Source organism: Embleya sp. NPDC050493, assembly GCF_044458105.1.
Taxonomy (GTDB): domain Bacteria; phylum Actinomycetota; class Actinomycetes; order Streptomycetales; family Streptomycetaceae; genus Embleya.
Genome location: NZ_JBITHP010000019.1, coordinates 1 through 57,671, shown reverse-complemented (window position 1 = coordinate 57,671; position 57,671 = coordinate 1). Strand labels below are relative to the sequence as shown.

General features: G+C 71.3%; 48 protein-coding genes and 1 tRNA gene (1 of these 49 running past the window's edge). 27 read left to right on the top strand and 22 right to left on the bottom strand.

The features are described from left to right. On the top strand, positions 1–180 hold the 3' end of the coding sequence (locus ACIBM5_RS30510; protein ID WP_396009766.1) for an LLM class flavin-dependent oxidoreductase. The gene continues 795 nt to the left of window position 1, outside the view; only the last 180 of its 975 coding nucleotides appear in the window; its start codon lies beyond the left edge, outside the window; its stop codon occupies positions 178–180. 394 nt (positions 181–574) lie between these two features. Here the strand turns inward: ACIBM5_RS30510 and ACIBM5_RS30505 are convergent. Both ACIBM5_RS30505 and ACIBM5_RS30500 read right to left on the bottom strand, forming a co-directional pair. Further along, positions 575–667: transfer RNA gene (locus ACIBM5_RS30505), tRNA-OTHER, on the bottom strand. A gap of 103 nt (positions 668–770) precedes the next feature. Continuing rightward, a complete protein-coding gene (locus ACIBM5_RS30500; RefSeq protein WP_396009764.1) occupies positions 771–1,541 on the bottom strand; it encodes a BTAD domain-containing putative transcriptional regulator in 771 nt (256 codons plus the stop codon). A gap of 692 nt (positions 1,542–2,233) precedes the next feature. On the opposite strand from ACIBM5_RS30500, the gene ACIBM5_RS30495 reads away from it, so the two are divergent. Then, positions 2,234–3,187: a diacylglycerol/lipid kinase family protein gene (locus ACIBM5_RS30495; RefSeq protein ID WP_396009763.1), complete on the top strand. Its 954-nt coding sequence runs from the start codon at positions 2,234–2,236 to the stop codon at positions 3,185–3,187. Then, a complete protein-coding gene (locus ACIBM5_RS30490) occupies positions 3,184–4,704 on the top strand; it encodes an MmgE/PrpD family protein (protein ID WP_396009762.1) in 1,521 nt (506 codons plus the stop codon). The genes ACIBM5_RS30495 and ACIBM5_RS30490 overlap by 4 nt, the downstream gene beginning before the upstream one ends. Here the strand turns inward: ACIBM5_RS30490 and ACIBM5_RS30485 are convergent. After that, positions 4,678–4,878, bottom strand: coding sequence for a hypothetical protein (locus ACIBM5_RS30485; protein ID WP_396009760.1), 201 nt, complete (start codon positions 4,876–4,878; stop codon positions 4,678–4,680). The two genes, ACIBM5_RS30490 and ACIBM5_RS30485, sit on opposite strands and share 27 nt — an antisense overlap. A 54-nt stretch (positions 4,879–4,932) precedes the next feature. After that, positions 4,933–5,958, bottom strand: a complete 1,026-nt coding sequence (locus tag ACIBM5_RS30480; RefSeq protein WP_396009759.1) for a phosphatidylglycerol lysyltransferase domain-containing protein — start codon at positions 5,956–5,958, stop codon at positions 4,933–4,935. Between the two features lie 233 nt (positions 5,959–6,191). On the opposite strand from ACIBM5_RS30480, the gene ACIBM5_RS30475 reads away from it, so the two are divergent. Genes ACIBM5_RS30475 through ACIBM5_RS30450 form a run of 6 tightly spaced genes read left to right on the top strand, consistent with a single transcriptional unit; the run spans position 6,192 to position 12,749 of the window. After that, on the top strand, positions 6,192–7,328 hold the full coding sequence (locus ACIBM5_RS30475; protein ID WP_396009758.1) for an acyl-CoA dehydrogenase family protein: 1,137 nt from the start codon (positions 6,192–6,194) through the stop codon (positions 7,326–7,328). A 29-nt stretch (positions 7,329–7,357) separates the two neighbouring features. Beyond that, positions 7,358–7,882, top strand: a complete 525-nt coding sequence (locus ACIBM5_RS30470; RefSeq protein WP_396009757.1) for a hypothetical protein — start codon at positions 7,358–7,360, stop codon at positions 7,880–7,882. Next, positions 7,879–8,484 (top strand): flavin reductase family protein, encoded by a 606-nt coding sequence (locus ACIBM5_RS30465; RefSeq protein ID WP_396009756.1) that lies wholly within the window; start codon positions 7,879–7,881, stop codon positions 8,482–8,484. Before ACIBM5_RS30470 ends, ACIBM5_RS30465 begins: the two co-directional genes overlap by 4 nt. 29 nt (positions 8,485–8,513) lie before the next feature. Then, a complete protein-coding gene (locus ACIBM5_RS30460) occupies positions 8,514–9,491 on the top strand; it encodes a VlmB-like protein (RefSeq protein WP_396009755.1) in 978 nt (325 codons plus the stop codon). 1 nt (position 9,492) lies between these two features. Beyond that, positions 9,493–11,013, top strand: a complete 1,521-nt coding sequence (locus ACIBM5_RS30455; RefSeq protein WP_396009754.1) for an APC family permease — start codon at positions 9,493–9,495, stop codon at positions 11,011–11,013. 50 nt (positions 11,014–11,063) lie between these two features. Further along, complete coding sequence (locus ACIBM5_RS30450) at positions 11,064–12,749, top strand: pyridoxal-dependent decarboxylase (protein ID WP_396009753.1); 1,686 nt, start codon at positions 11,064–11,066, stop codon at positions 12,747–12,749. Between the two features lie 198 nt (positions 12,750–12,947). Here the strand turns inward: ACIBM5_RS30450 and ACIBM5_RS30445 are convergent, their stop codons facing one another. The 3 genes from ACIBM5_RS30445 to ACIBM5_RS30435 form a co-directional block, all read right to left on the bottom strand. Then, a complete protein-coding gene (locus ACIBM5_RS30445) occupies positions 12,948–13,169 on the bottom strand; it encodes a YbdD/YjiX family protein (protein WP_396009752.1) in 222 nt (73 codons plus the stop codon). Beyond that, the gene (locus ACIBM5_RS30440; RefSeq protein WP_396009751.1) at positions 13,166–15,337 is read right to left on the bottom strand and encodes a carbon starvation CstA family protein; all 2,172 of its coding nucleotides are present in this window, start codon (positions 15,335–15,337) and stop codon (positions 13,166–13,168) included. Before ACIBM5_RS30440 ends, ACIBM5_RS30445 begins: the two co-directional genes overlap by 4 nt. 136 nt (positions 15,338–15,473) lie before the next feature. Further along, positions 15,474–15,719 carry a DUF3311 domain-containing protein gene (locus tag ACIBM5_RS30435; RefSeq protein ID WP_396009750.1) on the bottom strand — a complete coding sequence of 82 codons (246 nt, stop codon included), beginning with the start codon at positions 15,717–15,719 and terminating at the stop codon, positions 15,474–15,476. Positions 15,720–15,961: 242 nt separating this feature from the next. On the opposite strand from ACIBM5_RS30435, the gene ACIBM5_RS30430 reads away from it, so the two are divergent. From ACIBM5_RS30430 to ACIBM5_RS30405, 6 genes are all read left to right on the top strand, one after another. Beyond that, complete coding sequence (locus tag ACIBM5_RS30430; protein WP_396009749.1) at positions 15,962–17,524, top strand: sodium:solute symporter; 1,563 nt, start codon at positions 15,962–15,964, stop codon at positions 17,522–17,524. After that, positions 17,521–18,189 carry an RNA polymerase sigma factor gene (locus ACIBM5_RS30425; protein ID WP_396009748.1) on the top strand — a complete coding sequence of 223 codons (669 nt, stop codon included), beginning with the start codon at positions 17,521–17,523 and terminating at the stop codon, positions 18,187–18,189. The genes ACIBM5_RS30430 and ACIBM5_RS30425 overlap by 4 nt, the downstream gene beginning before the upstream one ends. Then, on the top strand, positions 18,186–18,461 hold the full coding sequence (locus tag ACIBM5_RS30420) for a hypothetical protein (RefSeq protein ID WP_396009747.1): 276 nt from the start codon (positions 18,186–18,188) through the stop codon (positions 18,459–18,461). Before ACIBM5_RS30425 ends, ACIBM5_RS30420 begins: the two co-directional genes overlap by 4 nt. A gap of 312 nt (positions 18,462–18,773) precedes the next feature. Further along, positions 18,774–20,420 carry a discoidin domain-containing protein gene (locus ACIBM5_RS30415; protein ID WP_396009746.1) on the top strand — a complete coding sequence of 549 codons (1,647 nt, stop codon included), beginning with the start codon at positions 18,774–18,776 and terminating at the stop codon, positions 20,418–20,420. A gap of 208 nt (positions 20,421–20,628) precedes the next feature. Next, positions 20,629–21,921, top strand: coding sequence for an MFS transporter (locus tag ACIBM5_RS30410; protein ID WP_396009745.1), 1,293 nt, complete (start codon positions 20,629–20,631; stop codon positions 21,919–21,921). Continuing rightward, positions 21,918–22,886, top strand: coding sequence for a hypothetical protein (locus ACIBM5_RS30405; RefSeq protein WP_396009744.1), 969 nt, complete (start codon positions 21,918–21,920; stop codon positions 22,884–22,886). The genes ACIBM5_RS30410 and ACIBM5_RS30405 overlap by 4 nt, the downstream gene beginning before the upstream one ends. Positions 22,887–23,022: 136 nt before the next feature. Here ACIBM5_RS30405 and ACIBM5_RS30400 read toward each other — a convergent pair whose 3' ends face one another. Next, positions 23,023–23,895, bottom strand: coding sequence for an ArsR/SmtB family transcription factor (locus ACIBM5_RS30400; RefSeq protein ID WP_396009895.1), 873 nt, complete (start codon positions 23,893–23,895; stop codon positions 23,023–23,025). A gap of 280 nt (positions 23,896–24,175) precedes the next feature. Here ACIBM5_RS30400 and ACIBM5_RS30395 point away from each other — a divergent pair, with 280 nt between their 5' ends. After that, positions 24,176–25,444 (top strand): alpha/beta hydrolase, encoded by a 1,269-nt coding sequence (locus ACIBM5_RS30395; RefSeq protein WP_396009743.1) that lies wholly within the window; start codon positions 24,176–24,178, stop codon positions 25,442–25,444. 70 nt (positions 25,445–25,514) lie between these two features. Here ACIBM5_RS30395 and glpK read toward each other — a convergent pair whose 3' ends face one another. Then, positions 25,515–27,041: a glycerol kinase GlpK gene (gene glpK, locus ACIBM5_RS30390; protein ID WP_391588304.1), complete on the bottom strand. Its 1,527-nt coding sequence runs from the start codon at positions 27,039–27,041 to the stop codon at positions 25,515–25,517. A 56-nt stretch (positions 27,042–27,097) separates the two neighbouring features. Next, complete coding sequence (locus ACIBM5_RS30385; RefSeq protein ID WP_396009741.1) at positions 27,098–27,808, bottom strand: MIP/aquaporin family protein; 711 nt, start codon at positions 27,806–27,808, stop codon at positions 27,098–27,100. A 448-nt stretch (positions 27,809–28,256) separates the two neighbouring features. Between ACIBM5_RS30385 and ACIBM5_RS30380 the strand changes: the two genes are divergently transcribed. The 6 genes from ACIBM5_RS30380 (at position 28,257) to ACIBM5_RS30355 (ending at position 35,652) form a co-directional block, all read left to right on the top strand. Beyond that, entirely contained in the window at positions 28,257–29,024 is a 768-nt protein-coding gene (locus tag ACIBM5_RS30380) for an IclR family transcriptional regulator (RefSeq protein ID WP_391588302.1), read from the top strand. 216 nt (positions 29,025–29,240) lie between these two features. Then, positions 29,241–30,815: an FAD-dependent oxidoreductase gene (locus tag ACIBM5_RS30375; protein ID WP_396009740.1), complete on the top strand. Its 1,575-nt coding sequence runs from the start codon at positions 29,241–29,243 to the stop codon at positions 30,813–30,815. A gap of 226 nt (positions 30,816–31,041) precedes the next feature. Beyond that, positions 31,042–32,925, top strand: coding sequence for a sigma-70 family RNA polymerase sigma factor (locus ACIBM5_RS30370; RefSeq protein ID WP_396009738.1), 1,884 nt, complete (start codon positions 31,042–31,044; stop codon positions 32,923–32,925). A gap of 242 nt (positions 32,926–33,167) precedes the next feature. Continuing rightward, positions 33,168–33,923 (top strand): CAP domain-containing protein, encoded by a 756-nt coding sequence (locus ACIBM5_RS30365; protein ID WP_396009737.1) that lies wholly within the window; start codon positions 33,168–33,170, stop codon positions 33,921–33,923. Between the two features lie 283 nt (positions 33,924–34,206). Next, positions 34,207–34,395, top strand: coding sequence for a DUF1059 domain-containing protein (locus tag ACIBM5_RS30360; RefSeq protein ID WP_391588298.1), 189 nt, complete (start codon positions 34,207–34,209; stop codon positions 34,393–34,395). Between the two features lie 210 nt (positions 34,396–34,605). After that, on the top strand, positions 34,606–35,652 hold the full coding sequence (locus ACIBM5_RS30355; RefSeq protein ID WP_396009736.1) for a PHP domain-containing protein: 1,047 nt from the start codon (positions 34,606–34,608) through the stop codon (positions 35,650–35,652). Between the two features lie 3 nt (positions 35,653–35,655). Here ACIBM5_RS30355 and ACIBM5_RS30350 read toward each other — a convergent pair whose 3' ends face one another. Together ACIBM5_RS30350 and ligD are read right to left on the bottom strand one after the other, a co-directional pair. Next, positions 35,656–36,258, bottom strand: a complete 603-nt coding sequence (locus tag ACIBM5_RS30350) for a DoxX family protein (protein ID WP_396009735.1) — start codon at positions 36,256–36,258, stop codon at positions 35,656–35,658. An 89-nt stretch (positions 36,259–36,347) separates the two neighbouring features. After that, positions 36,348–37,355, bottom strand: a complete 1,008-nt coding sequence (gene ligD, locus ACIBM5_RS30345) for a non-homologous end-joining DNA ligase (protein WP_396009733.1) — start codon at positions 37,353–37,355, stop codon at positions 36,348–36,350. 100 nt (positions 37,356–37,455) lie between these two features. Here ligD and ACIBM5_RS30340 point away from each other — a divergent pair, with 100 nt between their 5' ends. Continuing rightward, on the top strand, positions 37,456–38,520 hold the full coding sequence (locus ACIBM5_RS30340) for an ATP-dependent DNA ligase (RefSeq protein WP_396009732.1): 1,065 nt from the start codon (positions 37,456–37,458) through the stop codon (positions 38,518–38,520). Positions 38,521–38,573: 53 nt separating this feature from the next. Here ACIBM5_RS30340 and ACIBM5_RS30335 read toward each other — a convergent pair whose 3' ends face one another. The 9 genes from ACIBM5_RS30335 to ACIBM5_RS30295 form a co-directional block, all read right to left on the bottom strand. Then, a complete protein-coding gene (locus tag ACIBM5_RS30335; protein WP_396009731.1) occupies positions 38,574–40,199 on the bottom strand; it encodes an amylo-alpha-1,6-glucosidase in 1,626 nt (541 codons plus the stop codon). Between the two features lies 1 nt (position 40,200). After that, the gene (locus ACIBM5_RS30330; RefSeq protein ID WP_396009730.1) at positions 40,201–41,040 is read right to left on the bottom strand and encodes a carbohydrate ABC transporter permease; all 840 of its coding nucleotides are present in this window, start codon (positions 41,038–41,040) and stop codon (positions 40,201–40,203) included. A 15-nt stretch (positions 41,041–41,055) separates the two neighbouring features. After that, on the bottom strand, positions 41,056–42,015 hold the full coding sequence (locus ACIBM5_RS30325; protein WP_391588291.1) for a carbohydrate ABC transporter permease: 960 nt from the start codon (positions 42,013–42,015) through the stop codon (positions 41,056–41,058). A gap of 12 nt (positions 42,016–42,027) precedes the next feature. Beyond that, positions 42,028–43,317 carry an ABC transporter substrate-binding protein gene (locus tag ACIBM5_RS30320; RefSeq protein ID WP_396009729.1) on the bottom strand — a complete coding sequence of 430 codons (1,290 nt, stop codon included), beginning with the start codon at positions 43,315–43,317 and terminating at the stop codon, positions 42,028–42,030. A gap of 96 nt (positions 43,318–43,413) precedes the next feature. Beyond that, the gene (locus ACIBM5_RS30315) at positions 43,414–44,181 is read right to left on the bottom strand and encodes an SDR family NAD(P)-dependent oxidoreductase (protein WP_391588289.1); all 768 of its coding nucleotides are present in this window, start codon (positions 44,179–44,181) and stop codon (positions 43,414–43,416) included. Beyond that, positions 44,178–45,284, bottom strand: coding sequence for an ATP-NAD kinase family protein (locus tag ACIBM5_RS30310; protein WP_396009728.1), 1,107 nt, complete (start codon positions 45,282–45,284; stop codon positions 44,178–44,180). The genes ACIBM5_RS30315 and ACIBM5_RS30310 overlap by 4 nt, the downstream gene beginning before the upstream one ends. Then, positions 45,281–46,837 carry an aminomethyl-transferring glycine dehydrogenase subunit GcvPB gene (gene gcvPB / locus ACIBM5_RS30305; RefSeq protein WP_396009727.1) on the bottom strand — a complete coding sequence of 519 codons (1,557 nt, stop codon included), beginning with the start codon at positions 46,835–46,837 and terminating at the stop codon, positions 45,281–45,283. The genes ACIBM5_RS30310 and gcvPB overlap by 4 nt, the downstream gene beginning before the upstream one ends. After that, positions 46,837–48,171 carry an aminomethyl-transferring glycine dehydrogenase subunit GcvPA gene (gene gcvPA / locus ACIBM5_RS30300; protein WP_396009726.1) on the bottom strand — a complete coding sequence of 445 codons (1,335 nt, stop codon included), beginning with the start codon at positions 48,169–48,171 and terminating at the stop codon, positions 46,837–46,839. Before gcvPA ends, gcvPB begins: the two co-directional genes overlap by 1 nt. Then, the gene (locus ACIBM5_RS30295) at positions 48,168–50,156 is read right to left on the bottom strand and encodes a beta-galactosidase (protein WP_396009725.1); all 1,989 of its coding nucleotides are present in this window, start codon (positions 50,154–50,156) and stop codon (positions 48,168–48,170) included. The genes gcvPA and ACIBM5_RS30295 overlap by 4 nt, the downstream gene beginning before the upstream one ends. 106 nt (positions 50,157–50,262) lie before the next feature. Between ACIBM5_RS30295 and ACIBM5_RS30290 the strand changes: the two genes are divergently transcribed. Continuing rightward, positions 50,263–50,919, top strand: a complete 657-nt coding sequence (locus tag ACIBM5_RS30290) for a GntR family transcriptional regulator (RefSeq protein ID WP_396009724.1) — start codon at positions 50,263–50,265, stop codon at positions 50,917–50,919. A gap of 344 nt (positions 50,920–51,263) precedes the next feature. Here ACIBM5_RS30290 and ACIBM5_RS30285 read toward each other — a convergent pair whose 3' ends face one another. After that, positions 51,264–52,592, bottom strand: a complete 1,329-nt coding sequence (locus ACIBM5_RS30285) for an acyltransferase domain-containing protein (RefSeq protein ID WP_396009723.1) — start codon at positions 52,590–52,592, stop codon at positions 51,264–51,266. A 329-nt stretch (positions 52,593–52,921) separates the two neighbouring features. Between ACIBM5_RS30285 and ACIBM5_RS30280 the strand changes: the two genes are divergently transcribed. The 3 genes from ACIBM5_RS30280 to ACIBM5_RS30270 form a co-directional block, all read left to right on the top strand. After that, positions 52,922–54,142, top strand: coding sequence for an acyltransferase family protein (locus ACIBM5_RS30280; protein WP_396009721.1), 1,221 nt, complete (start codon positions 52,922–52,924; stop codon positions 54,140–54,142). A 348-nt stretch (positions 54,143–54,490) separates the two neighbouring features. Beyond that, a complete protein-coding gene (locus ACIBM5_RS30275) occupies positions 54,491–55,882 on the top strand; it encodes a PucR family transcriptional regulator (protein WP_396009720.1) in 1,392 nt (463 codons plus the stop codon). Positions 55,883–55,893: 11 nt separating this feature from the next. Continuing rightward, positions 55,894–57,671, top strand: a 1,778-nt coding sequence (locus tag ACIBM5_RS30270) for a type I polyketide synthase (protein WP_396009894.1), incomplete at its 3' end; no start/stop codon positions are given.

Genomic DNA, 57,671 nt, shown 5'->3' with positions numbered 1-57,671 from the left:
CTGGCCGAGATGGCGCGGATCCAGGCCTACGGCTGGGGTTCGGCGGCCAAGTGTGCGGACTGGCTCTCCGGCTACGTCCGGGCCGGGGCCCGGCACATCGTCATCCGGGTCGGTTCGCTGGAGCCCGCCGGACAGCTCGAGGAGATCGCCGAGCGGGTGTTGCCGGCGATTCACCGGTGACCCTGCCGGTGGCGTTTCCCGTCGCCCGTGGTCGGCCCGTCGCATGCGTGCGCGGGTCGGGCACGGGCGATCGGCGTCGACCCACCCGAACGGTTGGCGGCGCGGATGCGCACAGACCCGGCCGAAGGGGATCGGCCGAAAGCAGACCGGTCGGAGGTGATCCGGCCGAGGGCGGACCGGGGGGCGACGATGGCCCGGTCGAAAGCGGACCGGCCGACAACGCACCGGCCGGAATCCGCGGAGCGCGGGCGGGTCGCGCGCCGGCCTCGTCGGTCCGCGGTGCCTCGTGGGGTGCCTGCGTCGCCGGCCCGTGCCGACCGCGACGGGTCTCCGGCTCCGGGCCCCGCATCGGCGGTGACGCCGGCGGCGGGCCTTCGGCCCGGTTCTGCGTGTGCGGAGAGGGCAGGATTCGAACCTGCGTGGACTCCGTGGAATCCGACCTCGGCAATGCCTTCGGTCCCCGATCAGCCGCTCCGGGCACCTCTCCCGATCCCGACCCGAGTCCCGGGGACTCGGTGCCGTTCACGTGTTCCACTGTGCCGGCCCCCGCTGACCGGGCACTGACATCGCGATGACGTCCGCGCCCGTCCTCAGGTGGACCGCACGTGCAGCGAGGGGTCCTGTTCCAACACGGCCCGTTCGTAGTCCCGCATGATGGGCGACGGCGACAGCCCCAGTTCCTCGGACAGTTGGATGTGCAACCCTCGGTAGACGTCGAGCGCGTCGGTCTGTCGGCCGCAGCGGTACAGCGCGACCATCAGCTGCTGGCGGAAGCGCTCGTTGTAGGGGTGCTCGACCAGGAGGGTCTGCAGCTCCGGGATGATCCGCCGGTGCTCGAAGTTCTCCAGCTCACAGTCGAAGAGGAACTCGAGCAACGCGAGCCTGGTCTCCTCGTAGCGCGCGGCCGCGGCCTGACACGCCTGACCCACGTGCGAGCCGCCGTAGACCGGTCCCCGCCAAATCTTGAGGACACCGCGTATTTCCCGGGCCGCCACGCCGCGCGGGAGATTGCCGAATTTGATCCGCTCGTATTCCTGGATGAAGACCGCCACATCGAGCGTCGCGCCGTCCAGAATGAGGCGATATCCCGCGTGCTCGGTGAGTAACCTGGTTTTCTCGGGATCGTCCTCGAGCGCCGCGAGCTTGCGGCGAAGTCGACTGACGTGTGCCTGGATGGCGTTCTCGACCACAACCGGAGGGCTACTCCCCCACATTTCGTCGATCAGGCCGCCTCTCGATACCGGACTCCCTTCGGCTATCAGCAGCGCGGCCAAGAGGGTTCGTTGGAGCGTCCCCGACAATCGCAATTCCCCCTTTTCCGATCTTGCCCCGATGGCTCCCAGCAGCTGGAAGGTAAGCATCACGCCTCCTGCGCATCCACACCCTGAATCGTACGAACCGGGCAATCAACCGCCGGGAAGGCGAAAGCGCGCCGCCGAAAGCGGCGCACGCCATTCCCCTCCGGCCACCCGGCCCGGCGGAGCACACGGCAACCCGGTCGTACAACAGCGAGTCCCCCGTACCCCCGGGCCGACGGCGCGACTGTGTTCCCCACGCCCGCACCGCGGCCGAGCCCGAGCCGACCAAACGTCAAAAAGACGTCGACATCGGGCATTTCGCAATCATGCGACAAATTTTAAACGCCAGAAAATCGATCTTCATCCCCCGCGCCGAGATCTCATACCCCCGATGGTCAAAGACGCAGCACCGGTCATCGGTTGGCCCAAACATATCAGCTCGTCTTTTTGATCACCCCCGATCCATGACCGATCGGCAGTCATCGGCAGAATCGTTGCACATTACCCTGCCATACCTACAAGAGTATTTACGAATCATTTGCCGGAAGTCGGACGCACCGACTTTTCCGATCTTGGCACCGGAATGCCGCGGATCAAGAAGCGTCGCGCCCGACCGCGGTCAGAACCGTGTCAGAGCGAGATCAGACCCATCGCGCAGTGTGTATTCCGACAGGCCGGTGAAGGCGTCGAGGGATCATCTCCAGGCCCCGCATCCGGAAATGGTTAACGGCGAGACAACGGGCGGTGGACCGGCCTTGGACGAGTTCGGGACTCACGGAAATCGCTTTCCCAACATCGTAATCATTTTCAACCCGCGGGCCGGCTCCACGACCGCCGAGTATCTCTCGGCGGTCACCGACATCCTTCGGGAGCACTCGGACGACGTGCGGGTCGCGCCCACCGAACACCCCGGACACGCCACGGCGTTGGCGGCCGAGCTGGCGGCCGGGGCCGAGCGCGCCGACCTGGTGGTGTCCATCGGCGGCGACGGGACGCTGCGCGACGTGGTGGCCGGCCTGGTCGGGGGCGGGACCGCCGCACCGCCCCCATTGGCCGTCCTGCCCGGCGGCACCGCGAATTCCAACTACCGCTCGTTGTGGGACGACGTCCCGTGGTGGCAGTCGTTGCACGCCGTACTCGCCGGCGAGGCCGAGCACCGTCGCCTGGACCTGGCCCGGCTCGCGGAACCCGATCGGCTGGTCGTACTGGGCCTGAGCACGGGCCTGTTCGCCGACGCGACCGCCCGGGCCAGGTCCTCGCCCATCGCCGGGCGCCCGCGCTACCAACAGGCCATCGCCGAGTCGTTGCGCACCTATCGGCCCTATCCCGGCCGGGTGCTCGTGGACGGGACGGTGGTCCAGTCGGGCCGCACGATCCTGGCCAATGTCGGCGGCGGACGGCACCGGGCCGGCGTGCTGAACGTACTCCCCCGGTCGATCCGCGACGACGGACTGTTGGACGTGTGCGTGTTGGACCCCGACACCCCCGCCGAGACGGCACTGGAACTGATGCGCACCGGCGGCCATCTCGACTCGGCGGGCTCGACCTATGCCCGCGGCCGATCGGTCACCCTGGAGCGACTGGACGGCCTGCCGCTGCATTTCGAACACGACGGCGAGGTGGTGCCCACCGAGCGCGGCAGCATCACCGTCGACGTGCTGCCCCGCGCGCTGCACGTGCTCGCCTCGCCGAAGCGGACCGGCGGATGAGCGGCCGGCGGGTCGAGGCGGCCGCCCCCGAAGCGCCGACCGAGGGCGACGGCGGGCCGCTGGAGCGATTGGCCCACTGGGCCGCCGGGTTGGAACTGTCCGACGTCCCACAGCGCGTGATCGACCTCGCCGCCACCCACGTGCTCTCCCAACTCGCGGCGATCCGAACCGGGTTGCAGCAGCCGGACGGCCACCGCCTGGTCCGCGCGCTGGGCGCCCCGTTCCAGGCCGACACCGCGCAGTCCGCGCGCGTCCTGGGCGGGGTCGGTGCATGGCTCAATCTCGACGACACCGCCTACGCCGGCCACCTGGGCCCCTCGACGGTGGGCGTCCCGCTCGCCTACGCACACGCTCTCGGGCTCTCCGGCGCCGAGTTGCTGCGCGCGGTGATCCTGGCCGACGAATGCGCCGCGCGGATCACCTCGGCGGCCACCCTGGGCCCCTTCCGCGGCCAGACCGCGCTGCACACCCACGTCGTCGGCGCGGTCGCCGGCCGACTCGCGTGCGAACGGGCCCCGGCCGGACGCTGGCTCGACGCCCTCGCACTGGCCCTGAGCGCGCCGCCGTGGACCCTGCTGCGCGGCTTCATCGCCGGCGACGCCCGACTGCTGCACGTCCCGGTCGCCGTCCGGATGGGCCTGGACGCCTGCGACGCCGCGGCCGGCGGCCTGCACGGCGCAGCCGACATCGTCGAGCATCCCGACGGCTTCCTCGCCCGGTTCGCCACCGTGCCGCTGCCGGATGCCCCGAGCCTGGGATTGGGTCGGCGCTGGCACACGGAGACGCTCTCGTTCAAGCTGCACCCCGGCGGTCCCGGCATCGACGCGGCCGTCGACTGCGCCGTCGACCTGCACACCGACCTGGGCACGTGGGCGGTGGAGGACGTGCGCGAGGTGATCGTGGAGTGCTCCGTCTACACGCTCTTCGCCGCCCGCAAGGCCCGGCCCTATCTCGACGGGCCGCGCACCCCGATCGGTGCGCTGGTGCTCGATACCCCCTACCCGGTGGCCACCGCGCTGTTGACCGGGCAACTGGTCATCGAGGACTTCGCCGCGCCCCGGGTCGACGCACCCGAGCGCTGGCGACTGGCGGCCAAGGTGCGACTCGTGCACGACCCCGAGATGACCCGCGAACTCCTGGCCGGCGACGCGCCGTTCGGGGAGGCGCTGCGGCAGGCGGGCGCTGCGGGGCGGGCCTGGCTCGCGGAGTTCGGCGGCGCGGAGTTGCTCGATCTGGCTCCCGCATCGCGCGCACCGGCCCGGGACTTCACCGCGGCCGAGAAGCCGACGCCGGCCCGGGTGCGGGTCGAACTGCGCGACGGCCGGGTGCTGATCCGCGAGTACCGCATTCCCCGGGGTGGCCTCGGCCCGGAACTGCGTTCCCGGCACCGGGAGTTGATCGCCGCCAAGTTCCATGCCGCGGGCGGGCCGGCCGCGGTGACCCGGCAGTGGCCCGGGCTGGCGCGGACCGACCCGACCCGGCTGCGCGCGCTACTGGAACGGGCCGTCGGCCGGTGAGCCTGCCGCGTCCGGCGCGAGCAGTACGTCCAGCGCGTGCAGCGCGCCGTCCGCGCGGCCGGCCGCCTCGGCGTCGTCCGGGTCCGCGCACAACGCGAGGAAGCCCTCGGTCAGTTGTGCCTGCATTGCCTCGATCGAATTCTTCTCGACATCCGTGTGCGTACTCGCGCTCATCGACATCCGCATCTCCCGTCGGTCCGGATCACCATTGCTTCGTTCGCTTGCTCGTCACATCGCATTCGCGGCCCGCCAGATGTTGACGAACCCCTCCGCGCTCGCCCCGTCCGGAAATCCCGCGTACTCCGTGGTGACCAGGGTCGGATTCCACTTGTCCTTGTAGGCCAACTGGGACGAGGCCGGGTAGACGACCTGATTCTCCCAGAGGTAATGCATCAGCCACTTGAAGCCCGGGCTGTGGCCGGGCACCTCGCGCTCTTCCTCCAGCGTGGTGAACGGCGTGAAGCCGAAATGCAACCAGGGCACCCCCTCGGCGCGGAAGGTATCGATCGCCGCCTTGTTGCAGGCCTCCATGACACCGGCCGGGCTTTCCGGCAGACGTCGACTCAGGTCGTGCATCCATCCCTCGTACGTGCCGTACACGGGTGAATAGGAGACGTATCCGATGGCCTCACCGTCGATGTGCCCGAGGAACAACCGGCGCAGCCGTTGCATGTCGCCGCCCGTCTGGCCGACCAGGTATTCCAGCGGACGGGCGCCCTCGCCCTTGAGCGGGAGCCAGCGCCGGTCGATCTCGGCGACGCCCTCCTTCCACTGCTCGTAGTCGGCCTCCACCACGGTCAGGCCGCTGCGCAGGGCCCGCGAGATCTTGTTGCGCAGCTGCATGTACCGGGTCCCGGCGACGGTGAAGCCGCCCAGGTCGACGGCGTAGGACGCGCCGACCTGGTTCACCGTGTAGCCGTGCCGGGCGTGGATGCGGGCGTCGTGCAGCTGGAGCTGGATGATCGCCTGGCGCCGACCCCGGGCCGCGGCGTACTCGGTGAAGGCCCGCATGAGGTCCACGTACGACTCGTCCGGCGCGAAGGGTCCGCCGAACTGGACCAGGTATTTTCCCGCGCTGCGGTAGACGATGATCCCCGGGCGGCCCGGCAGCGTGAAATACGAATTTCCCCTGTTGACCGCGAGGAAGGAACTCGGGTTTTCCGCGCGCGTGTATTTCCGAATCGCCTCCAGCGCGTATTCCGCCGAGGCGTGTGCCGCCTCCGTCACTGTTCCCTGTGTCATTCCCTGTGTCATGGGGTCTCCCTGCCCGTGGCGTCACGATCCATCGCTCATGATGATGCGGAGCATCGCCGCACGCAATGCCGGAGCGAGTTTGTCGGCCGGCCGTCAGTCCGGCGTCATCGCCGTGTCAGAACACCGCCTTCGGTGCCGGATATCGCGTCATCAGAATGATGTCAGGAGGCAGTCAGAGTGTCGTGTGACGGTGGGCCCACGGCATTCCCTTCAAATACCGGAGGCGACCCCGGATGCTTTCTCTCGACATCGCCCGCGACACCTGCGAACGTCATCATCCCGGCCTGCTGAAGGCACTGGACGCGCTGCCGATGCCCGAGCGCGAGGCGCGCGACAGTCCCGTGGTGGACATCTTCAAGGAGCACGGCGGCGCGGCTCTGCTCGTGCCCCGGGCCTACGGCGGCGTCGGCGCGGACGCCTTGGACGCCGTCCGGGTCACCCGGGCGCTGGGCGCGTACTCGCCCTCGCTGGCGGCCGGCGCCACCATGCACAACTTCACCGTGGCGATGTTGTTCGCCCTCGCGGATCGAGTGGTGCCGCCGACGCCGGAGCAGAAGCGATTGTTGGCCCGGATCGCACCCGAGGGCATGCTGTTGGCCTCGGGCTGGGCCGAGGGGCGCACCCAGCAGGACATCCTCAGTCCGTCGGTGACCGCCGAGGCGGTCGCGGACGGGTTCGTCGTCAACGGCGCGAAGAAGCCGTGCAGCCTCTCCCGCTCGATGGACCTGCTCACGGCCAGCGTCACGGTGCCCGACGCGGACGGCCGGACCTCGCTCGCGGTGCTGCTGATCCCGGCGGACTCCGCCGGGATCTCGGTGCACCCGTTCTGGGACAGCCCGGTGTTGGCCGCGGCACAGAGCGACGAGGTGCGACTGCACGACGTGCACGTGCCCGAGCACCTGGTGATCCGGGGTACGGCGGACGATCCCGGCCGGCTGGACGACCTCCAGGAGGCCACCTTCGTCTGGTTCGAGCTGTTGATCACCTCCGCCTACGTGGGCGCGGCGTCGGCGCTGACCGAGTCGGTGATGCAGCGCGAGCGCGGCACGGTCACCGACCGGGCGGCGCTGGGCATCCAACTGGAGGCGGCCGTCGGCCTGACCGAGGGCACCGCCCGGGCGCTGCGCGACGGCGTCACCGGCGAGGAATCCGTCGCCGCGGCGCTGACCGCCCGGTTCGCCATCCAGAAGTCGCTGGCCGCGGTGTCCGAGCAGGCGGTGGAGCTCCTCGGCGGCATCGCCTTCATCAAGTCGCCGGAGATCGCCTACCTGTCCTCGGCCCTGCACCCCTTGGCCTTCCACCCGCCCGGCCGGACCTCGTCCTCGCCGCACCTCGTCGAGTACTTCAACGGCGGACCGCTGCGGATCTGAGCCCGGCACCCTCGACCAGTGGAGTTCAGATGGATCAGGTCAACGTGTTCGAGTCCCCCACCACCTTCCGCCTCCACCGCGGTGAATACCTGGTCGGGCTGGGCGTCTCGCTGGCGCTGTTCATCGCGCACAGCGGCGACGTGCGCTGGCTGCCGGCCGTCCTGCTGTTCGTCTACATCGACCTCGTCGGTTACATCCCGGGGGCGATCGCCTTCCGGCGCAGCTCCACCGGGCGCATCCCCAAGGGCTACTACATCGCCTACAACACCATGCACAGCCTGATCACCCAGGCGGCGGTGATCGGCGTGTGGATCTGGGTGAGCGGCGCGGAGTGGGCGCTGTTGGCCGTCCCCATCCACCTGTTCGCCGATCGAGGCGTGTTCGGCAACTTCCTCAAGCCGTTCGCGTTGCCGTTCGAGCCGGTCCCGGACGAGGACTTCGCCCGGCTGTCGCGGCGGTTGTTCGGCAAGGGCCGCGCGGGCGGCGAGCCGGGAGCGGCGTCGGCGCCGGCATCGACCCCGGCGGCGGCCTCCGTCGCCCGGCCGAGCCGATGAGCGCGGGGTCGGCCGGCCCGGAGCCGACGGTCGGCATCGCCGATCGGCCCCGGCCCGGCGGCGATCGGGCGCGCGAGTTGCGCGAGATGTCGCGGCTGCTGCCCACCGGCGTGGCGGTGTTGACCTCGGCGTACCGGGAGTCGGCGCACGGCGCCACGGTCTCCACCACCACGGTGCTCTCCCAGCAGCCGCTGCGGCTCGGGGTGTGCCTGCGCGGCGGCTCGCCGATGACCGAACTGATCCGGCGCAGCGGCCGGTTCTTCGTCAACGTGCTCTCCTCGCGCCAGGCCCTGCTCGCCGACTGGTTCGCCAATCCGCGCCGGCCGGCCGGGCTCGCCCAGTTCGACCTGGTCCGGTCCGAGCTCGATCCGGGCACCGACATCCCGCTGTTGGTGGACGCGTTGGCGTGGTTCGACTGCCGGTTGAGCAATCACATGCCGCTCGGCGGGGGCGAGGACCTGCTGGTGGCGGAGATCGTGTACGCCCGCGCCGGGTCGGGTCGGCCGCTGATCGGCTTCGCCGGCCGGCTGCACGACGTCGAGTTCCACGGGGTGCGCCGCCGGCAGGGCTGGCGCGCCGACACCACGACCACCCTCGACTGAGCCACCCTCACGAACCGGGAGTTCCCGTCATGGCAACGTCCATACCGCCCGAGACCGATTGGGATACCGCGCCGGGTCTGCTCGACGGCGCGATGAACCTGGAATTGACCGCCGAGCAGTGCGGCCTGGCCTATTGGCTGCGCGGGGTCGCCCAGGGCACGTTGCGCGACCGGGTGCGGACCGGGCACACCGCGGCCGAGCCCACGCCGGAACACATGTGCGTGGACGGCCCGTTGCGCGATGCGCAACTGTTGGAGCTGGGTTGCCGCTCGGTTGCCGAGGAGCAGGGCACCCGGGCGCTGGCGCACTATGTGGCCGGCGCGCCCGGAGTCGCCGAACTGGACTTCTTCGCGACCCAGTTGATCGACGAGGCCCGGCACTCGATGGTTTTTCGCGGGCACCTGGTGGAGATGGGTGTGCCCGCCGCCGACCTGCACGCGACGATCGACGAGTTGACCACCGACTACCGGCACGACGTGCTGGACCCGATCCTCGACTTCGCGGTGCGCACGGTGCGCGACGAGGGCGACTTCATCGGCGGCGTCGCGGTGTTCACCATCGTCATCGAGGGTGTGTTGGCGCCGGCGGCCGAGTTGAGCGAACGCAAGTGGTGTGTGCTCGACCCGGCCGCCGCGGCGATCGCCCGAGGGGCGGCGATCGACGAGATCCGCCATCTGACGGTGGGCAGTTCCATCGTGCGCGAGCACCTGCTGCGTCATCCCGAGTCGCACGATCGGCTGTTGCACGTGATCCGGCGCGGCCGGTCGTTGTGGGACACCATTCCGGACCGGAAATACATCATGGTCCGCGAGCACCTGTTCCAGGAGGGCCTGCGGCAACACGCCGATCTGGTGGGCGACTACCAGGTGTGGCCGGGGACTCGGCTGGTGGACACCGACGCCGAGGAGCGTTACGCGAGGGCCGAGCGCTGGACGGACGAGATGGCCGCGATCCGCCTGGCGTACATGGGCCTGCCGGAAGCCGTCGAGATCCTGCGGCTGACCTGAGATGACCGGTTCCGCACCCGACGCGCCGGGCCGCGACTTCCGGCGCACGCTGACCACGCCGAAGATCGTGTTCATCATCATCGCGGCCGCCGCCCCGCTGGCCGCGATGGTGTTCACCGTCCCGCTGTCCTTCGCCATCGGCACCGGTCCCGGGGTCCCGGCCATGTTCGTCTTCGCCGGTGTGACCCTGCTGTGCTTTTCCGTGGGCTATGCCGCGATCGCTCGGCGGATCAGCAACATGGGCGGTTTCTACGCGCATATCGCGCACGGCCTCGGCCGTCCGATCGCGGCCGGCGCCGGATTGTTGGCGGTGCTGGCGTACAACGCGGCCACCGTCGGGGTCCTGGGCGCCTTCGCCTACTTCACCCAGGACGTGGCCGCCGGTCACGGGCTGAATCTGCCGTGGGAGGTCTGGGCGTTCGTCGGGCTGCTCGTGGTGGGCGCGCTGGGCTACCGCGAGGCGGAGTTCAGCGCGCGATTGTTGTCCGCGTGCATGATCTGTGAGATCGCCATGTTGTTCGCGCTGGACATCGCCATCCTGAGCCGGCACGGCACGGCCTCGCTGCCGCTCACCTCCTTCGCCCCGGATCATGTGGTCGCCCCGGGGCTGGGCGTGTCGGTGATGTTCGGATTCGCGTCGTTCCTCGGCTTCGAGTCGGCGGCCCTGTACGCCGAGGAGGCCCAGGCGCCGCGGCGCAGCGTGCCGCGGGCCACCGTGATCGCCGTGGTGGTGGTCGCCTCCTTCTACGCGCTCACCAGTTGGGTCGCGGTCGGCGCGGTGGGCCCGGGCCGCGTCCGCACCGAGGCCGAACAGCACTTGGGCGACCTGTTCTTCCGGCTCGGCGACAGCTATCTCGGGCACCCGGCCACCGTCACCATGCAGGTGTTGTTGTGCACGAGCCTGTTCGCCGCGTGGTTGGCGCTGCACAACGCCGCCAACCGGTACATGTACGCGCTGAGCCGGGACGGGCTGTTGCCGGCCCGGTTGTGCGCGGCGAACGGGCGGCACGGGTCGGTGCATCGGGCGAGCCTGGTGCAGAGCGGCTTCAGCGCGGTGGTGGTGGTCGCGTTCGCCGCCGCCGGCCTGGACCCGTACGTGAACATGTCGACCGCCATGCTGGGGTTGGGCACGCTCGGCATCATCCTGCTCCAGGCGCTGGCGTCGGTGGCCGTGGTGGGCTACTTCCGGCGCCGCCGCGAGGGTCGGTGGCAGACCGTGGTCGCGCCCGTGCTGGGGGCCGTGGGGTTGACCGCCGCGGCCGTGCTCGTGGTGTCCAACTTCGACGTGCTGACCGGGACCACGAATCCGGTGGTCACCGCGCTGCCCTGGTTGTTGCCCGCGGTCACCGCGGCCGGCATCGGGTTCGCGTACCGGTTGCGCGTGGCCCGACCGGAACGGTACGCGCGTCTGGGCGGCATGCCCGAGCCGGCCGGACCGGCCCTCGATCCGACCACGGCGGCACCGGCACCGGATGCGCGCCCGACGGATGCCGCCGGCAGCCTCGCCCCGACGGCGCAGTGACCGGGTCGGCGCACCGCACACCGTGTAGCGAAGCGAAAGGACCGGCCCTGATGGCTCACGACGACGACGCCCCCTCGGACATCCCGTTCGGGCCCGAGGACGCCCCGTGGCAGAAGACCTTCAGCGACCTGCGGCTCGTCGGCGGCCCCCGGTACGGCACTCCCCCGTCCGCCGACCCCCGGGACGCCTACATCGGCGTTCCGGAAGTGCCCTACGCCAAGGTGCAGTTGCCGCCGGGAGGGCTGGACCCCGGACAGTACGCCGAGGCCGAGGCGCTGTTCCGCAGCCACATCGACACCCAGACCCGGAACTTCGCGGGCTACCAGGTCACCAGCGACCTGGACTACCGGTCGCGTCTCGCCCACTACCTGGACCGACATCTCAACAACGTCGGCGACCCGTTCCAGTCGAGTTCGTACACGCTCAACTCCAAGGTGCTGGAGCGGGCGGTGTTGGACTACTTCGCATCGTTGTGGCACGCCAAGTGGCCGCACGACGAGCGCGATCCGCAGTCGTATTGGGGCTATCTGCTCACCATGGGCTCCAGCGAGGGCAACCTCTACGGTCTGTGGAACGCGCGCGACTACCTGTCCGGCAGGCTGCTGCGCGGGCACGACCGCGGCGCGGGCGCGATCACCGGCGAACAGGCTCCGCGCGGCGAGGGGCAGAGTCCCAACGCCTTCCATCCGATCGCGTTCTTCTCCGAGGACACCCACTATTCGCTGACCAAGGCCGTGCGGGCGCTGGCCATCGACACCTTCCACGCGGTCGGCAGCACCCGTTACCCGAACGAGAATCCGCTTCGGCCCGGGGCGCCCTGGCCGACCGAGGTGCCCTCCACCGCGGACGGCGCGATCGACATCGACCGACTGGCCGTCCTGGTGCGCTTCTTCGCCTCCCGCGGGTATCCGATCCTGGTCAGCCTGAACTACGGCTCCACGTTCAAGGGCGCCTACGACGACGTCGCTGCGGTGGCCCGCACGGTGCGCGGGATCTGCACCGAGTACGGGCTGCACCGGCGGCGGATCCGCCGGGCCGCGACCGACGACTTCGACGAACGCTCGGGGTACTGGCTGCACATCGACGGTGCGCTGGGGGCCGGGTACGCGCCGTTCCTGGAGATGGCCCGGAACGTGGGCATGGTCGACCAGGCGCCGCCGATGTTCGACTTCCGGATCGCCGACGTGCACTCGCTGACGATGAGCGGGCACAAGTGGTTCGGTACACCGTGGGCCTGCGGGGTGTTCATGAGCCGCACCGGCCTGCAGATGACCCCGCCCAAGTCCTCCGAGTACATCGGCGCCGCCGACACCACGTTCGCGGGCTCGCGCAACGGCTTCTCCGCGCTGCTGATGTGGGACCACCTGGCCCGGCACTCCTACGACGACCAGGTCCGGCTGGCGGCCGGCTGCGATCGACTGGCCGGGTACGTGCACGAGCGGCTGCTCGACCTCCAGCACCGGCTCGGCCGGGACCTGTGGGTGGCCCGCAGCCCGCAGGCGTTGACCGTGCGTTTTCGGCAACCGCGCGCGGAGATCGTCCACCGCTACTCGCTCGCCGCCGAAACCGTTCCGGTGGACGGCGTGCCGCGCACGTACGTGCACCTGTATGTGATGCGGCACCTGAGCAGGGCACGGGTGGACGAGTTGATCGCCGACCTGCACCGCCCGGGCGCGTTCCCCCCGGAGCCGTCGGCCGACCCGCCGTGCCGGCCGCGCCGTCGGGTCGTCACGTGAGGCGGTTCCCGACGTCGGTGCTCGGCCGTCCGGCGATGGCGAGGGCGATGCATGCCGGACGCACGTGGAACGGAACGTAGGGCGGCGTCGAGGATCCTTCGACGCCGCCCGACGTTCCCGCCTTCCGGGATCCGGGATCCGGGACGCCGACAACGGGTCGGCGCATGTCGGTCGCCGGATCCCGGTTCGGGTCCGGGGTCAGCAGCAGCGGGTCTGCGGGTGCTCCTCGCGCCGCCTGGTCCGCCATGCCTCGTAGGCCCGGCGGGTGGGGACCGGCCGGTCCGGATGCTCGCGCAGGTGTCGCAGGCAGTGCCGGTCGTAGTCGGCCGCACCGGAGATCTCCCGCAAGTACCACCGGATCCACCGGACCAGCCGGATCGGCGCGATCCGACCGGCGGCGCTCGGGGCCGGCCCGGTCACGACCGATCCGCCCGGTCGCCGGAGCCGCCGCCCGTCCGGGCGAGTTCCTTCTCCGGCGGTGCGCCCACCGGTTCGAGCACCAGCGTCGATGCGACGTAGGGCGTCTCGGTGGTGGGCACGGACCCGCCGGCGCGGACCGCACGTACGCACACGATCGCCGCGTTGCCCATCACCAGCGCGATCAGCACCAGGAACAGGGCGATCAGGACGCCGTCCACGGTGGAGTTCAGCACCACGGTGTGCATGTCGTCCATGTTCTTCGCCGGGCCCAGTACCTTGCCCGCGTCGATCGCGTCGGCGTAGCGGTCGCGTTGGGCGAAGAAGCCGACCCGGGGGTCGTCGGAGAAGATCTTCTGCCATCCGGCGGAGTAGGTCACCGCCACGTCCCAGGCCAGCGGGACACCGGTGACCCAGGCCCAGCGCAGTTTGCCGGACTTGATCAGCACGGTGGTGGCCACGGTGAGCGCGACCGCGGCAAGCAGCTGGTTGGCGATGCCGAACAGCGGGAAGAGCTGGTTGATCCCGCCCAGCGGGTCGGTGGCCCCGGCGTAGAGGAAGTAGCCCCAGAGGCCGACCACCGCGGCGCTGGTGAACCAGATGCCGGGCTTCCAGTTGGTCCGGCCGATCGGCTTCCACACGTTGCCGAGCATGTCCTGGAGCATGAAGCGGCCCACCCGGGTTCCCGCGTCCACGGTGGTCAGGATGAACAGTGCCTCGAACATGATCGCGAAGTGGTACCAGAACGCCTTCATCCCGGAACCGCCGAACACGTCGGCGAAGATCTCCGACATGCCCACGGCCAGCGTGGGCGCCCCGCCGGAGCGGGCGATCAGGGTCTTCTCCTCGACGGCCGAGGCCGCCGCGCGCAGGTCCTCGGGGGTGATCGTGAAGCCGAGGCCGGCCACCGCGTGCGAGGCGCTCTCCGCGGTGGCGCCGAGCACTCCGGCCGGGGCGTTCATCGCGTAGTACAGACCGGGGTCGATCACGCACGCCGCGATCAGCGCCATGATCGCCACGAACGACTCCATCAGCATGGCGCCGTAGCCGATCATCCGGACCTGCGACTCCTTCTGGATCAGCTTCGGCGTGGTGCCGGAGGAGACCAGGGCATGGAAGCCGGACAGCGCACCGCACGCGATGGTGATGAACAGGAACGGGAACATCGACCCGGCGAACACCGGCCCGGAGCCGGAGTCCGCGAAGGAACTGATCGCATCGGTCTTCAGGTTCGGCGCGGCCACCAGCACGCCGACGGCGAGCAGCACGATGGTGCCGACCTTCATGAAGGTGGACAGGTAGTCGCGCGGGGCCAGCAGCAGCCACACCGGCAGCACCGACGCGACGAAGCCGTACCCGACCAGACAGAACACCAGGGTGGTCGGACTCCAGGTGAACGCGTCGCCCAGCGCGGTGTCCTCGATCTGCCCGCCGCCGACGATCGCGGCCAGGAGCAGCGCCACCCCGATCACGCTGGTCTCCACCACCCGACCGGGTCGCAGGAAGCGCAGGTAGACCCCCATGAACAGGGCGATCGGGATGGTCAGCGCGACCGAGAAGGTCCCCCACGGCGAGTTCGCCAGCGCGTTGACCACGACCAGGGCGAGCACCGCGAGCAGGATGATCATGATCACGAACACCGCGATCAGCGCCGCGACGCCGCCGACCCGGCCGATCTCCTCGCGGGCCATCTGGCCCAGGCTCTTGCCGTCCCGGCGCATGGACAGGAAGAGGATCACCATGTCCTGCACGGCCCCGGCGAAGATCACCCCCACCACGATCCAGATGGTGCCCGGCAGATAACCCATCTGCGCGGCCAACACCGGGCCCACCAGCGGCCCGGCGCCGGCGATCGCGGCGAAGTGGTGGCCGAACAGCACCCGGCGGTCGGTCGGTTGGAAGTCGACGCCGTCGTCGAGCCGCTCGGCCGGGGTGGCCCGGGTGTCGTCCGGTTCCAACACTCGTCGGGTGATGAAGCGGGAGTAGAAGCGGTAGGCGATCGCGTAGGAGGCGACCGCCGCGAAGATCAGCCAGACGGCCGAGATCTCCTCGCCTCGGGCCAGGGCGACCACGCCCCAGCCGGCCGCGCCGATCAGCGCGACGACGGTCCAGATCAGGATCGTTCTCGGGTGGTACGAACGCGGGCTGCGGGTGTCGGTCGTGGTGGGCACGCGTACTCCTCATCGGGCAGGGGACGAAAGAGCGACGGACGAGAGCTGCCGGATCGGCCGGGGGCGACGGCCGAGCCGGATCGGTCGGTCGGCCGAGTCGGGCCGGGGGCGACGTCGGGCCGGGGGACGGCGTGGGTCAGGGATGTCGCCGGTCGGGCCGGCGCAGCAGCAGGTGGGCGATGAACATGGCGGCGGCGCATCCCGGCACCCACGCGAGCTGGTACCAGTAGAAGAACGGGATGCCGGCCAACTCCGGCCCTCGGCGCGCGTACGCGGGCACCCACAACAGCGCCGCGACGGGTGCGGCGAGGCAGCCGCCGGCCGCGATCCGGCGTGCCGCACGGGCCCGTGCGGCGGTGGACGGGACACGGTCCCCGGTCATCGCGCCTCCTGCGGTTCGGTGGTCCGGGCCGCCGGTTCGCCGGCCCTGTGGAAGAGTTGCGCGGGCTCGCGTTTTGGTTGACAGCCGACGACAGCCGATGTCCCGCGGATGTCCGCGAGGTGCCCGACCGGTGTCGCGGACGTTTTCGGCCACGCCGGCACGCCGGACACGGCCGATAAAGTCGGGACGCTCGCGGCAACCGTGCCCCGGGCGCGCTCGCACGCCGATCCGGACGGTGACGGATGACCCACGGGGCCATGACCGCGGCCTTCCTGATCGTCGTCGGCGGCGCCTCGCTACTGGCCGTGACCGCGCCGCGGCTGCACCGTAGTCACGACCTGCCGTCCCTGGAGAACTGGGCGCTGGCCGATCGCGGCCTGGGCGCGGTCTGGACCTGGTTCCTGCTCGGCGGCACGATCTTCACCGCGTACACCTTCACCGCGGTGCCCGGCCAGGTGTACGGCCGAGGCGCGTCGGCGTTCTTCGCCCTGCCGTACACGGTGATCGTCTGCCCGATGGCCTTCGTCCTGCTGCCCCGGTTGTGGACGGTGGCCCGCCGGCACGGCTACCTGACCGTCGGGGACTTCGTCCGGGGCCGCTACGGTTCGCCGGCACTGGCCCTGGTGGTCGCGCTGACCGGGATCCTGGCCACGATGCCCTACCTGGCCCTTCAGGTGCTCGGCATCCGTGCCGTGCTCGCCGCCGCCGGGCTGCATCCGCGCGGCGCGGCCGGGGACGTGGGCATGGTCGCGCTGTTCGCCGGGCCGGCGATCGCCACGTATCGGCACGGGGTGCGGGCGCCGACGGTGATCTCGGCGCTGAAGGGGGTGGCCATCTTCGGCTCCGCCGCGGTGGCGGTCGTGTTCGTGCTGCGCCGCTTCGGCGGGCCGGGTCCGGTGTTCGAGGCCGCGGATCACCGGCTCGCCGGGCGCGGGCCGGTCGACGCGTCACTGGTGCTCGGCCCGCACCAGCAGGCGGGCTTCGCCACCCTGGCGCTCGGCTCGGCGCTGGCGCTGTTGATGTACCCGCACGTGCTGACCGCCGGGTTCGCCGCCGCCGACCCCGACACGCTGCGCCGGGTGTCGATCGCGCTGCCCGCGTGGACCTCGGTGCTGGCGATGTTCGGCGTGCTGGGCATCGCGGCGCTGGCGGTGGACGTCGACGCGCCGTCGGGCACCGCCGAGGCGGCCGTACCGCTGCTGGTCGACCGGCTGCTGCCGGCCTTCCCGGCCGGTCTGGTGTTCGGCGCGATCATCGTCGGCGCGCTGGTGCCGGCGGCGGTGATGTCGATCGCCGCCGCGACCTCGTTCGTGCGCAACGTCTATGTCGAGTACTTCCACCCGACGGCCACGCCGAAGCGGCAGATGCGGGTCGCCCAGCTGGTGTCGCTGATCGCGAAGGTGGGTGCGGTGGCGTTCGTCTTCGGACTGCGCGATCAGGCCGCGATCAACCTGCAACTGCTGGGCGGAGTGTGGATCCTGCAGATCTTCCCGGCCGTGGTGATCGGGCTGTTCACCCGACGTCTGCACCATCGGGCGCTGCTGGCGGGCTGGGCGGTGGGCATGCTGGCCGGTACGGTCGCGGTCGTGCGGGAGGGCTTCGTCTCGCTGGTCCGGGTCGAACTGGGAGGTCACGGCGTGCAGATGTACGCGGGGCTCGCCGCGCTGCTGCTCAACCTGGCGGTCACCCTGGCCCTGACCGGGGTGTTCGACCGGGTCGGCGCGGCACGCGGTACGGACACCACGGCCCTGCCGTCCCGGCTGACCGGCCGGGGCATCGCGGGGAAGGAGGCGAACGGCTCGTGAAACGCCTGCGCCGCGATGCCGATGCGCCGCCGGCGCCGCGCACCGTGCCCACCTCGGAGCAGGCCGCCCCGGGCAGGGCTCGGGTTCCCGGCACGGCGCACGTCCCGGGCCCGGCTCGGGTCTCGGGCCCGGTGCCCGTCCCGCCGTCGGCGCCGCAGCTCGCGACGAGCGCGGCCGACTCCGACCGCGAGGTGCAGGTCGCGCGCCTGTTCGACCTGCACTATCCCTCGATGCTCCGGCTCGCCACCCTGCTCGGCGCCGACGATCCAGAGAACATCGTGGCCGAGGCCTACTACGAGATCTACCGCAAATTCCGCAAACTGCGCACACCCGAAGCCGCAGCGGCCTACCTGCGCTCGGTGGTGTGCAATCTGGTCCGGATGCGAATACGCCACCTCCAGGTCGCCCGCCGACACGTCGAGGAACCCGTGGACACGGTGGCCTCGGCCGAGACCTCGGCACTGTTGCGCGACGACCAGCAGGCGCTGATCCGTGCGCTGCGCGAGTTGCCGGCGCGCCAGCGCGAGGCACTCGTGCTGCGCCACTGGCTGGGGCTGAAGGAGAAGGAGATCGCGTCGACCATGGGCATCTCGGTCGGCTCCGTCAAGACGCACACCGCGCGTGGGCTCGCCACTCTCACGCACGCGATGGAGGTACGGCGATGAACAACCCTCCCGACACCGAGGCGAGCACCCCTCCCGGCACCGAGGAACAACTGCGCGAGGCACTGGAGATCCTGGCCGCCGACATCCACCCGGCCCCCGACGCGTACCGCACCGCGCACGGCGACTGGCAGCGCCGTGAACGCCGCCGCCGGCTGATCCTGGCCGGCCTGATCGTGCTGGTCTTCACCCTGGCCACGGTGATCGGCGTCCTGGTCCTCAATCACGCGCCCGCCGAGCCGGGCCCGACCTTCGAGCACCCGCCCGCCCCGTGATGTCCGCCGCGTGCCGCCCACCGGTGACGCCCACTGCGTGACGTCCTCCTCGTGACGTCCGCGCGGCGCGGGCCGGGACGGCCCGCCACCGGGGCGCGACGCCCCGAAGTCTTGTTAGTAAAGTTTCCTAACAAGTCTTGACGGCGCGCTCGGCACCTTGGGATCGTCAGGGCCAACAACCGGACCGGAGGCTCCTGTTGGAGCACCGCGGGCCACCCGACCGCGGTGGTGCCACGTCACGCAACGGCACTTTCCGGCCCATTCGAGCGCACCATCCTGCCCGGCTCAGGCACGACGATCGGCTCCTCAACGTTGGAGGACGACGTGCACCTGTCCCTGCCCCCGCGCCCGACCCGCCGAAGTCCCTCGTTTCGCAGTGCTCGGCGCGCCGTGTCCCGACTGCCCAAATTTCCCGCCGTCATCGCGGTGATCGCCATGCTGGCGACCGTGCTGACCTTCGGCCAGACCGCCTCCGCCGCGGAGGTGCTGCTCTCCCGCGGCAAACCCGCCACCGCCTCGTCCAGCGAGGACTCCACGCTCGGCCCGGCCAAGGCCGTGGACGGCAAGTCCACCACCCGGTGGGCGAGTACGGAGGGTGCCGGCGCCCAATGGCTGAGCGTCGACCTCGGCTCCGACGTCTCCATCTCCCGGGTCAAGCTGACCTGGGAGGCCGCCTACGCCAAGGCCTACCGGATCGAGGTCTCGCCCGACGGCGCGTCCTGGACCAAGGTCTACAACACGTCGGCCGGTGACGGCGGCACCGACGACGTCGGCGCACTGTCCACCCACGGCCGCCACGTACGCGTGTACGCGACCACCCGCGGCACCGAATACGGTTACTCCCTCTGGGAGTTCGAGGTATTCGGCGCAGGCGGCCCGGACACCACCGCACCCACCACGCCGACCGCGTTGCGGGTGACCGGCACCACGCCCACCGGCGTCTCGCTGGGCTGGACCGCCTCCACCGACAACGTCGGGGTGACCGGCTACGACGTGCTGCGCGACGGCGTCCCGGTCGGCACCAGTGCGGGCACCTCCTACACCGACACCGGCCTGACCACCGGAGTCGGCTACACCTACACCGTCCGGGCCCGCGACGCGGCGGGCAACCTGTCCGCGCCCAGCGCGGCGGTGGTCGGCACCCCGCAGGCCGGCGGCTCCTCGTTCACCGTCGTCGCCGCGGGCGACATCTCCGACCCGGGTTGCACGTCGAGCCAGGAGTGCGGGGCCGAGCAGACCGCACGGCGGGTCGAGGCGATCAACCCGGACGAGGTGATCACGCTCGGGGACAACCAGTACGACACCGGCAGCCTCTCCGACTACCGCAAGTACTACGACACCACGTGGGGCCGGTTCAAGGCCAAGACCCGTCCCGCGCCCGGCAATCACGAGGCCGACGACAACCCTTCCGAGGCCGGGTACAAGGCGTACTTCGGTGACCGGGCCACCCCGAACGGGACCACCTGGTACAGCTGGGACCGCGGCGGCTGGCACTTCATCGCGCTCGACACCGAGCAGTCGATGTCGACGAACTCGGCGCAGATCCAGTGGCTCAAGGCGGACCTGGCGAAGAACTCGCAGGGCTGCGTGGCCGCCTACTGGCACCGGCCCCTCTACAGCTCGGGGCCGCAGGCCGACAAGGTCAGTCAGACCGCGTGGCAGGTGCTCTACGACGCGCACACCGATCTGATCCTCAACGGGCACGACCACCTCTACGAGCGCTACGCGCCGCAGAATCCCAAGGCCAAGGCGGACCCCGCCGGCATCCGCGAGTTGCTCGTGGGCACCGGTGGTGCGGACCCGTACGACTTCGAGAGTCCGCAACCCAACAGCGAGAAGCGGGTGACCGGTTCGCCGGCCGTGCTCAAGCTGACCCTCTCCGCCGACAGCTACTCCGGACAGCTCGTGCGCTACGACGGCAAGCAGCTCGACTCCTTCGGGCCGGTCGGCTGCCACTGAGTCCACCGAACGTGCGGGCCGGCCGGCGACCACTTCCCCGGCCGGCCCGTACCCGACCCGAACCACCGTGCTCCATAAGGCTGTTGACCCCAGCCTCGGACCCCGTCCCGCTCCTTGGCCCGCCCCCGGCCGACCGTTCCGACCGACCCGTACCGCTCCGACCCGACCCGAGTCCACCGTCCCCGGACGGATCGAGGGAGGACCGCCCGTGTACATCGCCGCCACCCGGCGCGCGGATCAGGCCGGCGGGATCACCGCGGCCAAGGCACCGCGCAGATTCGCGCGCAACGTCCCGGCCAACGTGCTCGCGCTCGGCGCCGTCAGCCTGGTCACCGACATCTCCTCGGAGATGGTCACCGCAGTGCTGCCCACCTACTTCGTGCTCACCCTGGGACTGAGCCCGTTGCAATACGGGCTCCTGGACGGAACCTACTTCGGCGTCACCGCATTCGTCCGCCTGCTCGGCGGCCAGGTGGCCGACCGCACCCGCCGGCGCAAGCTGGTGGCGGGCACCGGATACGGGCTGTCCGCCGTGTGCAAACTCGGCCTCCCGCTGGCCGGTTCGTCGGTCACCGGGCTGGGCCTGGTGCTGGCGGCGGACCGCACCGGCAAGGGGCTGCGCACCGCGCCGCGCGACGCGCTGATCACGCTCAGCACCCCGCCGCCCGACCTGGGTCGGGCCTTCGGCGTGCACCGCGCGATGGACACGGTCGGCGCGTTCCTCGGACCGCTCGCCGCGTTCGCCGTGTTGTGGGCCACCCACGACGCGTACGACGCCGTGTTCGTGGTGAGCTTCTGCGTGGCCCTGTTCGCGGTGCTGCTGATGGCGCTGTACGTACGCGATCACCACGAACCGCCCGTTCCGCGGCGCGAGTCGTCGCTGCGGGCCGCGTTCGCGCTGCTGCGCTTGCGCCCGTTCCGGCGCACCTGTCTGGCCGCGACGCTGCTCGGATTGCTCACCGTCGGCGACACGTTCGTGTACCTGGTGCTGCAACACGGATTCGACATCCCGCTGCGCTACTTCCCGCTGCTGCCGCTGGGTACCGCCGGCGCGTATCTGCTGCTCGCGGTGCCGCTCGGTCGACTCGCCGATCGGGTCGGCCGGTTCCGGGTCTTCCTCGGCGGCCACCTCGCGTTGCTCGCGGCCTACGCGGTCGCCGCCGCACCCGACGGCGGCGGGGCTCCGGGCACGCTGTTGTTGTGGACCGTGCTGCTGAGCGTGCTCGTCCTCCAGGGCCTGTTCTACGCCGCCACGGACGGCGTGCTGATGGCCGCCGCCGGGCCGCTGCTGCCGGTGCACCTGCGCACCAGCGGTCTGGCCCTGCTCCAGACCGGTCAGGCCGGCGCCCGGCTGTTCTCCTCGGTGCTCTTCGGCGCGGCCTGGACGTTGTGGGGTTCGGGCCCCGCACTGCTCGTCATGGGCGCCGGCCTGGTCGGCGCACTCGTCGTGGCCCGGCGGTTGCTGCCGTCGCGGACCGCACTGCCGGAGGTGACCGGATGAAGCGCGCCCTCGGCCTGCTGCTCGGCCTGCTGGTGCTGGTCGGGGTGGCGGTCGGCTACTCGACCTTCGCGGCCGATCGCGAGGACGACTCCGCGGTCGAGCGTCGACCGCTGGACCTGGCCGCCGGCGGCCAGTTGGTGTTCGTCGACACCGCCCGCAAGGGCGGTCACCGCACCGTGGCCGCGACCGCGATCGACCCGGCCGGCAACACCGGCCCGGCCCGCACCGACAGCGGACTGCGCTGCGAGCGCTTCGCCGTCGGTGCGGCCACCGGCGTCTGCCTCCAGACCCGCGGCGGCCCGCTGCCCGGCACCGACGCGCTGATCGTGGACCCGTCGATGAACGTCCGGCGCCGGATCGAACTCGCGGGCACCCCGAGCCGGGCCCGGGTCTCGGCGAGCGGACGGATGGTGTCCTGGACCGTCTTCGTCACCGGCGAGTCCTACAACAAGACCGGATTCTCCACCTGGACCGGCATCCTGGACACCCGCACCGACTACACGCTGATCAACATCGAGGCCATCCCGTTGACCATCGACGGCAAGCGCTACCGATCCGCCGACGTCAACTACTGGGGCGTCACGTTCGCCGCCGACGACAACCGCTTCTACGCCACCGTGTCCACCAAGGGGCGCACCTACCTGGTCGAGGGCGACTACGCGAACTGGGAGGCGCACACGGTGCGGGAGAATCTGGAATGCCCCTCGTTGTCCCCGGACGGCACCCGGATCGCGTTCAAGAAGCGCTCCGGCCCCACCACATGGCGACTGCACGTGCTGGACCTGGCCACGATGCGCGAGACCCCGCTGGCCGAGCGGGAGAGCATCGACGACCAGGCGGCCTGGCTGGACGACCACACCGTGATGTACGGCCGGGGCCGCGACGTCTACGCCACGCCCGCCGACGGATCGGGCACGCCCCGCCTGCTCGCGGCCAAGGCGGCCTCGCCGACGGTGCTGCGCTGACCGTCCCTTCCCACACCGCGCGTCGCGTGCCGGGTCGCCGCGGTCGGGCGGCATCGGACCACCGGCGAGGTCACCCGCGCCGAACCGCGTCCACTCCTTCGGCCACAACCGGAAGCCGGCGGCCGCGGTGGCGCCGTCAGCCGGTGTGCCGCCCGACCAACAGGGCGCCCAGGGCGGTGCGTTCGTGCCGGACCGAGCGGCCGGTGCGGGTGGTCGTGATCAGTCCCGCGGCACGCAGCGCGGCGGTGTGCGCGGAGACCGTCGCGTTGCTGACCCGGAGCCGGCGGGCGAGGTCGCCGGTGGTGTGCCCGGCGGCGAGCAGATGCAGGAGGTCGAGTCGGGTCCGGCCGATCACCGCGGCCAGTGCGTCCTCGGTGCCGCCGGGCCCGGCGAGTGCGAGCGGCAGGCCCGGGCCCGCCGGGTAGGTGACGGCCACGGGCCGCTCGGGCAGGTTCGACACCAGCGGGTGCGCACTCCAGTGGAACGTGGGCAGGAGCAGCAGTCCGCGCCCGTGCAGCGCGATGTCCTCGTCGACCGCACCGGCGAACTCCCAGACGTCGTCGTGCAGTCGGCTGCCCGGAACGAGCTCGGCGAGGGTCGCGCCGAGCCCGTGTTCGGCCATGGTCAGCGCGTGTCGGGTGAATTCCGCGTGATGCAGGTCCTGGACCAGGGACCACACCGGGGCCAGGACCGCCTCGAAGGCCGCGTGCTGGGCTCGGCGGACGACCCGCCAGGCGTCCGCGTCACCGCGGTGCAGGTCGCGGATCCAGCGCGGCGCGGGCATGGGATGCCCGGCGTACACCCTTTCGAGCTCGGTCCGCACCGTCTCCGGGTGGGTGGCCCGGACCGTGTCCAGGCCGCCGGTCAGCGAATCGTCGAAGACGTCGATGAACATGGGCGGGCGCCCGCCGGGGACGAGATCCCGGAGCGGTTCGACGGCCGCCGGCAGGGTCCGGAGCAGCGCCTGCCGCCAACGACCGTGCAGCAGCGCGTCGTCCGGGTGGACCATCCGTGTCAACGCGGCGTTGAGTTCCTGGAGCGGGGCCGGTCGGGGGGCGAACCGGATCCGGGCGAAGTCGGCGGCGGTGAAGTGAATCCGGATCGCTACTCTCCCTGCCGGCCCGGCGCCATCCTTTCGGCCCGAGCCTCAACCTTCGCGTGTCGTCCACGCCGGATGCCAGCCTTCGGGACATGCCCCCGGCATTCATCCAGGAGGCATCGAACGCCGCAAGGGCGTGGGTCACAGCGATCCCGTGGCCGATTCGCCCACCACGACACGAGGAGTATCCATGGTTCGCGACGAAGCCGACCGGCCCGCCGGGATCGACCGACGACGGGTCATCGCCTCGGCCGTGCCCGCCGCCGCACTGGTCCTCGCGGGCGGCGTCGCCCGCGCCCGACCCGCGTCCGCCCGACCCGCCGCTTCCCGGCCGGCGACCGGCGTCGTGCTGCGGCTCCCACCGCCGACCGGCCCGTATGCCATCGGGACCGGCACGTTGTACCTGGTCGACCGCTCCCGACCGGACCCGTGGGAGCCGATCCCGGTGCGGGAGGTGATGGTCACGGTGTTCTACCCGGCCCGCACCGTGCGCGGCTGCCCGGTCGCACCGCAACTGAGTGCCGAAGCCGGGCAGGCGTTCGGGTCGGCCGCGCGGCCGACCCACGCGCAGTTGCCCGCGGCTGGGGTGGACTGGGCGGCCACGAGCACCCACGCGTACACGAACGCGCCCGCGCGGACCGAGCGCCGCCCGGTGCTGCTGTACAGTCCCGGCGGCGCCGACCCGCGCGGCATGGGCACCGGCGTCGCCGAGGAATTGGCGAGTCGGGGCTACGTGGTGGTGTGCATCGACCACCCGGGCGACGGCGCCGTGGTCGAATTCCCGGTGGACATGGCGGGTCGCGAGGGCCGGGTCCGCTGGACCGTCCTCCGCTTCGACCCACGCACCGACCCCGGGCTGTTTCGCACCATGATCGACACTCGGATCGCGGACACCCGGTTCGTGCTCGATCGACTGACGGTCCTGGCTCGCGGCGAAAACCCGGATCCGACCGGCGCCCCGCTGCCCGACGGCCTGCACCGGGCGCTGGATCTGGGCCGGGTGGGCGTCTACGGTCACTCGGCGGGTGGCACGACCGCGGCCGAGACGATGTACGAGGATCGCCGGATTGCCGCCGCGATCAACCTGGAGGGCTACCTGGACCACCCGTCGCCCGCGCCCGGCCGAGACGGCGAGTTGTACCCGATCGCCCGCGACGGCACCGATCGGCCGCTGCTCCTGCTGGACACCGACGGCTTCCCCGACCGGCGCAGCCTGGAGCGCTCGTGGTCCGCGCTGCTCGCGCATTCCCGCCGGCACGTCCCGCGGCACCGGATCGAGTCCGCCGCGCACCACGTGTTCACCGACCATGCCGTCTTCGCGCCCCGGCTCCAGGCCGCCGGCCTGATGTCCGCCGCCGACCGGATCTCCCTGATCGGCGCGATCGACCCGGCCGTGTCGGTGCCCACGGTGCGCCGATACGTCCAAGGGTTCTTCGCCCGGCACCTGCCCACACGCTGAACGGCCCGGCCGGCGGATGGGCGCCGAGGAAGCCCTCGGCGCCCACCCGCGACGCGGCCCGTGGCGGGGGTCAGGCGGGCTCGGGGGCCGGGTCGCCCTCCTCGACCCAGTCCATCGTGCGCGCCACCGCCTTGCGCCAGTTGCGGTAGCCCAGGTCGCGGGTGGCGTCGTCCATCCGCGCGGTCCATTCGGCGGCGCGGTGCCAGTTCGCCCGCAGCGAGTCCAGGTCGGGCCAGTAGCCGACCGCGAGCCCGGCCGCGTACGCCGCGCCCAGCGCGGTGGTCTCGGCCACGAACGGGCGGGCCACCGGGGCGTCCAGCACGTCGGCGATGGTCTGCATGAGCAGGTTGTTGGCGGTCATCCCGCCGTCCACCTTGAGCGTGGCGAGCTTGACCCCGGAGTCGCGCTCCATCGCGTCCACCACCTCGCGGGTCTGCCACGCGGTGGCCTCCAGGACGGCCCGCGCGATGTGCCCCTTGTTCACGTACGCGGTCAGACCCGCGATCACGCCGCGCGCGTCCGAACGCCAGTAGGGCGCGAACAGTCCGGAGAAGGCCGGGACGAAGTACGCGCCGCCGTTGTCCTCGACGGTCAGCGCGAGCGTCTCGATCTCGGCCGCGGTGGAGATCAGTCCCATCTGGTCGCGCATCCACTGCACCAGCGACCCGGTCACCGCGATCGAGCCTTCCAGCGCGTAGACCGGCGCCTCCTTGCCGAGCCGGTAGCCGACCGTGCTGAGCAGGCCGTGATGCGACTGCACGATCCGCGATCCGGTGTTGATCAGCAGGAAGCTGCCGGTGCCGTAGGTGCTCTTGGCCTCGCCCTCCTCGAAGCACGTCTGCCCGAACAGCGCGGCCTGCTGGTCGCCCAGCGCGGAGGCGACCGGGACGCCCTCCAGGATGCCGCGGGCGGTGCCGTACACCTCGGAGGAGGAGCGGATCTCGGCCAGCACCGAACGCGGCACGTCCATCGCGCGCAGGATCCGGTCGTCCCAGTCCAGCGTCTCCAGGTTCATCAACATCGTGCGCGAGGCGTTGGTGACGTCGGTGACGTGCACCCCGCCGTCCGGGCCGCCGGTGAGGTTCCACACCACCCACGACTCCATCGTGCCGAACAGGATGTCGCCCCGATCGGCCCGCTCGCGCAGTCCCTCGACGTTGTCGAGCAGCCAGCGGATCTTGGGACCGGCGAAGTAGCTGGCGAGCGGCAGGCCGGTCTCCACCCGGAAGCGGTCCTGGCCGACGTTGCCGCCCAGTTCCCGGCACAGCGCGTCGGTGCGGGTGTCCTGCCACACGATCGCGTTGTGCACCGGCACCCCGGTGTGGCGGTCCCACAACACGGTGGTCTCGCGCTGGTTGGTGATGCCCAGCGCACGGATCTGCTCGCGCCGGATGCCCGCCTGGGCGAGCGCGCCGGCGACCACGGCCTGCACCACGCTCCAGATCTCGGCGGCGTCGTGCTCGACCCACCCCGGGCGCGGGAAGATCTGCCGGTGCTCGCGCTGGTCGACGGCGACGATGCGCCCGTCCGCGCCGAAGATGATGCATCGGCTGGACGTGGTGCCCTGGTCGATCGCGGCGATGTAGGTGTCGGACATGGCTCCTCTTCCGAAGGATCCGAGGGAAAGGTCGGGGTCGGTACGGACGTGCGGGCTCAGAACGCGAGCCGGTACAGGCCGCCGGCCGCCAGCCCGCCGACGGTGGGACCGACCACGGGGACCCACGCGTAGGCCCAGTCCGAGCCGCCCTTCTCGGGGATGGGCAGCAGCGAGTGTGCCAGGCGCGGGCCGAGGTCGCGGACCGGGTTGATGGCGTAGCCGGTCGGACCGCCCAGGGACAGGCCGATGCCCACCACCAGGAGTGCGGTCATCAGGATGCCGGTGCCGGAGAGGGCGAGCCCGTCGGTCAGGCCCTGGGTCAGGATCACGATGACCAGCACGATGGTGGCGATCGTCTCGGTGATCAGGTTCTGCACCGGGTTGCGGATCTCCGGCGAGGTGGCGAACACGCCGAGCACGGGTTCGCCGTGCTCCTTGAACTGACCCAGGTAGGTGGCCCAGGCCAGCACGGCGCCGATCACCGCACCGGTGAACTGCCCGGCGAGGTACACCGGCACCTTGTCCCATTCTCCCGTCTTGACGGCTATGCCGAACGTGACGGCGGGATTGAGGTGTGCGCCGGACAACGACACGCTCGCGTACGCCCCGGCCAGGACCGCGAAGCCCCAGCCGAAGGCGATCGCCAACCAGCCCGCGTTCTGCGCCTTGGACCGGTTCAGGGTGACCGCCGCGCACACGCCGACGCCCAGGAGCAGCAGGATGGCCGTACCCAGGGTCTCGCCGATGAAGATCTTGTCGCTCGTCACAACAACACGGCCCCTTCTTGACTGCACGGGTGGGACGGCGCCGGGAGGCGGCGCCGGACGGGCGTACGGCGCGCCGAATCGACGCGCCGTACGGGGTTGCGGGAATCCGCACCACATCAGGGCGGTGCCGAGAGGACGACCGCTGCGGTGCCGTGAAGTGCGCACACCGGGCGAATCCCGATCGCACGCGGATCGGAATCGTTGGGCGTGGTCCGTTCGATCCGGCAGATGACTCCGACTGGCATTCGACATTGACGACCGCTGTCCGGCAGTGTTCTCTGCGGGTTGCGCCGCCGTCAAGAGTCCGTGAACATCTCGTTCCCGACCCCGCCCGCGAGCGCCGGGCCCGGCGGGCGGGCCGTGGACCCGACCGGCATGCGTGCGACCGCTGTTCTACATTGCCAACCCGATCTTCATTGCCAACCTGATCTTCGATGGAGGAGTTGGTATGCCCGGTCCCATCCAGTCGCTCGAACGTGCAGCGGCGATCCTGCGGCTGCTCGCCGGCGGCGAACGGCGCTTCGGTCTGAGCGAGGTGGCCACCACCCTGGGCCTGGCGAAGGGCACCGCGCACGGCATCCTGCGCACGCTCCACCAGGAGGGGTTCGTCGAACAGGACGCCAAGAGCGGCAAGTACCAGCTCGGCGCCGAACTGCTCCGACTGAGCAGCTCCTACCTCGACGTGCACGAGTTGCGCGCCCGGGCCCTGGTCTGGGCGGACGACCTGGCCCGCGCGAGCGGCGAGAGCGTGCGCATCGGGGTGCTGCACAAGGGCGGCGTGCTGGTCATCCACCACGTCTTCCGCCCGGACGACAGCCGTCAGGTGCTGGAGATCGGCGCGATGTTGCCGCTGCACTCCACCGCGTGGGGCAAGGTATTGCTCGCGGTGGACCCGGCCGCGCGGGCCGAGTTGAACGAGAGCGCCCCGGTCGCCTTCACCACCCGCACGCTGATCGATCCGGCCGCGATCGACGCGGAGAGCGTCACCGTGCGCGAGCGCGGCTGGGCCTGCGACATCGAGGAGTCGGTGCCGGGTCTGGCGGGCATCGCCGCGCCGATCCGGGACCGGCGCGGCACGCCGCTGGGCGCGGTGGGCATCAGCGGCGCGGTCGAGCGGATCGTCGCCGACGACGCGCCGCGACCCACGCTCGTGGCCTCGGTCCGCGACGCGGCGCGCGCCATCTCGCGCGACCTGGGGGCGACTTTTCCGTACTGACGCCCCGGGGCCGGACGCCCGCCCCCGGGCCGCGGCGCGGGGTGCGGACCGGTCCGCGGCTCGCCCGGGGCGGCCGCTTCGGACCGGCGGCACTTGACCATTGCCCGACCGGCAATGAAAACTGTCGTTCGTCGTTCGACAATGCCGACCACGTAGATTCGGACCGGGACCCTGTCCCACCGCTTCGCAGCCGGCCCAGTGGAAAGAAGACGCGTGATGAGCACCGCCACGGATCCGACCGTTCCCGCTCGTGCCCACAGCCGTGCCGAACTCTCGCGCGGCACCCACGACCTGCTCGTCATCGGTGGCGGCATCCTCGGCACGGCGGTGGCCTGGACCGCGGCCCAGACCGGGCTGCGGGTGGCCATGGTCGACGCCGGCGACTTCGCCGGCGCCACCTCGTCCGCGTCCTCCAAGCTCGTGCACGGCGGCCTGCGCTACCTCCAGACCGGCAACCTCAAGCTGGTCGCGGAGAACCACCGCGAACGCCGCACGCTGGCCCGCGACGTGGCCCCGCACCTGGTGCGGCCGCTGTCCTTCCTGGTCCCGGTCTACAAGGACGGCCCGCACGGCTCGGCCAAGCTCGGCGCCGGCGTGTTCCTGTACTCGGCCCTGTCCGCCTTCGGCGACGGCCTGGGCAAGGTGATCGGTCCGGACAACGCGCTCGAACTCGTCCCGGCCCTGCGCAAGGAGGGCCTGCGCCGCGCCGCCGTGTACGGCGACCACCAGATGAACGACAGCCGGGTCGCGGTGACCACCGTGCGCGCGGCGGTCGAGGCCGGTGCGGTCGTGCTCAACCACGCCGAGGTGGTCGGCCTGCGCAAGGACGCCGGCGGCCGGGTCACCGGCGCCGAACTGCGCGACCGACTCGACGGCGCCGAGTTCGGCGTGAACGCGCGCGTCGTGCTGAACGCGACGGGCCCGTGGGTGGACCACCTGCGCCGGATGGAGGACCCGGCGGCCGAACCGAGCATCCGGCTGTCCAAGGGCGTGCACCTGGTGCTGCGCCAACAGCAGCCGTGGCGGGCCGCGTTGACCATCCCGATCGACAAGTACCGGGTGTCCTTCGCGATTCCGTGGGAGGAGCACCTGCTGCTCGGCACCACCGACGAGGCCTACGAGGGCGACCCCGGCAAGGTCTCCCCCACCGAGGCCGACATCGCCCAGATCCTGGACGAGGCGGGCAGCGCGGTCGACCCGGCGCAGCTGCGTCGCGAGGACATCACCTACGCGTTCGCCGGCCTGCGGGTCCTGCCCGGCGGGGCGGGCGCCACGAGCGAGGCCAAGCGGGAGACGGTGGTCACCGAGGGGCGTGGCGGCATGTTGTCGGTGGCGGGCGGCAAGTGGACCACCTACCGGCACATCGGCCGCACCGTGCTGGACAAGCTGGCCAAGGCCGGTGTCGTGGCCCTGGAGCAGGACATGGCGACCCCGCTGCGACGGGTGGCGCTGCCGGGCTCGGCGAACCCCGAGGCGGTGGCCCACCGGCTGCTCGGCGAGGCCACCCCCGAGGACGGCGTCGACCCGGTGGTGGCCCGCCACCTCGCGTCGCACTACGGCAACCTCGCCTACGACCTGGCCGCGCTGGTGCGGGCCGACCGCGAACTCGGCGAGCGCATCCACCCGGACGGGCCGGACATCTGGGCCCAGGTCGCCTACGCGCGCGACCACGAGTGGGCGATGACCGTGGACGACGTGCTGCGGCGCCGGACCACGGTGACCATTCGCGGGCTGGACACCCCCGAGGTGCGCTCCCGGGTCGAGGGCCTGCTGGCGGCCGAGCCGAACTGACCGGCGCGACGCCCGACTCCCCCGAGGCCGCCGCCGCGACCGGCGGCCTCGGGGTGGTTTCCGAGACGGACTCCGAGGGCGGACGTCGGGGGGCGGGCCGGCCGGCGACGCCGGGTGGGTACGTTCGGAACTCGTCCGGCGATTTCCGTTATCCGCGCCGACCCGGGTGCTCTCCCGAGTGGCGGATGGACGGGAGCGGGCCCGTCACGCCGGTCGAGGAAAGTGGATGTACGTGGACAACGAGCACAACACCGCCCTGGTCGTCGCGGCCCAGGGCGGTGATCTGCGTGCCCGCGACCGGCTCGTGGCCGACTGGCTGCCACTGGTGTACAACATCGTCGGCCGGGCGCTGAACGGGCACGCGGACGTCGACGATGTCGTGCAGGAGACCATGCTCTGCGCGGTGTCCGGCCTCGGCGGCCTGCGCGATCCGGAGCGCTTCCGGTCCTGGCTGGTGGCCATCGCGATCAATCAGGTGCGCCGCCGGCACGCCCGTCGCGCGCTCACCACGCCGCTCGACGAGATCGCCGAATACCCGGACCCGGCAGCCGACTTCGCCGACCTGACCATTCTGCGGTTGGGCCTGTCCGGGCAGCGCCGCGACGTTGCCGAGGCGACCCGCTGGCTGGATCCGGACACCCGCGAACTGCTCGCCCTGTGGTGGCTGGAGGCGGCCGGCACGCTGACCCGGGCCGAACTCGCCGCCGCCCTGGACCTGCCCGCGACCCACGTGGCGGTCCGGGTCCAGCGCATGAAGGAGCAGTTGGAGGCGGCCCGCGTGGTGGTCCGCGCACTCGCCGCCGACCCCCGCTGCGCTGAGGCCGGCGCGCTGCTCGCACCCTGGGACGGCCGGCCGACCCCGCTGTGGCGCAAGCGCATCTCCCGGCACGCCCGGACGTGCGGCGCATGCGGCGCGCACCGGTACGACCTGGCCCCGGTCGAGGGCCTGCTCGCGGGCCTGGCCCTACTGCCGCCGACGGCCGTACTGCTGCACCTGCTCCGCCAGGGCCCATGGGCACCGATCGGAACAGCGGACCCGATCGGCGACCCGGGCACGGTGGCGTATTCGAAGACTGCCGGCGACCCGGGCGCGTACTCAGCCGGCGACCCGAGCACGGTTGCGCACTCGAACACGGCGAGCGACCCGAGCGCGGTCACGTACACGAACACGGCCGGCGACCCGAACGCGGCTGCGTACTCGAATGCCGCCGGCGATCCGCGCATCGTCGGCCGGCCGGGCACGGGTGGGGAGCCGAGTCCGCCGGGAGATCCGAGCGGCGGCGCCCCGCCGAGCCGGGGCGGGGATCCGAGCGCGGGCCGCGATCCGAGCCCTGCCGACCGTGCGGCCTCGCCCGCCGATCCGGGCCGGGGCGGGAGTGTGGCCACCGAACCCGCCGCCGGGCCCGGCGAAGCCGGCCCTCCCTCCCCCGGCCACGCCGCGCCGCGTTCGGCCCGCCGACCCCGCCGGATCGCGGCCGGCGGCGCCGCGATCGTCCTGGTCGTCCTGGCCGCGGTCGTCATCGTCGACCGCCCCCACCACGACCCGCCGACCCGAAGCGCGCCCGCCGCACACCCGCCGGTCGGCGCAGCCGCGTCGGCACCCTCCGCGATACCCACCACCGCGCCGCCGCCGGCCACCACGCCGGCCACCGCCTCGCCGCCCTCGACCGAGCCCGCGACCGAGCCATCGGCCACCCGCTCGACCGCCTCCGCCGACCCCCGCGCGCGGCTCGAACGCGCCGTGGTGGACCTGGTCAACGCCGCCCGGGCCGAGCACGGTTGTGCTCCCGTCCGGGTCGACGACCGACTGCGAAGTGCCGCCCGCAAACACTCCGACGACATGCTCGCCCGGCGGTTCTACGACCACTCGAACCCGGACGGGGTACGCGCCGACGCTCGCATCACCGCCGCCGGCTACCGGTGGCGGCAGTGGGGCGAGAACCTCGATCGGGGTCGATCGGACGCCGCACACGTGGTCGCCCAGTGGCTGGCCAGTCCGATCCACCGGGACAACATCCTCGACTGCGGCTTCACCGACATCGGTGTCGGCGCCACGGTCGGCCCGGGCGGGACGACCTGGTGGACCCAGGTGTTCGCCGCACCTGCCTAACGCATCCGGCGCGGGCAGCCGGCAGTCGGCGCGCATATCCGGCGCATGCACCCGCCCGACCCGGCCCACTCCATCGCCCGCCCGATCCGACGCGAAAACCCGCGCCGATTTCCGTTATCCACCCGCGCCCCGCGGCTCTCCCAGGTGTCCCCGGCGTTCGTGCCGGGCGACGAGCCGTACCTTTCGAGGAGTTGCGCATCGTGCAGTACCGACACCACCGGCAGCACCGACACCACCGGGCCGTGTCCACCACTCTCGCCGCCGCACTGGCCGCACTCGTGCTGGCCGGCTGCGGCTCGCCCGCCGAGCGGCACGACGACGCGGCCCGGCCGGCGGCCCCGACCGACACCGCATCGGCGCCGACCGCGTCGGCGGCACCGACGTCGGCCGCACCCGGGCTGCCCACCGGCACGAGCCCGAGCACCGGTGCCGTCCCGAGCACCGGCACGGCGCCCGCGACCCACAAGCCGACCGCGGCCGGCAGCGCGAGCCGTGCGGGGACGGACGCCAAGGCCCCGGCCGCCAAGAGCGCCCGACCCACCACGGCGTCGGCGGCGGACGGGCCGCCCGGGGCCGATCCCACCGTGCGCGGCAACCGGCCCGCCTCCCGGTCGATCGCCGATGCCGAGGCGATGTCCCTGGAACTGCTCAACGCCGAACGCGCGCAGGTCGGCCTGCGCCCGCTCCGGGCGAGCACCGACCTGAGCGACTTCGCCCGCAAGTGGGCCGAACACATGCGCCGTACCGGCTTCGCCCACTCCGGCCCCGAGGTCGACGTCCTGGTCACCGGCGCCCGGACCGGCGTGTCCGAGAACATCGTGTGGTGGGGCGACCCGGCCATGACCGCCCGGCAGGCGGCCGAGAAGTTCCAGGCCATGTGGCGACACAGTCCCGGCCACTACCGCAACCAGACCGACCCGACCCACACCGAGGCGGGCATCGGCATCTACCGCGACGACAGCGGCTGGTGGGGCGTGCACGAGTTCGCCAACGGCTGACCTCGGCGCCCCGTCCGCCCCGCCCGCACACCGCCGGCCCGGTCACCGGTGCGACCCGAACGATCACGGGCCGCAGCCTCGGGGCCGGGCCGCCCGGCCGACCCCACGCATCCGCCGGCGGCAGGCGCGAGGCCGCCCCGACACACCTCCGGAAGGGGTGCAGGGAACTGCGGGCCGACCCGAGGCCCAGGCGCAAAACGCACTAAACTATGACCATGGCCTCGCGCCGTCCGGTCCGGGGCCGTGCCCCTCGGGGGACGAGATCCCAGTCCGGGAGGACGTCATGCGCAAGGTCGCCGATTGCCGGGACATGCCCAGTGAGTCCGGGTGCACGCTCACCATCGCCGGAGCCGAGGACGAGGTCGTCCTGGCCGCCAGTCAACATGCCGTGGCGGTACACGGGCATACCGACTCGCCCGAACTCCGCGAGGAGATCCGCAAGTTCCTGAAGGACGAGGAACCCGGTCGCTGACCGCGGGTGCCCGCACTCCGCACCCGGGCCGGCCGTCCGAAGCAGCCGTTCGCAGACCGCGACGCCGCGCGGGACGTACCGGCGGTCCGAAACGAACCCACCAGGCCCGGGTGACGCCGGAGCCTGCCCCCGCACGCCGGCTCGTCCGCCCGGGCGCCGATCGGCTCACCCGCGCGGTTTACCTTCGCCCGGTGCGGCCACAGTCCCCCCATGGCTCCACGACCCGCGTCCGCTCCCCCGCCCGCCCCCGACCCGGTGGCCGCACTGGATCGCATCGCGTTCCTGCTCGAACGCGACCAGGCGCCCACCTATCGGGTCAAGGCCTTCCGCACCGCGTCCGCCGTGGTGGCCGGGCTTGCTCCCGACGACCTGCGCCGCCGGGTCGAGCAGCACACGCTCGGCGACTTGAAGGGGATCGGGCCCAAGACGGCGGACGTCGTCGAGCAGGCGCACGCCGGCCGGGTACCGGGCTATCTGGCCGACCTGGAGTCCCGCCCGTCGCCCGTGCCCACCGACGGCGCGGCGCTGCTCGCGGCCCAGCGCGGCGACTGCCACATGCATTCCGACTGGTCCGACGGAGGCAGCCCGATCGACCTGATGGCCCGCACCGCGCGGGACCTGGGGCACGAGTGGGTCGTCCTCACCGACCACTCGCCGCGCTTGACCGTGGCCCGCGGACTGACCGCCGAGCGGCTCCGCGCGCAGTTGGACGTGGTGGCCGAACTCGCCGCCGAGTTGGCCCCGTTCCGGCTGTTGACCGGCATCGAGTGCGACATCCTCGACGACGGCTCGCTGGACCAGGACCCGGATCTCCTCGACCGCCTGGACGTCGTGGTCGCCTCGGTGCACTCCAAATTGCGGATGGAGGAGCCGGCCATGACCCGCCGACTGCTGGCCGCCGTGCGCAATCCGCGGGTGAACGTGCTGGGCCACTGCACCGGTCGACTGATCCGGGGCAAGCAGCGCCCGGAGTCCGTGTTCGACGCCGACGCGGTGTTCGCCGCGTGTGCCGAGTCGCACACCGCCGTGGAGATCAACTGCCGCCCGGAGCGCCGGGATCCACCGTCCCGGCTGCTCCGCCTGGCGCTCGCCGCGGGGGTGTACTTCACCATCGACACCGACGCGCACGCCCCCGGCCAACTCGACTGGCAGGGCTACGGCTGTGCCCGGGCCGAACAGTGCGACGTGCCGGCCGACCGAGTGATCACCACGTGGCCCGTCGACCGACTGCTCGACTGGGCCGGCGCCGCGCGCTGATCCCTACTCGGTCGAGGCGTCCGTCTCGTCCCGGGCCGCGGCCCGGCGCCTGCCGATCACGGCGGCGGCCGCGGCGGCGCTGCCGGTGAACGCGAGGCCGACCACCCACGGGCGGTCGAGGACGTGGCAGGTCATGTGGTCCACCGAGAACCGCCCGGGACCCGCGAGGCCGAGCCCGGCCGCGACGAAGCCGAGGAACGCCGGGTATTCGAAGCCGCCCGACTGGGCGAAGAAGCCGGCCGGCGCGTGCACGGCCACCGCGCCCGCCATGGCGCCGGCCGCCGCCGCACCCGCCGCGGGGGTGGCCAGGCCGAGCGCGAGGAGCACCCCGCCGCCGGCCTCGCCGAGACCGGCCGCGATCGCGCTCTGCCGACCGGGCCGAAAGCCCATGTGCTCCATCGCCGAGCCGGTGCCGGCCACGCCGTGTCCGCCGAACCAGCCGAACAACTTCTGCGCGCCGTGCGCGAACAGCACGCCGCCGGTGCCGATCCGCAGGGCGAGCAGGCCCACGTCCTTGCGTACGGACGATCGGGTGCGTCTCGAGAGTGGATTGTGGATCGAAATCGGGCTGTGGAGCGACACGGGGGCGCGCAGCGACAGACACATGAGGGACTCTTTTCCTGGTATTTCCTGGTTTTTCCTGGTGCTTCCTGGTGTTTCCTGATGCCTTCTTCTGGTGGCTTCGTGTTTCCGGTTCAGTGCTCGCGGGCGCGGCTGGGTTGCACCCGGGGTGGTTCGCCGGGCATTTTCGGGTGGTCCGGCGGGTAGGGCAGGTCGCCCGCGCCGTGGTCGCGGGCCTGCCGCTCGGCCAGTTCGAACACCCGGCCCAGGTCGAAGGCGTGCTCCGGCATGTCCGCGTGCACGTCGCCGAGCCGCGCGTAGCGCTCGGGCATGGTGGCGAGGTCGAAGTCGTCGGGGTGCGCGTCGTCCACCTCGTCCCAGGTCAGCGGCGCCGAGACGGTCGCACGGGCGGTGGGACGCGGCGAGTAGGCGGCGGCGATGGTGCGGTCCCGGGCCATCTGGTTGTAGTCGACGAAGATGCGTTCGCCGCGCTCCTCCTTCCACCACGCGGTGGTCACCCGATCGGGCATGCGCGCCTCCAGCTCGCGGGCCAGCGCGATCACCGCGCGCCGCACCTCGGTGAACTCCCACTCGGGGCGGACCGGCACGTACAGGTGCAGGCCGCGTCCGCCGGAGGTCTTGGGCCAGGCGGTCAGGCCGTAGTCGGCCAGTACCTCGCGCATCGCGTGTGCGGCGCGGACCGCGTCGGCGAAGTCGGTGCCCGGCTGCGGGTCGAGGTCGATGCGCAGTTCGTCCGGGTGTTCGGTGGCACTGCGCCGGACCGGCCAGGGGTGGAAGGTCAGGCAGCCCAGGTTGCCCGCCCAGACCAGTGCGGCCACGCTGTCCGGGGCCATCTCGTCCGCGTGCCGGCCGCTGGGGAAGGTGATCCGGGCGGTGGGAATCCACTCCGGCAGGGACTTGGGCACTCGCTTCTGGAAGAACGACTCGCCGTCCACGCCGTCGGGGAAACGTTGCAGCGTGGTGGGTCGATCGCGCAGGCCGCGCAGCATTCCTTCGCCGACCGCGATCAGATAGCGGACCACGTCACCCTTGGTGAAGCCGCGTGCGGGGTAGTAGACCTTGTCGACGTTGCTCACCCGGACGGACCTGCCGTCGACCTCGAATTCCTCGGCAGCGCTCATCCCTCAGGGTAGGCAGATTCGCCCGACTTCGTCCCGATGGCATACCGCCGTTCGGCCGCTGCGGAGGCGACCGGTACGGCGCCCGCGCACACTGAGGCGCATGCGCCTTCCCGTGATGCCCCCGGTCAAGCCGATGCTCGCCAAGGCGGCTGCGCGGATTCCCGCCGGCCTGCACTACGAGGCCAAATGGGACGGGTTCCGGGCCATCGTCTTCCGGGACGGCGACGAGGTGCTGATCGGCAGCCGTAACACCAAGCCGCTGGATCGTTACTTCCCGGATGTGGTGGACGCGGTGTTGCGGCTGCTCCCGCCGCGCTGCGTATTGGACGGCGAACTGGTCATCGCCCGCGACGGCCGACTCGACTTCGATCGGCTCCAGGACCGGATCCATCCGGCGGCCTCGCGGGTGCGGCACCTGGCCGAGACCACCCCGGCGTCGTTCGTCGCGTTCGACCTGCTGGCCCTGGACGACGAGTCGTATCTGTCCCGCCCGCTGACCGAGCGCCGTGCCGCGCTGGAGCGGGCACTGGCCGAGGTGACGGCGCCCATCCACCTGGCGCCCGCCACCACCGATGTGGCGCGGGCACAGGATTGGTTCGACCGGTTCGAGGGCGCCGGTCTGGACGGCATCGTGGCGAAGAACCCGGCCGGGCCGTATCTGCCGGACGAGCGGGCGATGGTCAAGGTCAAGCACGAACGCACCGCGGACTGCGTGGTCGCGGGCTACCGCGAGCACAAGTCGGGCCCGGTGGTGGGCTCGCTGTTGCTGGGCCTCTACGACGACCGGGGGCGGCTGCAACACGTGGGCGTCAGCGCGGCGTTCACCGCGGCCCGACGGGCCGAACTGGTCCGGGAGTTGGCGCCCTACCGGATGGTGGATCCGACCGGGCACCCGTGGGCACACTGGGCCGAGGCCGAGGCGCACGAGGCCGACCGGCTGCCCGGTGCGGTCACCCGCTGGTCGGGCGGCCGGCTCTCGGACTGGGTGCCGCTGCGGCCGGAGTCGGTCTGCGAGGTGGCCTACGACCACGTGCAGGGCGACCGGTTCCGGCACACGACCCGGTTCCGTCGGTGGCGTACCGACAAGGATCCGGCCGAGTGCACCTACGAACAACTCGCCGAACCGGCCCGCTACGACCTGGCCGACGTGCTCGGCAGCCGCTGAGCCGCAACGGGCCGCCCGCAGGCGCCGGATCCGGCGCCTGCGGGCGGTGTCGCTCAACTCCTGGCCAGGTCCACGAACAGCGCGCTGGACCAGCCGAATCCCGTCGTCGCGCGCCCGGCCCGGCCGCCGGTGAGCGGGTTCCAGTACTCGTACAGCCCGCCGCCCTCGGCCACCATCCGCACCGTGCGTTCGGTCAACTCGTCGGCCACGTCCGGGTATCCGGATCGACGCAGGCCCTCGATCAGCAGGTAGTTGACGTTGAGCCAGACCGGCCCGCGCCACATCGCGTCGGGATCGAAGGTCGGATCGTCGAACGCCACGGTGGGCACCGGGCGTTCGCCCCAAAAGCTGGGCGAGCGCAGGTCCTCGACCAGCCGGTCGGCGATCTCGCGCGGCAGACGTCCGGTGAGCAGCGGCAGCAGTTCCAGCGGTGTGCGTACCGAGACCACGCGGCCCGCCGACACGGTGGTGAAGCGTTTGCCGTCCCACCGCCGGGCCACCAGGAGTTCGGTGTGCGCGGCGGCCCGCCGCCGCCATGTCGCGGCGTCCTCGATCCGGCCCAGCGCCTCGGCGATGTCGCCCAGCACGTCGAACTGGAGCGCGAGGTAGGCGTTCAGGTCCGGCGGCTCGGCGCGCGGGCCGTAGTCCCAGACCGGGCTGTCGTCCAGCCCGCTGGAGTACGGGTGCAGGTATTCCGCCAGACCGTCGCCGTCCGGGTCGGAGTGGGTCAGCCACCACTCCTGGGAGCGGGCGATCGGCTCGTAGACCTCGGCCAGGAAGGCGAGGTCCGGGGCGGCCCGATGGATCTTCCAGACCGCCCACGCGGTCAGCGGCGGCTTGGTCACCGGTACCACCTCGCCGGCCGCGGCCGTCCGTGCCGCTTCCTCGCCCAGCGCCTGGCCGACGTGCTCGGCCAGCCGGGCCCGATCCGAGCGGGGGAGGTCGTCGGTCTCCGCCAACACGCCCTCGTCGTGCACGACATCGGGGATCAGCCCGTCGGGCCGCTGGTGCGCGAGCAGGATCCGGATCTGGTCCCGGGCCAGTTCGGGGTCGCCGTGTCGCAGGGCGATGGCGTGGAAGTAGGAGTCCCAGTTCCACACGCCGACGTAGCCGAAGCGGGACGGGACCAGGCCCTCCCGACCGCCCGCGAAGCCGATCGGCAGCAGGTTCACCCCGAGCGTCCACCACGCCATCGCGGCCCGTTCGTACAGGTCCGCGCGGACGGTCGGCATCCGGTCGAACCAGGCGCTCCAGCGTGCCCGGGCCGCGGCGAGCACGGTCGGCCCGTCCGCCGGGGCGGCCTCGCCGATCAGCACCCGGCAGCCCTCGATCACGGCCTCGTGCGCGGTGCCGTCCGCGGCCGTCCACCGGGCCCGGGCGCCGGCGCCGACCAGCACCAGGGTGTCCGGATCGGCGAAGGCCAGGTGTACGCCGCCCGCGAAGGAGATCCGGTCCGGGTGCGCGGCCCGGATCGGCAGCGGGTCGCCGCCGGCCGACTCGATCCGCAACCCGGTGAGCACGGTCGTGTCGGTGAGCCGGGTCTCGTACTCGGACCGGGCGACCCACAGGTCGCCGTCCTCCTGCGCCAGGACCAGCAGCCGCGAACCCCGGTCGGTGAACGGCCGTTCGCGCAGATCCAATGTCACCGCGTCGAGTGGGGGGCGGTCGTGCGCGGTCATTTCAGCGTCCTCCCATGCCGGATGCCGCCATGCTGCTGATGATCTTCCGCTGCCCGATCACGAACGCGATCAGCATCGGCACCACGGAGATCGTCGAGGCGGCCAGGAGCATGCCGTAGTCCAGGCCGCCGTGCTGGCCCTTGAACGAGGCGAGCAGCATCGGAACGGTGAATTTGTCCTCGGAGTTGAGGAAGATCAGCGGGTAGATGAAGCTGTTCCAGCTGCCCAGGAAGACGATGATGCCCAGCGCGGCCATGCCCGGCTTGATGTTGGGCAGCACGATCCGGGTGAAGATCGTCCAGCGGTTCGCGCCGTCCAGCCGGGCGGCCTCCTCCAGTTCGATCGGCACCGCCCGGATGAACTGCCGCATCATGAACACCGCGAACGGGTTGGCGATGGCGGGCAGGATCAGCGCCAGGTGGGTGTCGATCCAGCCGAGCTTCGACAACATCACGTACAGCGGCACCAGGGTGACCTGGGTGGGCACCATCTGGGTGAGCAGGAAGACCACGAACAGCGAGCGGGAGAACGGGAATTCGATCCGGGTGAAGGCGTAGGCCGCCATCGAGGCGGTGAGCAGGGTCGCCACGACCGTGATCACCGCGATGTAGAAACTGTTCCAGTAGGCGCGGCCGAAGGGCATCGCGTCCAAGGCGTCGGGGAAGTTGCTCGCGCGCCAGGGGTCCGGCAGCCAGGCCAGCGGATCCTGGATCATCTGCCCTTCGCTCTTGAACGCGGTGAGCAGCATCCACACGAACGGGAACGTCATCAGCAGCCCACCCACGATGAGCAGGGTGTGCAGTGCGACGGTGCCGAAACGTCGGCGGATGGCAGTGACCATCACGACCATCCTCTCTTACGACTCGTAGTGGACGAAGCGCTTCTGCATGCCGAACTGGGCCACGGTCACCACGATCGTCATCAGCGTCAGGAGCAGGGCGGCGGCGCTGCTGGCGCCGAATTCGAACTTCTTGAAGCCCAGGTCGTAGACCTGGTAGACGATCGTGCGGGCGCCCTCGTTGTGGTCCGGGTCGACCAGCACGTAGATCTGGTCGAATGCCTGGAACGAGCTGATCACCGCGACCACGAAGGAGAAGAAGATGGTCGGGGACAGCAGCGGCAGCGTGACGTGCCGGAAGATGCGCACCGGTCCCGCGCCGTCGATCCGGGCCACCTCGGTCAGGTGCGCCGGGATCGACTGGAGACCGGCCAGGAAGATCACCACGTTCAGGCCCAGCGAGGACCAGATGGTCACCGCCGCGATCGCGACCATCACCCAGTCCGGGTCGTTGAGCCAGTCCGGCAGGGTGATGCCGAACCAGTCGTGCACGGTGTTGTTGAGCATCCCCAGGTCACCACTGGCCAGCAACATCTGCCAGATCACCGCGACGGCCACCGAACTGGTCACCACCGGCAGGAAGTAGATCACCCGGTAGATGGTCTTGCCGCGCACGTTGTTCAGCGCCATCGCGATCAGCAGGGCCAGCGCCAGACCCACCGGCACCGTGATCAGGCCCAGGGTGAGCGTGTTCAGCACCGCGTCACGGAAGGTGGGATCGGACAGCTGGGTCTGGAAGTTGTCCAGGCCGACCCAGGACTTCTCGCCCAGGCCGTCCCACTTCATGAAGGCCAGCACGACCGCGAAGCCCAGCGGTCCCAGCGTGAAGGCGAGCAGAGCGGCCAGTTGCGGCCCGAGGAAGAGGGCGGCCCACCACCGTTCCCGGCGCCGCCGGCCCCGAAGGGACCGGCGGCTGTCGGGCGTTTCGGTGGCCGGGCGCCGTGCGTCGGTGGTGCGGCTGAGCGTGGACGTGGTCACGGCGGCCCCCGGTCAGTGCAGTTTGGCGGAGACGAGCGAGCCGAGGTCGTTCATCGCCTGGTCGAAGCCGATCTTGCCGGTCCACAACTTCATCAGCAGGTCGTTGATGCTCGCCGTCAGCTCCGGGACGCCGGCCTCCTCCGGGTAGTTGGCGAAGCCGCCGTCACGGGCGTCGACGAAGGTCTGCGCGTGCGCCGGGTAGCCCTCCATCACCACGCTGTCCGCGCCCTTGACCGAGGGGACCGCGTTGCCGCCGCCCTTCAGGCGCACGGTCTGGCCGTCCTTGGAGACGAACTCGGACAGGAACGTCCAGGCCGCCTGCGCGTTCTTGGCGTTCTTGTTCAGCGCCAGGAAGGAGGTGCCCACCGTCTGCGGCATCAGCTGGCCGGTCTGGGACGGGAACGGCACGATGTCGTAGTTGTCCTGCTGTCCCTTCTTCACGGTGTCGATCATCCAGCGGCCGCCCGCCGAGAAGCCCGCCTTGTGCTTGATGAACTGCACGTCCGAGCCGTTGCCCTCGGGCAGGTTGTCGGCGACCAGGAAGGTCCCGTTCTGGTAGCCGTCGGCCAGGGTCTTCAATGCCTCGCGCGACTTGGGGTCGGTGTTGCCGACGAACTTGCCGCCGTCGTAGACCTTGCCGCCGAAGCCGTTGATCATGCTGTAGGTCGAGCCGTACCAGTTGTAGAAGATCGAGCCGGCCTTGTCCGCGGCCTTGAGCTTGCGGTTCATCTCCAGGTAGGTGGCCATCGTCCACTTGCCCTGGGCGTTCAGCGCGGCCGGGTCCTCGGTGATGCCGGCGTCCTTGAGCGCCTGCTTGTCGTACCAGAGCACCTCGGGGTTGGCGTCGTTGGGTATGCCGTAGATCTGCCCGTCCTTCTTGGCGCCGCCGTACAGGCCGTCGAAGAAGTCCTCCGGCTTGGCCTTGCTGTCCGGGGCCGCCATCTTGTCGTTGAGCGGCGAGACCACCCCGGCGGAGACGAACTTCCCGATGAAGTCGTCACCGACGTAGAACACGTCGGGTGCGGTCTTGGAGGAGAGCTGGGTGAGCAGCTTGGAGTGGTAGTCGCTGTAGGAGGGGACCGCCTGGAGCTTCAGCTTGATGTCGGGGTGGCGCTTGCCGAAGTCCTTCTCGAAGTCCTTGAAGCGGGCGAGCTCTTCCGGGTTGCCCCAGGTCGACCAGGTGACGGTGGTCTTGCCGGAGCCGGAGCCGGAGCCGCTGCTCCCGCCGCAACCGGTGGTTGCGGCGAGTGCGGCACCGGCGGCCAGCACGGCGACGGTCTTCGCTGCGCGGGAAAATGACACGTTGTGCCTCCGGGGGGATGTGTGCGGGACGTACGCGTGCTGGGACCGGTCCCGGGCCCGTCGCCGATGGCGACGACGGGCCCGGGACCGGGATGACTAGGCGAGGCCGCCGCCGTCTACGACCAGGGCGGTGCCGGTGATGTAGCTGGCCGCGTCGGAGGCCAGGAACAACACCGCGCGGGCGATCTCGTCGGGCGTGCCGGACCGGCCCATCGGACGGTCCGCCGCGTCGGCGGCGAAGGCCGTCCAGTCCTCCGCCAACTGCCGGGCCTCCTCGCGCAACATCGGGGTGTCCGTGTCACCGGGGTTGACCGAGTTGACCCGGATGCCCGCCGCCGCGTGGTCGATCGCCAGGGCGCGGGTCATGTTGACCACGGCGGCCTTGGATGCGCAGTAGGAGATCGCGTTGCCGCCGCCCTTGAGGCCCCAGCCGGAACCGGTGTTGACGATGGAGCCGCCGTCGCTCATCGCGGGGACGGCGTGCTTGCACATCAGGAAGACCGAGCGCACGTTGACCGCCATCACCCGGTCCCACTCGTCGACCGTGGTGCCGATCGCGTCCGCGCGCCGGATGATGCCCGCGTTGTTGAAGAGCACGTGCAGACCGCCGAAGGTCTGCACCGCCGTGGACACCACGGACACGCAGTCCGCCTCGGCGGACACGTCCGCCTTGACCCCGACCGCCCGGGCGCCCTGCGCGGTGATCTCCTCCGCGGTGCGGGTCGCGGCCGCCGCGTCGATGTCGGCGATCACCACGTCCGCGCCCTCCGCGGCGAACATCAGCGCGGTGGCCCGGCCGATGCCCGAGCCGCCGCCGGTGACGATGGCGACCTTGCCGTGCAGGGATCCAGTCATCCCGTTCATCCAGAGCACTCCTCGCTCGCAGGAACAATTCGATAGGGGACGCTCTCGCGGTAGCCCGTGATCACTTTGACGAAACCGCTCAACCGCGCGTCCGTGGCCGGGTCCCCGGTGTCCGCCAACAGGGGCCGGCCGCCGAGCGCGGCCAGCTTGGTGCGGGTGGCGAGCACGGTCAGGCCGTGCACGCGGGCCAGCACCGACGGGCTGATCTGCTGGTTGCCGCGACCGAGCACGAAGCCCTGGCCGCCGATCACCGATACCACGGCGTCCGTCTCGTGCCCGTCCACCAGGTCGAGCAGCGCGCGCTCGCTCAGGTCGACCCCGATCGGCACGCCGTCGGCGACCACGTCCACGCCGAGCAGCGTGGACTCGGCGCCCAGCGCGCGGCCCACCGCGCGCGTGGTGGTGCCCGGGCCCAGGATGTAGCGCACGCCCGGGCGCATCCGGGCGACCACTTCGCGGGCGATGCCCTCGACGGTCTCCGGCGCGGCGCCCGAGGAGCCGGTCTTGCGGCCGGACAGCCGTACCCGGGCCGCGGGCACGGTCAGCGTGCCGTAGAGCCGGGGGCTGACCCGGCCCTCGCGGTAGGCCTGTTCGTCCAGGTCCACCACCTCGGCCTCAGCGGTGTCCCCGGCGAACTCGGCGGCGGCGTGGCCGGCCGCCGCCGGGCCGACCGCGAAGCAGCCGGAGTAGACCTTGACGCCCGCCGGGATGCCGAGCACCGGCGCGGTCGGCCCGGCGTCGAGCACGTCCCGCGCGGTGCCGTCACCGCCCGCGAACAGCAGCAGGTCCACCGCCGCCAACGCCCGGACGCCCGCCCGGGTGTCGGCGGACGAGGACGGCTCCCCCGGTGCGCACGCCACCAGCTCGGGCACCGCGCCGGCGGCGCGCACGGAGTTCTCGCCCATCGCGCCGGGCACGGTGACCACGACGGCGTCCGGGCGGGCGGCCAGGAGCGCGCGCACGGCCACCGCCGCGCGCTCCCCGGCCCGGGCGGTCGCGCCGCGGGCGAGCGCCTCGCGCTGCACGTCGGCGCCGTCGCTGCCCTTGAGCCCGGCCGCACCGCCGAGGCCGGCCACCGGGTTGACGATCAGGCCGACTCTCATGACAGGTGCTTGCGGACGTACGCCCGCCAGGTCATCGCCCACTGCTCCGGGTCGTCCAGGCAGGTCGGGTCGATCTTGTGCACGGTCTGGTTGTAGGGCGCGCCCTTGACGAACTCCGGTTCGCTGCGGGCCTCGTCCGCGACGTGCGCCAGGATCGCGGCGTACTCGTCCAGGTCCTCCTTGGAGTACGACTCGGTCGGCTCCAGGGTGAACGGCTCGGGCACCAGGTACGGGTGATGGCTGGTCCAGTAGTGCACCCCGAAGTCGGCCGCGCGCACGCCGATCTCCTCCGAGTGCACGCCGGTGTCCTCGTACAGGCCCTGCCACGAGTAGCGGACCTGCTCCAGCCGGCGCTTGTCCCAGTGGGCGGAGGCGCCCGGGATCTGCAACACCTTGTGCATCAGGTAGTTGTTGTTCAGCACCGCCGTCTCGGCCACCTGCCGCAGGCCCTCGGCCCCCAGCGCCATGATCCACGCGTAGGCGCGCACCACGTTCTGGCTGACCCCCAGGTAGGGCCGGATCTTGCCGATCGACTGCGGCCGGTCGGAGTCCAGGAAGTAGCGCTCGCCGTCGAACTCGATGATCGGGCCGGGCAGGAACGGCACCAGCTTCTCCACGACGCCACAGGCACCCGCGGCCGGACCGCCGGACGCGTGCGGCGTGGAGAAGGTCTTGTGCAGGTTGAAGTGGCACAGGTCGAACCCGGCGTCGGCGGCCCGGGTGATGCCCAGGATGCCGTTCGCGTTGGCCTGGTCGTAGCAGGCCAACCCGCCGACCTCATGGACGAGTTCGACGAACTCGGCGATCCGGGGGTTGTAGATCCCGGTGTCCTCCGGGTTGGTGATCATCAGCGCGGCGGTACGCGGGCCCACGGCCGCGCGCAGCGCCTCGATGTCCGGGTAGCCGTCGGCGTCCGGCATCAAGGTGATCACCTCGTACCCGGCGGTCTTGGGGGAGGCCGCGTTCGTGGGGTGCGAGAACATCGTGGTGATCACCTGGTCGCGCTGCTCGCCCTCGCCCCGGGAGGCGTGGTAGGCGCGGATCATCGCGACGTTGGCGTAGATCGCCGCCGAACCGGAGCCCGGTTGCAGGCTGACCCGATCCATGCCGGAGATCTCCTTGAGCATCTGCTCCAGGTGCCAGTAGATCGCAAGCACGCCCTGCACACTGTCCTCGGGCTGCGCCGGGTGCAGTTCGGCGATCTTCGGGTCGCCGACGAACCGGTCGTTGATCTTGGGGCTGTACTTCATCGTGCAGGTGCCCTGGCCGACGGCGATGCCGAGGTCGACGCCCACGGTCTGCTGGGACAGCCGCATGTAGTGCCGGAGCACGTGCAGCTGGGACATCTGCGGCAGTGCGGGCGGCGTCTCGCGCCGCATCCCGGCGGGCAGTTCGACGGCGGGCACGCCCGCCTCGGGCACCCCGATGCCGCGCCGGCCGGGGCTGGAGTGATCGAAGATGATCGGCTCGTCCCAGCGCGCCTGGTGGAACCGGCGCAGCGGCGGCTTGGCCTCGACCGGCAACTTCGCGAAGGATTCTCCGACGGCACCCATCAGCCCTGCACCTCTCGTACCGCTCGCACCAGCGTGTCGATGTCGTCCTTGGTGTGCCGCTCGGTCACACAGACCAGCAGCGTTGTGGCATCCAGCGCGATGCCGGCGTAGATGCCGTGTGCGCGCAGCGCGGTGAGCAGCGCGTCGGTGTCGGCCACCTCGATCGCGAACTCGCGGAAGTGCACGGCGGCGGCGTGCCGCACCCGTACTCCGGGGACCGCGGCGAGTTCGTCCATCGCGTAGCGGGTCCGGGCCAGGATCGTCTCGCCCAGTTCGCGCATGCCCTCCGGGCCCATCAGCGCGAGGTAGACGCCGGCCGTGATGCCCCACAGCGAGGCGGCGGTGCCCACCCATTCCTTGCCCTCCTCGCGCAGCGCGAACGAGGTGCGGTCGTAGAACACGTCGCCGAAGCCGTATTCGCCCGGCACCGCGGTCGGCGCGATGCCGAACAGGCGCGAGGGGAACTCGGCGACCAGGCGCGGTTCGTCGCGGGTGGCGATGTAACCGGCGTGACCGCCGCCGTAGTTCTGGTGCATGCCCAGCGACTGGATGTCGCCGCAGACGATGTCCGCGCCGAGCGTGGCGGGCGAGGCGAGTACGCCGAGCGAGATCGGGTCCGCGCTGACCACGAGCAACGCGCCTTCGGCGTGCGCGAGTTCGGCGATCTCTGCGGTCCGGGCCTCGACCACGCCGTAGAGGTTGGGGCTCTCCAGGTAGACCGCGGCGACGGTGTCGTCGACGGTGAAGGCGCCGGCCTCGCCGTTCTCGGCGACCGGGATCATCACGATCTCGATGTCGGGCGCGAGGAAGTCGTGCAGCTTGCTCAGCTTGTCCGCGCCGATCGCGGCGGTGACCAGCACCTTGGATCGGCCGGTGTAGCGCGCGGCCATCCGCAGCGCAGTGCCGGAGGCCTGGAAGCCGTCGTAGGTGGGGACGTTGACGACGTCCAGCTCCAGGAGTTCGCCCATCATGCTGACGTACTCGAAGAGCGCCTGGAAGCGGCCGTGGTCCTCGTACGGTTCGCCCGCGTAGGCGGTGAGGAACTCGCCGCGGGAGTTGATCTCGTCGCACACGGCGGGCACGTGGTGCGGGTAGCAGCCGCCGCCCAGGAAGCTGAGCACCTCGGTGGTGTCGGTGTTGCGACCGAGCAACCCGCGCATGTGCCGGACCAGTTCGGTTTCCGAGTTCATCGGCGCGGGCAGGTCGAGCGGCCGGTTCAGGCGCAGCGCGGCGGGGATGTCGGTGTAGAAGTCCTCGACGGACTCGACCCCGATCGCGGCCAGCATCTCGGCCCGGACGGCCGGCTCGGCATTGGGTATGTAGGGGTGGGTCACTTCTCTCCCTCGTGAGCGGTGCGCAGCACCACGGCGTCCCTGGGCCCGATCTCGATCGAGCCGTGCAGGTCGCGCCCGGTCAGCAGGTCCGTGCCGGGGGCGCGCAGGGTCAGTGCCGCGGTGGTCGTGCCGTGATTGAGCAGGAACAGGTAGTCGGCGTCGGGCCCGGTCCGCAGGCACGCCTCGACGGCGGGCGGTACGTCCGCGACGGGGCGCACGCCGGCGCGGGTCAGGACGTCGGTCAGGATCGGGGTGACGTCGTCGAGGGCGCAGCCCACGTAGGTGGCCCGGCCGAGCCGGGTGATCGCGGGTTGTCCGGCCAGGTCGCCGCCCTCGTAGTCGGCGATCGGCGTGGCGCCCTCGGGCCGCAGCCACTCGGCCCACCGGGTCGCGGTGCCCGCGGTGCCGTCGGCGTATCGCACGCTCTGGGCCACCCCGTCGGCCAGCGGCCAGAACTCGTCGACGCTCAGGCCGAGCAGGTCGCGCAGCGGACCGGGCGCGCCGCCGGGGTGTACCCGGTCGGCCGAGTCGACCACGCCGCTGAACGGGCCGACGATCAGTTCGCCGCCGAACGTCCGCAGGTTCTCGGCCTGTTCGTCGGTGCACAGGTAGAGGTTGGGGGCGATGACCACGCGGTACCCGGACAGGTCGCGGTCCGGCGGGGCCAGGTCCACGGTGATTCCGCGGGCGTGCAGCGGCGCGTACCAGGCGTTCAGGAGTCGCTTGAGTTCCAGCCGCTTGGACGGCATCGACTCGGGGGCCTCCAGGCCCCACCACGAGGACCAGTCCAGGAGCAGCGCGACGTCCGCGGCGGTGTGGGTGCCGGCGATCTCGGCGAGCTTTTGCAGGTCGCCGCCCAGGCGTAGCGTGTCCTGCCATCCGCGGGTTTGCACACCACCGTGCGGCAGGAGGGCGGAGTGGAACTTCTCCGGTCCGTACCGGGCCTGGCGCCACTGGAAGAACATCACCCCGTCGGCGCCGTGCGCGAGTGCCTGGAGGCTGTCCAGGCGCATCTTGCCGGGCGGCTTGGGCACGTTGACCTCACGCCAGCTCACCGCGCTCGGGGCCTGTTCCAGCAGCAGCCAGGGGCGCCGCTTGAGCGAGCGCATCAGGTCGTAGCTGACCGCGATGCCCACGTGCGAGGTGGGGTCGGCCGGGTCGGGGTAGGCGTCGTCGCTGACGATGTCCTCGGCGCCGGCCCACTTCCAGTAGTCCAGGCCGTGCAGGATGCTCATGAAGTTCGTGGTCACCGGGATGTCCGGGGTGACCTCGCGCAGCACGCTCTTCTCCGCCTCGAAGCACTCCAGGAGCGCGTCCGAGCAGAACCGTCGCCAGTCCAGCACCTGGGCCGGGTTGATCGGGCCCGGTGCCTTGCGCGGCGGGGCGATCTGCTCGAAGTCGGTGTAGTGCTGGCCCCAACAGGAGGTGCCCCAGGCGTCGTTGAGGCCGTCGATGTGCTCGTATCGCTCGCTCAGCCAACGCCGGAAGTGCCGGGCGGACTCGGCACAGAAGCACTCGAGCGTGTGGTCCGCGTACTCGTTGCCGATGTGCCACATCGCCAGAGCGGGGTGCTCGGCGTAACGCTCCGCCATCGCCCGGGCCAGCCGGACGGTGGCCGCGCGGAAGATCGGCGAGCTCGGACAGTAGCCCTGGCGGGACCCGAATTCGAGCCGGGTCCCGTTCGCGTCGACCGGCAACGCCTCGGGGTGCTCGCGGATCAGCCACGGCGGCGGGGTCGCGGTCGCGGTGGCCAGGTCGGCGGCGATGCCGTGCTCGTGCAGCAGGTCGAGCACCCGGTCCAGCCAGCCGAAGTCGTACTCTCCGGGCCGGGGTTCCAGGCGTGACCAGGAGAAGACCGCGACGGTCGCCATGTTCACGCCGGCCTCGGCCATCAGCTTGGCGTCCTCGGCCCAGACCTCCTCCGGCCACTGCTCGGGGTTGTAGTCACCCCCGAACAGCAATCCCGGCACTCGCGTCAACCGCACGTCGACCTCCCGTTCATGTATTCTGTATTCATAATTCAAGGTGTGTGCGGTGCGTCATGTCAAGCACCAGTTATCGGCGCCGATCGACACAGGGAGTAACCGACACATGGCCATCCAGCGGCGACCTCTGCGTGAGCAGATCCGCGAGGAGTTGCTTCTGCGCCTCGACCGAGGCGACTTCGCGGCAGGCAAGGACATCAACGAGGTGGTGCTGGCCGCCGAGTTGGGCGTCAGTCGCACCCCCCTGCGCGAAGCCCTGATCACCCTGGCCGGCGAAGGCGTCCTGGAGAGCAATCAGGGGCGCGGCTTCCGGTTCGCACCGGTCAGCAGCAAGGAGTTCCGCGAGCTGTGCGAGATCGTCGCGGGCCTGGAATCGCTCGCCCTGGAGCTCTCGGACCCCGATGAACTACGGGAGATGGCACCGGAGTTGCTGCGGTTGGCCCGGGGCTTCCCGGATCCGGTGGCGGAGCAGTCGGAGATCGAGTGGCACGACGACGAGTGGCACGATCTACTGCTCGGCAAGTGCCCGAACGAGCGGTTGCTCGATCTGGTGACCAGCGTGAAGGCGGGCATGCGCCGCTACACCCACCTGATCGCCGGCGAGGACACCCTGCTGGAGCGCGAGGCGGAGGAACACTGCCGGATCGCCGAGCACCTGCGCGCCGGTGACGTGCCCGCCGCCACCGCCGCGCTGCGCGACAACTGGATCAGCGGCATGGAACGCATGACCAGCCGCATCCCGGTGGCCCCGGAGTCGGCCTGACCGACCCCCCGCTCCACCTCGGCGGGCCGCCTTCGTCCCCCGCGGACGGAGCCGACCCGCCGCGCGGCATGCGCCGAAGCGGCACCGCAGCCGGGGCTGGTTGCCGTTACCGTTGCCCGGCTTCTTCGCGGTCGAGGCCGGACTGCGCCCGCTGCGCCGCATCGAGGAGATCTCCGCGGCCGGCGCCGGCGGGGACCCGACCCCGGCGGGTGCCGGACACGGCCGCGCCGGGCGCCGGGATAGGCCGGCCCACCACCGCGCTCGACGGCATGCCGGCGGGCGCCGAAGTCGGTGCGCCCAAGCCTCGGCGCGGGATCGGCGGGCAGGCCGGGCCCGTGGACCCGCTATGCGAACGCGGTCGTCCAGTCCACCGCGATCCCGTGTACGTACGCTTCCGCCAGCGCGGCCAGGAAGCGGCCCATGCCGCCGTCCCCGTTGCGCAGGGTGGCCGTCAACACGGCCGAACGACCGAGCTCCTCGACGATGTCCTGCATGCCGACCGAGAGCACCGGCTGGGCGCTGCACTCGACGAAGATCGTGTGGCCGTCGGCGACCAGCGAACGCACGGCATCGTCGAACCGCACCGTCTGGCGCAGATTCCGGTACCAGTACTCCGCGTCCAGCTCGTCGGTGTCGATCCGCCGGCCGGTCACCGTCGAGTAGAACGGCACGTCGCCGCGCGCCGGTCGGATCCCGGCCGCCAGGTCGAGCAGCGTCTCGCGCAGGTCCTCCACGTGCGCCGAATGTGCGGCGAAGTCCACTCCCGGCACCCGCCAGCGCATCATCCGGGCCGCGGACAACGCGGCGCCGAACTCGGCCATCGCGCCCACGTCGCCCGATACGGTCATGGTGGCCGGGCCGTTCACCGCGGCCACCGCCAACACGCCGTCCCAGTCGGCCAGCATCGTGCGCACCCGGTCGTTGGGCGCCAGCACGGTCAGCATCTCGCCTCGGCCGCGGATCGCGGTCAGGGCCCGGCTGCGCAGCGCGACGATTCGCGCCGCGTCCTCCAGCGACAACGCGCCCGCGACGTGCGCGGCGACGATCTCGCCTTGCGAATGACCGACCGTCGCCTTCGGTTCGACGCCGAACCGGCCCCACAGCCGGGCCAGCGACAACATCATCGAGAACAGCACGGGCTGCACGACGTCCACCCGGTCCAGCGGCGGAGTTCCCGGCGCTCCCCGCAGCACGTCCTCCAGGGACCAGTCCAGGTGCGGCGACAGTGCCTGTTCGCAGGCCCGAATCTCCCGGGCGAACGCGGGCGAGGTGTCCAACAGCTCGACCGCCATGCCGACCCACTGGGTGCCCTGGCCCGGGAAGACGAACACCGGCCGGCCGTCGGCCTGCTCCTGTCGGGTCGCCCGGCCGGAGATCAGGTTCGGCACGGCCCGCTCCTCGACGAGCGCCCGCAGCCCGGTCACCAGCTCCGCCCGGTCGCGTCCCAGCACCACGGCCCGATACTCGAAGGCCGCGCCGGACGCCACCAACGATCGGCCCACCTCGGTGACGTCGTCGACGACGTCCAGCGCCGCGTCGGAGTCGAGCCGGGCCAGCAGCCGCGCGGCCTGGCTGCGCAAACCCTTCTCGCTTCGCCCGGACACCACCCACGGCACCGTGCCGGCTCCGGCGCCGACTCCGATCGGGATCTCCTGTGTGGCCGGCTTGTTCACGAGCGCTCCTCGTCGTCACCGATCGGCGGACTGCGAATGGCAGGATATCCGCAGGTCGCGTATTTCCGCCCACCGCGCGGTAATTCCGCCACAAAGGATGCGGTTACCGGGTGATTACCCGGCACTGTAGGAATCGTGTAAGGCTGCCGACACCCAGTCGCGTCTGCTTTCCAGTACGGAGGCCACTCGTTGTCGGGCTATCCGATATCGCAGGCAATTATTCCTGCGCATCCGCAGATCACGTCCACCCATTTTCCATCGAATCCGCCGCGTCCCGCTCGGGAAAGCGCGGAACCGGCTCGTGACCTCCGACCCCCGACGTTCACATGGTGACCAGCGAAACAGGCCCGAGCCGCGTGGGCCGTGCCCACGCGCCCACGCACCCGGAACCCGCACGATTGCCGTCGCTGACGGGACTGCGATTCCTGGCGGCCATGCTGGTCTTCGCCACGCACATCCTGTGGTACACCCGGCTCGTCCCGGGGGACGCGGGCACGGAACTCAGGAAGACATTCGCCCTCTCCGGTTCCTATGGCGTCGGCTTCTTCTTCATCCTGAGCGGCTTCGTCCTGACCTGGACCGCGCGCTCGGACGACACGGCCGGTTCCTTCTGGCGCCGCCGCCTGGTGAAGATCGGCCCGATGCACCTGGTCACCTTCGGCCTGGCCGCCCTTCTCGTGCTGGACACGGACCGGCCCACCCGGATGGTCGACTGGCTCGCGTCGGCGACCATGCAGCAGTCGTGGTTCCCGGACATCGGAACCGTCTCGGCGGTCAACGGGGTGAGTTGGTCGCTGTGCTGCGAGTTCTTCTTCTACCTGCTCTTTCCGGCCCTGCTGCCGGTGTTGCGCCGGATCCGCGAGGAGTGGCTGTGGCCGGCGGTCGCGGCGGTACTCGCGCTGATCGTGGGCGTGTTCCTGGTCGGCACGTTCGTGGTGAACGATCAGCCGCGGCTCGCCGCGTTCGCCGTGTCCGGCGAAGTGTCGTTCGACCAGGTGTGGTTCGTGTACTTCTTCCCGCCGGCCCGCGCGCTCGAATTCGTCCTGGGCATTCTCCTGGCCAGGATCGTCGCGGCGGGTCGATGGCCGCGCATCGGCCTGGCGCCCGCCTTCGGCCTGGCCGTCGTCGGATACGTGCTCACCCGGTACGAGCCGTACCTGGCCGGCACGGCGGGCGTGGCGACCGTGTGGACCGCACCCCTGATCGCCGCCGCCGCGGTCGCCGACCGGCAGGGCGGCGCCTCGGTGTTCCGCGGACCGACGATGGTCTTCCTGGGTGAGATCTCCTTCGCGTTCTACATGGTGCACTGGCTCGTCATCGTCGAGGCCGCCGACCTGATCGGCCCCACCCGCACGTTCTCGACGGGCACCGGCGTGCTCTTGATCCTCGCCGTGCTCGGGGTCGCACTGGTGTGCTCCGCACTCCTGTACCGGTACGTGGAGACGCCGCTGGTGCGGCGCTTCGGACGACACCGGCCGAAGGCGGAGCGGGCCGGCCTCCCGGTCGCGCCGCCGCCCGTGCGGGCCGAAGGCGACCGCGTACCGAACTGACGAACGGCGCGTCCCGCCGGCCGCCCGGCAGGGCCCGGCGCCACACACCACGACCCACGCGTCCTGCGCGGCCCGAACCCGCGCAGGGCGCGTGCGGCGCCGCACGCACGCCGACGCCGACCCCGGACGGGCATACCACCGCAAACACCGGCCGGTTCGAGCACGCGCAGGACGGTGTTCACGGCGCGGAACCCCAGGACATGCCGATCCCGTACGCCGGTCACGGCCGCCCATCGCGCGGTAATTTCGCCGCGGGTATGCGGTTACCGGTCGATTACCCACCGTGGATGGAACCGTGTAAGGCTGCCGACGACCAGTCGCGCCCGCTTTCCGGTAGGAGGCTACTCGTTGTCGGCCTATCCGATATCGCAGGCTGCTATTCCTGCGCAACGACAGATCACATCCACCTATTCGCTGCTGCATCTGCTGCGCCCCACCGACGACTCCGTTCTCCATCTTCCGGCGACGAACGCGCAGTTGGTCGAGGAGGTCGTCGTCCGGGTCGGTCCGGGTGCAACCGGTTGGGCAATCGAGCACAGCCGTCTGCTGCTGGCCGAGTTGGCCGGGGAGCCGTTCGCCCGCTTCGACCGAAGATCGTGTAGCGAAACGCGGCTGGTCGAGGCGATAGCGCTCTGGGTCGTATTGCGGCTCAGCGGCGTGCGCGCCATCACCGGGCTGATTTCCACGGAACTCACGCATGCCATTCGGGAACGCATCGCCGACAACACCACGGTCGACCTGCTGCTTCGTTGTGTCCGGGCCACCCATGCGCGCTTCACGCGCGAGTTGTTCGCATTGTGCGAGGCGCAGATCCCGGCGCAGGACCAGCCGGCCATGATGCGGTCCATTTCCGCCGACCTGTTCGAGGGAATGGAGAGCCTCTCCGCCGCGGTGACCGAGAAGTTCGCCGCCGAACGCAACCGCTGGTTCGCCGGATCCGTGGGGGAACGCTTCGAACTGGTGTCGGCGATCCTGAAGGGCAAGCCGGTCGACACGCGAAAGGCGCTGCGCCGGTTGCAGTACGACCTGACGCTGCACCACGTCGCGCTGGTCCTGTGGCAGGACGAGATCACCCCGGACAGCCGGCGCGAGCTGGAGACCACGGCGCTGCGCCTGCTGGACCAGGTCGGCTGCTCCTCGATGTTGCTGCTCCCCGCCGGCCCGGGTCGGCTGTGGGCGTGGGGCGGCCGGGCCACCGATCACCCGGGCGAGCTGGGGCGATCGCCCAGGCCGGTGGATCTGCCCGCGCACGTCCACGTCGCGTCCGGGTTGCCGGGCGACGGGGTGGCCGGGTTCCAGCGCTCCCACGAGCAGGCGGTCACCGCGGAGCGGGTCGGCCGGATCACCGAGCCGGGCCCGTCCAGGCTCTGCGACTACGGCGACCTGGAGCTGGTGATCCTGCTCGGCAACGACGCCGAGGCGACCGCCGATTTCGTCCGCCGTGAACTCGGCCCGCTCGCCGCCGACAACCGGACCATGGCCGCGTTGCGCGAGACCGTGCGGTGTCTGCTGGACAACGAGCGGGGCGTGGCCGTCACGGCCAAACACCTGCACATCGCGAAGAACACCGTGGTCTACCGGGTCAAGAAGGCGGAGCAACTGCTCGGCCGGTCCCTGCGCGAGGACCACCTTCGCCTGCACCTCGCGCTGTACCTGGCCGGACGGCTCGGCTCGTCGGTGCTGGCCAAGCAGGGTCCCGCCACGGGACTGGAGAACTCGATTCGGGCGGTGTCCTCATGAGCGACAGGCAGCTGAACAAGGACGAGAAGCTCCTCGACTACCTCAAGTGGGTCACCGCCGACCTGCACAAGGCCCGGGCTCGGGTCGACGAGTTGGAGTCGAGCCGGTCCGAGCCCATCGCCATCCTGGGCATGGGCTGCCGCTACCCCGGCGACGTGTCGACGCCCGAGGAGTTGTGGCGCGTGGCCGCCGACGGCGTCGACGCGATCACCGAGTTCCCGGACGACCGCGACTGGGACGTGGCGGGCATGTACGACCCGGACCCCGATGCGATGGGCAAGTTCTACGCGCGGGAGGGCGGGTTCCTCAGCGACGTCAAGGGATTCGACTCGGCGTTCTTCGGGATCTCACCGCGCGAGGCGCTGGCGATGGACCCGCAGCAGCGCCTGCTGCTGGAGACCACGTGGGAGGCCATCGAGCGGGCCCGGATGGACCCGCGCTCGCTGCGCGGCAGCGACACCGGGGTGTTCGTCGGCGTGATGTACACCGGCTACGCCTCCACCGTCGACGCCTCCTCGACGGGTATCGAGGGCTACGCGATGACCGGGATGCTGACCAGCGTCGCCTCCGGCCGGATCTCCTATGTCCTGGGCCTGGAGGGGCCGACGGTCAGCATGGACACGGCCTGCTCGTCGTCCCTGGTGTCGATCCACCACGCCGTGACGGCCCTGCGCAACGGCGAGTGCTCGCTGGCGCTTGCCGGCGGGGCGATGGTGATTCCGGTGCCGGACGGCTTCGTGGAGTTCTCCCGGCAGCGCGGGTTGGCTCCGGATGGGCGGTGCAAGGCGTTCGCGGCGGCGGCGGACGGTACCGGTTTCTCCGAGGGGGTGGGGGTGCTGGTGTTGGCGCGGCTCTCCGAGGCCCGTCGGCGCGGGCTGCCGGTGCTCGCGGTGATCCGGGGCAGCGCGGTGAACTCCGACGGCGCCTCCAACGGCCTGACCGCGCCCAGCGGTCCGTCCCAGCAGCGGGTGATCCGCCGGGCGCTGGCCAACGCCGGACTCTCTCCCGCCGAGGTCGACGTCATCGACGCCCACGGCACGGGAACGATGCTCGGCGATCCGATCGAGGCGCAGGCGCTGCTGGCGACGTACGGCCAGTCCCGATCGCAGGATCGGCCGCTCCTGCTGGGCTCGTTGAAGTCGAATATCGGGCATACGCAGGCGGCGGCCGGGGTGGCCGGGGTGATCAAGTTGGTGATGGCGATGCGGCACGGGGTGGTGCCGGCGACGCTGCACGTGGACGAGCCGACGCCTGCGGTGGATTGGTCTTCGGGTTCGATCGAGTTGGTGACCGAGTCGCGGCCGTGGCCGGCGACCGGGCGGCCGAGGCGGGCCGCGGTGTCCTCGTTCGGGGTCAGCGGTACCAACGCACACCTGGTCGTGGAGCAGGCCCCGGAGACCGAGCCGGTGGCGGTCGAGTCGGCCGACGTGGTGATACCGGTGGTGCCGGTGGTGGTGTCGGGGCGGTCGGTGGAGGCGTTGCGGGTTCAGGCGGGGCGGTTGGCGTCGTTGGTGGATGGTGGTGGTGTGTCGCCGGTGGATGTGGGGTTGTCGGCGGCGGTGTCGCGGTCGGTGTTCGAGCATCGTGGTGTGGTGGTGGCCGGGGATCGGGTCGAGCTGGTCGCGGGGTTGCGGGCGTTGGCGGTCGGGGATGCCTCGGCGGGTGTGGTGTCGGGGGTGGCGGGTGAGGGGCGGACGGCGTTCCTGTTCACGGGTCAGGGTGCGCAGCGGGTGGGGATGGGTCGGGAGCTGTACGAGGTGTTCCCGGTGTTCGCGTCGGTGTTCGACGA

Coding starts and splice junctions, on each gene's coding strand:
- ACIBM5_RS30500 (WP_396009764.1), bottom strand. CDS start 1,541: ATGCTTACCTTCCAGCTGCTGGGAGCCATCGGGGCAAGATCGGAAAAG.
- ACIBM5_RS30490 (WP_396009762.1), top strand. CDS start 3,184: ATGAGCGGCCGGCGGGTCGAGGCGGCCGCCCCCGAAGCGCCGACCGAG.
- ACIBM5_RS30485 (WP_396009760.1), bottom strand. CDS start 4,878: ATGAGCGCGAGTACGCACACGGATGTCGAGAAGAATTCGATCGAGGCA.
- ACIBM5_RS30480 (WP_396009759.1), bottom strand. CDS start 5,958: ATGACACAGGGAATGACACAGGGAACAGTGACGGAGGCGGCACACGCC.
- ACIBM5_RS30475 (WP_396009758.1), top strand. CDS start 6,192: ATGCTTTCTCTCGACATCGCCCGCGACACCTGCGAACGTCATCATCCC.
- ACIBM5_RS30470 (WP_396009757.1), top strand. CDS start 7,358: ATGGATCAGGTCAACGTGTTCGAGTCCCCCACCACCTTCCGCCTCCAC.
- ACIBM5_RS30465 (WP_396009756.1), top strand. CDS start 7,879: ATGAGCGCGGGGTCGGCCGGCCCGGAGCCGACGGTCGGCATCGCCGAT.
- ACIBM5_RS30460 (WP_396009755.1), top strand. CDS start 8,514: ATGGCAACGTCCATACCGCCCGAGACCGATTGGGATACCGCGCCGGGT.
- ACIBM5_RS30455 (WP_396009754.1), top strand. CDS start 9,493: ATGACCGGTTCCGCACCCGACGCGCCGGGCCGCGACTTCCGGCGCACG.
- ACIBM5_RS30450 (WP_396009753.1), top strand. CDS start 11,064: ATGGCTCACGACGACGACGCCCCCTCGGACATCCCGTTCGGGCCCGAG.
- ACIBM5_RS30435 (WP_396009750.1), bottom strand. CDS start 15,719: ATGACCGGGGACCGTGTCCCGTCCACCGCCGCACGGGCCCGTGCGGCA.
- ACIBM5_RS30430 (WP_396009749.1), top strand. CDS start 15,962: ATGACCCACGGGGCCATGACCGCGGCCTTCCTGATCGTCGTCGGCGGC.
- ACIBM5_RS30420 (WP_396009747.1), top strand. CDS start 18,186: ATGAACAACCCTCCCGACACCGAGGCGAGCACCCCTCCCGGCACCGAG.
- ACIBM5_RS30405 (WP_396009744.1), top strand. CDS start 21,918: ATGAAGCGCGCCCTCGGCCTGCTGCTCGGCCTGCTGGTGCTGGTCGGG.
- ACIBM5_RS30400 (WP_396009895.1), bottom strand. CDS start 23,895: ATGGTCCACCCGGACGACGCGCTGCTGCACGGTCGTTGGCGGCAGGCG.
- ACIBM5_RS30395 (WP_396009743.1), top strand. CDS start 24,176: ATGGTTCGCGACGAAGCCGACCGGCCCGCCGGGATCGACCGACGACGG.
- glpK (WP_391588304.1), bottom strand. CDS start 27,041: ATGTCCGACACCTACATCGCCGCGATCGACCAGGGCACCACGTCCAGC.
- ACIBM5_RS30380 (WP_391588302.1), top strand. CDS start 28,257: ATGCCCGGTCCCATCCAGTCGCTCGAACGTGCAGCGGCGATCCTGCGG.
- ACIBM5_RS30375 (WP_396009740.1), top strand. CDS start 29,241: ATGAGCACCGCCACGGATCCGACCGTTCCCGCTCGTGCCCACAGCCGT.
- ACIBM5_RS30370 (WP_396009738.1), top strand. CDS start 31,042: ATGTACGTGGACAACGAGCACAACACCGCCCTGGTCGTCGCGGCCCAG.
- ACIBM5_RS30360 (WP_391588298.1), top strand. CDS start 34,207: ATGCGCAAGGTCGCCGATTGCCGGGACATGCCCAGTGAGTCCGGGTGC.
- ACIBM5_RS30355 (WP_396009736.1), top strand. CDS start 34,606: ATGGCTCCACGACCCGCGTCCGCTCCCCCGCCCGCCCCCGACCCGGTG.
- ACIBM5_RS30350 (WP_396009735.1), bottom strand. CDS start 36,258: ATGTGTCTGTCGCTGCGCGCCCCCGTGTCGCTCCACAGCCCGATTTCG.
- ligD (WP_396009733.1), bottom strand. CDS start 37,355: ATGAGCGCTGCCGAGGAATTCGAGGTCGACGGCAGGTCCGTCCGGGTG.
- ACIBM5_RS30340 (WP_396009732.1), top strand. CDS start 37,456: ATGCGCCTTCCCGTGATGCCCCCGGTCAAGCCGATGCTCGCCAAGGCG.
- ACIBM5_RS30335 (WP_396009731.1), bottom strand. CDS start 40,199: ATGACCGCGCACGACCGCCCCCCACTCGACGCGGTGACATTGGATCTG.
- ACIBM5_RS30330 (WP_396009730.1), bottom strand. CDS start 41,040: ATGGTCACTGCCATCCGCCGACGTTTCGGCACCGTCGCACTGCACACC.
- ACIBM5_RS30315 (WP_391588289.1), bottom strand. CDS start 44,181: ATGAACGGGATGACTGGATCCCTGCACGGCAAGGTCGCCATCGTCACC.
- ACIBM5_RS30310 (WP_396009728.1), bottom strand. CDS start 45,284: ATGAGAGTCGGCCTGATCGTCAACCCGGTGGCCGGCCTCGGCGGTGCG.
- gcvPB (WP_396009727.1), bottom strand. CDS start 46,837: ATGGGTGCCGTCGGAGAATCCTTCGCGAAGTTGCCGGTCGAGGCCAAG.
- ACIBM5_RS30290 (WP_396009724.1), top strand. CDS start 50,263: ATGGCCATCCAGCGGCGACCTCTGCGTGAGCAGATCCGCGAGGAGTTG.